Source organism: Salipiger abyssi (genome assembly GCF_017311415.1).
Taxonomy (GTDB): Bacteria; Pseudomonadota; Alphaproteobacteria; order Rhodobacterales; family Rhodobacteraceae; genus Salipiger; species Salipiger abyssi_A.
Map to the genome: position 1 here is coordinate 54,650 of NZ_JAEKIS010000009.1, position 54,490 is coordinate 109,139.

Consider the following 54,490-nt stretch of genomic DNA (forward strand, 5'->3'; position numbering starts at 1 on the left):
CCTGCGCCATGCGCTGCGCCGCCGCGCGGTCGGGCGCGGCCAGCGCCTGCCAGGCCGGGCCCGACATCGCCTCGGACAAGAGCCGCCCCTGTCCCAGCACCTGGCCCAGCAGTGCCACGCATTGCACGCGGGCAGAGGAAATGGTCGGCATGAGGGCGGTCTCCGGGTTGTGTCACGGGGCTGGCGGCGCATATATCAAGGGGACAGAGACGAGGAAAGCCGCCATGTCCGAGGATACCACCCCACGCACCGACCTGCCCGCCGCCGCGCAGCGCGCGCTGGCCGAGGCCGCCGAACGCCGCAAACAGGCCGAGATCGAGGCCGCCCGCTCGCCGGCGCCGAAGGAATATGGCGGTCGCGACGGGCTCGACCCGGCGCGCTATGGCGACTGGGAGAAAAAAGGCATCGCCATCGACTTCTAAGCCGCCTTGGCGCCGCATCGCCCTAAAATGACGGCAGCGGCGCGTGACGAGGTCCGGCAGGCGTATTTGTCAAAGAGAAGAAGCCCATAGGCGATGCACTCCTGTCGTCTTCTCTTTCCAAGTACGCAAACTGGCGCGGGCCCCGACACGGGCGCCGGCCTCAGTCGCTGAGACCCAGCACATCCAGCATGTCGTATTCGCCGGGCGCCTTGTCCTGCCCCCAGAGCGCGGCCTTGAGCGCGCCGCGGGCAAAGAGCGCGCGGTCGGAGGCGATGTGCTTGAGCACGATGCGCTCGCCGGCGGTGGCAAAGATCACCTCGTGCTCGCCCACCACATCGCCGCCGCGAATGGCGTGAAAGCCGATATGGCCGCGCTCTCGCTTGCCGGTGATGCCGTCGCGGCCCCGGTCGGAGACCGCGTCCAGCGCCACGCCGCGCCCCTCGGCGGCGGCCTCGCCCAGCATCAGCGCGGTGCCCGAGGGCGCGTCGACCTTCTGGTTGTGATGCGACTCGACGATTTCGATATCCCAATCCGCATCCAGCGCGGCGGCGACCTGTTGCGTCACCTTGGTCAGCAGGTTCACGCCGAGCGACATATTGCCGGCCCGCACGATCACCGCGTGACGCGCCGCCACATGGATCTTGTGCAGATCCTCCGGCGACAGCCCGGTGGTGCCGATCACATGCACCGCGCGTGCCTGCGCGGCGAGCTCGGCGAACCCCACGGTTGCGGCGGGCGCGGTGAAGTCGATCACCGCCTGCGCCTTTGCAAAGGCCTCCAGCGCGTCATCGGTCACCATCACACCGTTTTCGGTGCCGCCCATGCAGATGCCCAGATCGCGGCCCACCCAGTCATGGCCCTCGCGTTCCAGCGCGCCGACGAGGCGCAGCCGGTCGCTCTTCTGCACCTCGCGGGCCAGCATCTGGCCCATGCGGCCCGACACTCCCGTCACCACGACACCCGGCTTTTCGGTCATCCTGCTCTCCAATCCCAATCGCGCGAAACCCGCGCCTCCTTACCGCGCGTCGGCGCGCTTGGCAAAGGGGCGGGCAGGCACTAAGTGGGGAAGCATGGGCAAGAACAGATTCCACGACGGGCACGGACCAAGCCAGCGGCAGCTGAGGGTCGGCGAACTCATTCGCCGGACGCTCTCGGATGTGCTGACGCGCGGCGATATCCACGATCCCGAACTCAACCGCCTGTCGATCACCGTGGGCGAGGTCACCGTATCGCCGGACCTCAAGGTCGCCACCGCCTATGTCGTGCCGCTGGGCGGCGGCCATGCGGACGAGATGTTCGACCTGCTCAGGCGCAACAAATCCGAGCTGCGCCGCGCGGTATCGAAAGGGCTGACGCTGAAATTCGCCCCCGAGCTACGGTTCCGCCTCGACGAGACCTTCGACCGGCTCGACGAGACCCGCCGGCTTTTCGCGCAGGACGCGGTGCGCCGCGATCTGGAGGACTAGCCGGTGCGCGGCTGGATCGCCGCTTGCGCGCTGCTGCTGGGCGCCCTGCCCGCGCTTCCTGCCCGTGCCGTCACCTGCGAGAGCGTGGATTACGAGCGCAATCGCTACACGCTCTGCACCGTCGATGCCGAACACGAGGAGCTGCGCGGCTTTCTGAACGCCCCCGACGGCACGCCCTGGGGACAGTTCGCCACGCTCGACGCATCGCTGCGCGCCGGGGGCGAGACGCTGGTCTTTGCCATGAATGGCGGCATGTATCACGAGGATCGCGCGCCGGTCGGCTATTATGTCGAGGGCGGCGAGGAGGCGATGCGGGTCATCCCCAATGCCGGACCTGGCAATTTCGGGCTGCTGCCCAATGGCATCCTCTGCATCCGCGAGGACCGCGCCGACGTGATCGAGACGCGCGCCTTTCTGCGCGACCGGCCCGAGTGCCGCTATGCGCAGCAATCCGGGCCGATGCTGGTGGTCGACGGCGAATTGCACCCGCGCTTCCTGCCCGACAGCACCTCGCGATATGTGCGCAACGGCGTCGGCACCTCGGAGGATGGCAAGACAGTCATCTTCGCGATCTCCGAAAGCGCGGTGAGCTTCCACGAATTCGCCTCGCTCTTCCGCGACAGGCTGGGCCTGCCGCAGGCGCTGTTTCTCGACGGCAATGTCTCGCGGCTCTGGGCGCCGGAGATCGGCCGCCGCGATATCGGGCGCGCGCTCGGTCCGATCCTCGGGGTGGTCGCAAAGACCGAGTAGCCGGCGCATCCGCACGGGCAGTGCCACCGCACAGGCCAATCCGGCGCCTTTTCCTTGCACAGCGCCGCCGCGCGGCCTACCTCGGAGAACGACCCGAGACGGAGAACACATGGCCCGCGCCCTCGATACCCTCACCGACGCCCTCCTTTCCGCCGCCCGCAAGGCCGGCGCCGATGCCGCCGACGCGCTGGCGGTCGCTGGCAGCGCCACCGAAATCGACGTGCGCAACGGCACGCTGGAAAAGGCCGAGCGCTCGGAGGGGACCGATATCGGGCTGCGGGTCTTTGTCGGCAGGCGCACGGCGGTGGTCTCGGCCTCCGATACCAGCGACGAAACGCTGGCGACGATGGCCGAACGCGCCGTCGCCATGGCCCGCGAGGCGCCCGAGGATCCCTATGCCGGACTCGCCGATCCCGACCAGCTCGCCCGCGACTGGGATGCCGACGCGCTCGAGATGTGCGACCCGGCACCGGAGCCCGCCCCGGCGGCGCTTCAGGAGGATGCCTGCGCCGCCGAGGCCGCGGCGCTTGGCGTCGCCGGCATCGGGCAGGTGCAGGCGGCAAGCGCCGGCTACGGGCGCCGGCAGATCCATCTGGCCACCAGCAACGGCTTTTCCGGCGGCTATACCCGCAGCTCGCGCTCGGTCTCCTGCGTCGCCATCGCCGGCGAAGGGCTGGCGATGGAGCGCGATTACGACGGCGACGGGCGCACCTTCCAGAGCGACCTGCGCGCGCCCGAGGAGATCGGCCGCAGCGCCGCCGAGCGCGCGCTGGAGCGCCTGAACCCGCGCAAACCCAAGACCGGCGCCTATCCGGTGCTCTTCGACGAGCGCATCGCCGGCGCGCTGATCGGCCATCTGATCGCGGCGGCCAACGGCGCGGCGGTGGCGCGCGGTGCGTCCTGGCTGCGCGACGCGCTGGGGCAAGAGGTGCTGCCGGCGGAGCTGTCGCTGATCGAGGATCCGCACCGCCCGCGCATCTCCGCCTCACGCCCCTTCGATGCCGAAGGCCTGCCGACGCAGCGCCGCGCCCTCGTCGAAAACGGCGTGCTGACCGGCTATACGCTCGATCTGGCCAATGCCCGCAAGCTGGGCATGGCGCCCACCGGCAATGCCGCACGCGGCACCTCGGGCGGGCCTTCGCCCAGCAGCTGGAATCTGGAGCTGACACAAGGCGCGAAGAGCCGCGCGGACCTGATCGCCGAGATGGGCACGGGGCTGATCGTGACCTCGATGATCGGCGCCACGATCAACCCCAATACCGGCGATTATTCGCGCGGGGCGGCGGGGCTCTGGGTCGAGAACGGCATGCCGGCCTATGCTGTCTCGGGGGTGACCATCGCCGGCAATCTGCGCGACATGCTGCGCCGGATGACGCCCGCCAACGACGCCCGGCCCTGGCTGTCGCGCGTGGTGCCCTCGCTGCTGGTGGAGGGGCTGACCCTTGCCGGAGAGTGATCTCGCGCTGCTCATGCGCGCCGCCCAGGCGGCGGCCGAAACCGCAACGCGCTTTATCGGTGCCGAGATCAATGTGCGCCACAAGCCCGACGACGGCAGCCCGGTGACCGATGCCGACATGGCGGTGAACGCTGTGCTCGCGGAGATCCTGCGCGGCGCGCGGCCCGGCTATGGCTGGCTCAGTGAGGAGAGCGCCGACGATCCCGTCCGGCTGGCGGCGCAAAAGGTCTTCATCGTCGATCCGATCGACGGCACCCGCAGCTTCATCGAGGGCTCCGACAGCTGGGCGCATTCCATCGCCGTGGCCGAGGACGGAGAGATCACCGCCGCCGTGGTCTTCCTGCCGCTGCGCGACAAGCTCTATGCGGCGGAGGCCGGTGAAGGCGCTCGGCTCAACGACCGCCCCCTGCGCGCCGGCAGCGCCGCGACGCTGGAGAGCGCCCATGTGCTGGCGACGAAACCGGCGCTCGACCCGACTCACTGGCGGCAGGGCACGCCCGCCACCACGCGCAGCCACCGCCCCTCCATCGCCTATCGGCTGGGGCTGGTGGCCGAGGGGCGCTACGATGCGATGTTCACCTTCCGCCCGTCCTGGGAATGGGACATCGCCGCCGGCGCGCTGCTGCTCGCGGAAGCCGGCGCGAAGCTGACCGACCGGCGCGGCGATGCGATCCGCTTCAACGCCGAGAAACCGCTGCATGAGGGGGTGATCGCCGCCAACCCGGCGCTGCACGCGGATATCGTCGCGCGGCTGCGGCAGATGCCCTGAGCCCTCCACCCGCCCGCAAATTTCTTCGAAGAAATTTGCAAAAGTTTTCGAAAACTTTTGCACCGCCGCCTCCGCGCTTGACCTCGCCCGGCCAGCCCGTAGGTTGCCCCCGTCAGCACGGGAAAGGACATCAAGGATGGTTCAGCGACTGCACCTCGTCTTCGGCGGCGAACTCGTGACCCCGGAAAAGAACACCTTCAAGAATGTCGACGACATCCATATCGTCGGCATCTTCCCCGATTACGCCAGCGCCCATGACGCCTGGAAGGCCGAGGCGCAGCGCACCGTCGACAACGCCCATATGCGCTATTACATCGCGCATCTGCACCGGCTGCGCGACGAGGAGACCGAGGCCTCGACCACCGAGGAGCTCGGCTGACACCCTTGACGCGCAAACCCTTCGCGCTTTCGGCCTATCTGGCCTTTGCCCGCGGGCGCCCCGCAACGCCCATGCCCCCGGCGCCCCCCCGGCCCGAGGGGCCTGTGGTCTGGGCGCATGCGGACAGTGCCGAGGCCGCGCGTGCGCTCTCTGCGCTTTCCGCCCGGATGCAGAGCCAACGCCCGGAAATCACACTGCTGCTCACCCATCCGCCCGGCATATCCGCCCCCAGCGGCGCCCCCGACCGCATCGTGCTGCCACTGCCGGTCGACAGCCAGGCCAATGCCCAGGCCTTTGCCGATCACTGGCGTCCGGATCTCGGGCTCTGGACCGGCCAGCGCCTGGCGCCTGCGCTGCTGGCGCGGGTCTCCGCCGCCGGCACGCGGATGATCCATCTCGGGGCACGCAACGAGATCTGGACCACCCCCGCGCCGCTCTGGGTGCCCGATTGCACCGGCGCCGCACTGGCACTGTTCGACCGGATCTTTGCCGAGGACAGCGCCGCTCTGCGCCGGCTGCGTCGCATGGGGCTGAGCGACAGCCGATTGCGCCGTGCCGGTCCGCTCAGCGAGACCGCGCCGCCGCTCGACTGCCCACCGGCACTACACGAGGAGATGGCGCAGGCGCTCTCTGGCCGACCGGTCTGGCTCGCCGCCAAGATCCGCGCCGGCGAGGCCTCCGATATCCTGCGCGCGCATCGGCGGGCAACGCGGCTCGCCCACCGGCTGCTGCTGATCCTGGTCCCCGCAAGCGCGGAGGACGGCGCCGCCATCGCCGAAACCGCAAGAGCCTCGGACCTGCGTATCGCCTGCTGGGAGAGCGGAGACATGCCCGATGAGAACTGCCAGGTGCTGCTGACCGCCGAAGCCGCCGATCTGGGTCTCTGGTACCGGCTCGCGCCCATCGTTTTCCTCGGTGGCTCGCTGCGCGCCGGTCATGGCGGCGAAGACCCGCTGGAGGCCGCCGCTCATGGCGCCGCCCTGCTCTATGGCCCGAATGTCGGGCGGCATCTCTCGGCTTACACGCGGCTGGTCGAGGCCGGCGCCGCGCGCATCGTCCGCGATTTCGACACGCTGGCCGCGGCGGTCTCGCAGCTCATTGCGCCTGACCGCGCCGCCGCCATGGCCCATGCCGGCTGGGATGTGATCAGCCAAGGCGCGGCGCTCACCGACGAGGTGATCGCGCTGATCATTCAGTGGCTCGACGGCGATGGCGGCGACGGCGCCGGAGAGGCCGCCTGATGCGCCCGCCCGGCTTCTGGTACAATCCCCCCTCGCGCCCCGGCTGGCAGGCCCGTCTGCTGGCACCGCTGGGCGCGCTCACCGCGCGGGCGACCGCCCGCCGCGTCGCGCGGCAGGCGGGGCTTGCGCCCGGCGTGCCGGTGATCTGCGTCGGCAACCTCAATGCCGGCGGCACCGGCAAGACCCCCACGGTCGTCGCGCTGATCGAGCGGCTCTCGGCGCGCGGCCTGGTGGTGCATGTGGTCTCGCGCGGCCATGGCGGGCGGCTGAGCGGGCCGGTTCAGGTCGATCCACGCCGGCACGGCGCGATGGATGTGGGCGACGAGCCGCTGCTGCTCGCCGCCTTCACCCCGGTCTGGGTGGCACGCGACCGCGCGGCCGGCGCCCGCGCCGCCGTGGCCGCCGGGGCGCAAGTCATCCTGCTCGACGACGGTTTCCAGAACCCATCTCTGCAAAAAGATCTGTCGCTGATCGTGGTCGATGCCGCCAAGGGCTTCGGAAACGGGCGCTGCCTGCCCGCCGGCCCCCTGCGCGAGCCGATTCCCGCAGGTCTCGACCGCGCCGAACTGTTGCTCTCCATCGGCCCCGGCCCGGCGCAACGCCAGTTCGCCACGAGCTGGGGCGACAGGATCGCCCTGCCGCATCTGACCGGCCGGCTGGAGCCGCTGCAAACCGGCATGGACTGGGCCGATATGCGCGCCTTTGCCTTCGCCGGAATTGGCCACCCCGAGAAGTTCTTCGCCACCCTGAAAGGCCTCGGCGCCGAATTGGCCGCTACGCAAGCGCTCGACGACCACCAGCCCTTCACCCCGGCGCTGCTGACCCGGCTGGAAACCGACGCGGCCCGGCTCGGGGCGCAGCTTGTGACCACGGAAAAGGACGCAGTACGGCTACCCGACGCCTTCCGCCCCAAGGTGCTGACCCTGCCCGTGCGGTTGCAGATCGACGATGCGGGGCCACTCGACACCGCCCTGGACCGGCTGTTTCCCTGACCGCCCGCGCCCAAATTTCTTCGAAGAAATTTGCAAAAGTCTTCGAAGACTTTTGCCGCCACCCCTATTCCGCCGCCAGCGGCTGGTCCGCATCGCGGTGGCCGATGGCAGCGATTTCCGCCACCACCCCGCGCAAGAGCCGCCGGAAGGCCTGGAACTGCGCATTCGGCCGGATCCGCGCCTCATCCATATAGATCGACCGGTCGATCTCCACCTGGATGGCGTGCTGGCCGCGCGACGGTCGCCCATAGGCCTGGGTCACATAAGCACCGGCAAAGGGCGTATTGCGCACCACCGCCAGCCCCGCTCCGGCAAAGGCCGCCTCGACCCGCGCCACGATCTCCGGCGCGGCGGAGGCGCCGAACCGGTCGCCGATCACGATCTCCGGACGCCGCCCGGAGCTGCGCGCCACGCCCTCCACCGCCTCATGCGGCATCGAGTGGCAATCGATCAGAATCGCCTCGCCATGCTGCGCCCGCGCGCGCTCGAGCAACCCGCGCAGCTGCTGGTGATAGGGGTGCCAGTAACGCGAGATCCGCCGCTCCGCCTCCGCCAGCGGCAGCTTGCCGCGATAGATCGCCCGACCGTTCGCCACCACCCGCGGCACGACGCCCAGCCCGCTCGACACGCGCGGATTGTGCCCGCCGCGACGCACCCCTTCGATCAGCGCGGGATCGAGCTCATCGACCGAGCGATTGAGGTCGATAAAGGCGCGCGGCGCCCCGGCGCGCAGCAGCGGCGCGCCGAATTGCGGTGCGCAGTCGAAAAGCCGGTCGACAAAGGCATCCTCGGAAGAGCGGATCGACTGTTCGTCGAGAACCGTGCCGCGCAGGAAGCTCCACGGGTAATCGCGCCCCGAATGCGGCGAGGCGAAGACCACGCAGGAGGTGGCCGCCTCCGGCAGATCGAGGTGATAGGCGACTTTCGGCATTCCGGCTCCTTCCGCGCCAGTTTAGCCCCATTTGCATCCCCGCCAAAAGCCCGTTTTACAGACAGTTAGGAAACCGGGAAAAGCTCTGGAAAAGCGCTTGCCACCGCTTCCGACTCCTTTTATAGAGCGCTCCACCGGCGCGGTTCCTCCGCGCCCCGTTTTATTCTGGGGCACGGGGAACAGGATCGCGCGGTCCATAACGGGCGGTTAGCTCAGCGGTAGAGCACTACGTTGACATCGTAGGGGCCACTGGTTCGATCCCAGTACCGCCCACCATGGACATCATCCCCGCGGCCTCGTGCCACGGGAAATCGCAACGCCAGGCGCTCGCGCGCCGCGACAAGAGGAGAGACCGAAATGAAGGTCGCAAACTCGCTCCGCTCGCTCAAAAAGCGCCATCGCGACTGTCGCGTTGTGCGCCGCAAGGGCCGTGTCTACGTGATCAACAAGACCCAGCGTCGCTTCAAGGCCCGTCAGGGCTGAGGCGTCCAAAGATCGCGAATAACGGAACTGGCCGCCCCTCTCGGGTGGCCTTTCTGCTTTTGGTGCTGCGGTTTTCCACTCCGCCGCACGCTCAATCCTCCGCGACGATCTCGACCCGGTAACGCAGGCTCGTACCCATCGGCGCGCCGTAATAGCCCCCCTCCACCGGCATGGTCTCCGCCTGTTCCGGCGCGGCGCAGAGCGCCACATGGCCATCGCTCACCCGCGTGCCATGGGTGGGGTCGTAGCCGCGCCAGCCAAGCCCCGGCAGGAAGGCCTCGGGCCAGGCATGCAGATGCCGCTTGCCGTCGACGCTCTCCGCCCGCGCCTGATAGCCGCTGACAAAGCGCGCCGGGATCCCCATGAGCCGGCAGCAGGCGATGAACAGCACCGCCAGATCCCGGCAGGCCCCCTCTGCCCGCAGCAGCGTCTCCTCCGGGCTCTGGGCATAACCGGTGTCGCGAATGCGCCGGTCGGTGCGCTCATAGAGCGCCTGCGTCAGCGCATCGAGAAAGGCCGGCGCCTCGCCCCGCGACGCCGCCATCAGCAGACGCGCGAAATCCCGCACCGCCGCGCCGGGATCTGTCGCCGCGAGATAGGGCGCCAACTCCACCTCCTGCCCAAGCCAGGGCAGCGGCGGCAACGCAGCGTCCGCGGCCAGCGGCGCCTGCGTCTCGATCTCGAACTGGCTGTCGATGCGCAGCGCTCTGGCCGGATCGCCGAATTCCACCAGCGTCAGCACATTGCCATGGGCATCCTCGATCTCGCGCAGCGCCGCCGGCTCCGGCTCGATCAACAGCCCGCGCAGCAACAGCCGCCCGGCCTCGCCGCGCGGCGTCAGCCGCAACCGGTGCGGCGCCAGGGCAACCGGCGCCTCGTAGCTGTAGACTGTCTCGTGACGGACCGAAAACCTCATCGTTGCCTCCCCGCATCCCCGGCAGTGAAGCATCGCAAACCATCGCAGCGCCAGTCAAATCCGTGACGCGCGCGCCCCCGCCGCACGCCCTGCCTAGAGGCGCGGCACCGCGCCTTCGCCCCCCGCCGCCAGCGCCGCCTCGACGAAGGCCGCGATGCGGTCGGGATCCTTCACCCCGGGCGCCGATTCGACCCCGGAAGAGACATCCACCTGCCGCGCGCCGGTCATCGCCACCGCCCGGCCGACCGTCTCCGGCGTCAGCCCGCCCGCCAGCATCCACGGGCAGGGCCAGCGCCGCCCGGCGATCAGCCGCCAGTCGAAGGCCAGACCGTTGCCACCGGGCAGCGCCGCGCCCTTCGGCGCCTTGGCATCCACCAGAAGCTGATCCGCCACCTTGCCATATTCCAAGAGCGCCGGCAGATCCGCCTCGCGGGCAACCCCCACCGCCTTCATCACCGGCAAGCCATAGCGCGCCCGGATCTCGGCCACCCGCGCCACGCTCTCGCGCCCGTGCAACTGCACCATGTCGAGCGGCACCGCCTCCAGGATCTCGTCAAGCAGCGCATCCTCCGGATCCACCACGAGCCCGACCTTGGCGAGCCCCACCGGCGCCGCCAGCGCCAGCGCGCGCGCCTCCGCCACGCTCACGCAGCGCGGGCTCCTGGCAAAGAACACCAGCCCGGCATAACGGGCCCCTGCCCGCGCCACGGCGTCCATGTCCTCGGGCCGTGTCAGCCCGCAGATCTTTACGCGAATATCATCCATCCCGCACCAGCCCAGCGGTTTTCCATTGGCCCCAAATATCCCGGGGACGCCGCCCGGCGGGCGGCGGGGGCAGCGCCCCGAAAGGCGCCCCTGCCCGGTCTCAGGCGCTCTGGTCGAGAATCGCCAGAACCTCGTCCTTGTCCTTGTCGCGCTCGGCCTGGGTCTTTTTCAGCTCGCGCTCGAGCTTGCGCAGCTCGGTCTTGCGCTGCGCGGCGGCGGCGCGGTGCTTGTGCTCGCGCAGCCATTCCCAGAAGAACCCGATCAGCAGCCCCGCGACGATGCCGCCGAAAAACACCAGAAACACCGGCACGTTCAGCGATTGCTGGAAATTCACCAGCGCCGCCAGCTCCTCGGGCAGCAGCATCAGCTCCACCATGGAGCGGTTGGCCATGGCGATGGCCACGAGGACGACCGCGAGGACGCCCAGGAACGCGTAGCGAATATAGCGCATAGGTCTGCCTTACTTTCCGTTCAGCCGGTCGCGCAGGAGCTTGCCCGTCTTGAAGAAGGGCACATGCTTTTCCTCGACATCGACCGCTTCGCCGGTCCGGGGGTTCCGGCCCAGCCGCGCGTCGCGCTTCTTGACCGAAAAGGCCCCGAAGCCGCGCAGTTCGACCCGGTCGCCCCGGGCCATGGCATTGGTGATCTCCTCAAAGATCGTATTCACGATCCTCTCCACGTCCCGCTGGTAGAGATGCGGATTCTCCTCCGCGATCTTCTGGATCAATTCTGATCTGATCATCCTCACACATCCCCTCAAGGCGTCTTTTCGCGCGCCCCTCTTCTACGACACTCCGGCCGTCCCCGCCAAATGGAAAGCTCGAGATAGCCGAAAAAAGCCATGAATAGCAGCGCTTTGACGCTGGGTTCGGCGGGGCTTCGCCACATCGGCCGCGCCCGCGCCCGATTGCTGCGGCGCAGCTAGCGCCGGCACGCCGGACGATTCGGCGCGCGCCCGTGGCGGCATTGCGCCCCGGAGGCGCACGTGAAAAGGCCCCGCCGGATCGCTCCGGCGGGGCCTCTCGTCTCTTGCGCGGGCGCGCGTCAGGCTCAGTTGTCGCCTTTCAGCGCCGCGCCCAGGATGTCGCCCAGCGATGCGCCGGAGTCCGAGGAGCCGTACTGTTCCACGGCCTCTTTCTCTTCGGCGATCTCGCGTGCCTTGATCGACAGGCCCAGACGGCGGGTCTTGCTGTCGATATTGGTGACGCGCACATCGACCTTGTCACCGACCGAGAAGCGCTCGGGGCGCTGTTCGGCACGGTCACGCGACAGGTCGGAGCGGCGGATGAAGGATTTCATGCCTTCGTATTCCACCTCGATGCCGCCATCCTCGATCGCGGTGACCTCGACGGTCACGATCGAGCCGCGCTTCACGCCGCCAACCGCATCGGCGAACTTGTCGCCGCCCAGGGCCTTGATCGAGAGCGAGATACGCTCCTTGTCGGTATCCACTTCGGTGACCACGGCCTGAACCACGTCGCCCTTGCGGTATTCCTGGATGGCTTCCTCGCCGCGCTGATCCCAGCTGAGATCCGAGAGGTGCACCATGCCGTCGATCTCGCCGTCGAGGCCGATGAACAGACCGAATTCGGTGATGTTCTTGACCTCGCCTTCGACCTGCGTGCCCTCGGGGTGGGTCTCGGAGAAGACTTCCCACGGGTTGCGCATGGTCTGCTTGAGGCCGAGCGACACGCGGCGCTTGGCCGGGTCGATTTCGAGCACCATGACGTCCACTTCCTGCGAGGTGGAGACGATCTTGCCCGGGTGCACGTTCTTCTTGGTCCAGGACATTTCCGAGACGTGAACGAGGCCCTCGACGCCCGGCTCCAGCTCCACGAAGGCACCGTAATCGGTGATGTTCGTGACGCGGCCCTTGTGGACCGAACCCAGCGGGAACTTGACGGCAACCAGATCCCACGGATCTTCCTGGAGCTGCTTCATGCCCAGGCTGATACGGTGGGTTTCCTTGTTGATCTTGATGACCTGGACCTTGACGGTCTCGCCGATCGACAGGATCTCGGAGGGGTGGTTCACACGGCGCCATGCCATGTCGGTGACGTGCAGCAGGCCGTCGACACCGCCGAGGTCCACAAAGGCCCCGTATTCGGTGATGTTCTTGACCACGCCGTCGACCGTCTGGCCTTCGGTGAGGTTCGAGATGACCTCGGCACGCTGTTCGGCGCGGCTCTCTTCAAGGATCGCGCGGCGCGAGACAACGATGTTGCCGCGGCGACGGTCCATCTTGAGGATCTGGAACGGCTGCTTGAGACCCATGAGCGGGCCGGCGTCGCGCACGGGGCGCACATCGACCTGGGAGCCGGGCAGGAAGGCCACGGCACCGCCGAGATCGACGGTGAAGCCGCCTTTGACGCGGCCGAAGATCGCACCTTCGACACGGGCGTCGTCGGCATAGGCTTTTTCGAGACGGTCCCAGGCTTCTTCGCGGCGGGCCATCTCGCGGGAGATGACGGCTTCGCCGCGGGCGTTCTCGGCGGCGCGGAGATAGACTTCGACCTCATCGCCGACGGTGATGTCGGGCGCTTCGCCGGGATTCGCGAATTCCTTGAGTTCGACGCGGCCTTCCATCTTGTAGCCGACATCGATGATGGCCTGGCCCGCTTCGATCGCGATGACCTTGCCCTTGACGACAGTGCCCTCATCGGGCGTGTCCATTTCGAGGCTTTCATTAAGGAGGGCCTCGAATTCCTCCATGGTTGCGTTAGCCATGTGGCGTTATGATCCTTTTCATCTTCGGTTTTTTCTGGCCGGGCGGTTGTCTCCGCCGGTCTTGGTGATGTGGGCCTTGGGCCGCACGGATTGGTCCTTCGGGCGCTCCGCAATACGAAAGAGGGCCGGTGGTGCCGACCCTGCTCGTCTCGTCGTCCGCGGCGTTGTTTGCCTTGCTTGACGCGCGCGATATAACCGCTGGCTGCCCGTCGCGCAAGCGTGAATGGGCGGACCGCGCGGCCCGCCCGGGGCCGATCAGCCCAGTAGCGGGTCCTCGAAACTCACGATCGCGGCCGGGCCAGGATCGAAATCCTTGGCTTCGCCGTCCACACCATCAAAGGCGCGCGGCTCCACATGCACCGAGGTGGCGGCAGTGCCGTTGGTGCCCCAGATCGCGAAAATGTCGATCTGGCTTTCGCCGTCGATGTCGGGGATCTTCATGGTGTTGATCACCTGGGCGCCGGGTTTCTTGAAAATGAAATGATCCATAACGGACTCTCCTGAAATAACATGATCTGAAACGGGCGCCCAAATGGCCGCCCGCCTCAGCCTAACAGAAAATGTCCGCCCAGAATACCGCGGGAAAGGCCCGCGTGGGCCTGACGAGCGCGCTCAGTCCGCGCGCGCGCGCCCCACCGCCGCGATGGCGTGCGCCACCGCCGCCTCGATATCGAGCGCCGACGTGTCCAGCACCACCGCATCCTCCGCCGGGCGCAGCGGCGCGTCGGCGCGGGTCGCATCGCGGTGATCGCGCTCGCGGGTCTCCTCGAGCACGGTCTCGTATTCGGTCTCGATCCCCTTGCCCAGCAGCTCCTCATAGCGGCGCCGGGCGCGCACTTCGGGGCTGGCGGTGACAAAGAGCTTGGCCTCCGCCTCCGGGCAGATCACCGTGCCGATATCGCGCCCGTCCAGCACCGCGCCGCCGGCGCGTCGCGCATAGGCGCGCTGGAAATCCACAAGCGCCGCGCGCACCTCCGGGATTGCCGCGACCTTGCTTGCCGCCTGCGCCACTTCCGGGCTGCGCAGCCCCTCGGCCTCGAGATCTTCCGCCATCAGCCCGCGCGCCGCCGCGACCGGCTCGACCCCGTCGAGCATCTGCCGCCCGACAGCACGGTAGAGCAGCCCGGTATCCAGATGACCGAACCCGAAATGCCGCGCCACCGCCTGGCTGATCGTTCCCTTGCCCGCCGCCGCCGGCCCGTCGATTGCGATGGTGAACGCCATACCGCCTCTTTTCTGCAAAGCCTACAAACCCCGGTGTTATGGCGAGCCCTGACGCGCGCTTCAAGCCCCGCGACGGATGCCCCGCCGACGCGGCTCATCCCGCGCGTGAGATCTCCGCCCCGAGCGCCGCCATCAGCGGCTCGAACACCGGGAAAGAAGTGGCGATGGGCGCGCCGTCGTCCACCCGCACCGGCGCAGCGGTGGCCAGCCCAAGGATCAGGAAGGACATGGCGATGCGGTGATCGAGATGGCTCCGCGCCTCCGCCCCGCCCTTCACGCTGCCGTGGCCCCGGCCATGCACCGTCCACCAGTCCTCGCCCTCCTCGACCTCCACGCCATTGGCGCGCAGCCCCACGGCCATGGCGTCGATCCGATCGCTTTCCTTGACCCGCAGCTCCTTCACCCCGGGCATATGCGTCCTGCCCTCGGCAAAGGCCGCCACCACCGAGAGCACAGGGTATTCGTCGATCATGCTGGCGGCACGTTCGGGCGGCACCTCGATGCCCTTGAGATCCGGCGAGAAGCGCGCGCGCAGATCCGCCACCGGCTCGCCGCCCTCCTCACGCTCGTTCTCGAACGTCAGATCCGCGCCCATCTCGCGCAGGGTAAAGAACAGCCCCGCCCGCGTCGGGTTCAGCCCGATATTGGGCACCAGCACGTCCGAGCCCTCGCAGATCAGCGCCGCGCAGACCGGGAAGGCCGCCGAGGACGGATCGCGCGGCACGACAATCTCCTGCGACCGCAGTTCCGGCTGGCCGGTGAGCGTGATCACCCAGCCCTCGTTGGTCTCTTCGGTCGTCACCGACGCGCCGAACCCCGCCAGCATGCGCTCGGAATGGTCCCGCGTCGCCTCGCGCTCGATCACCACCGTTTCGCCCGGCGCCGCCAGCCCGGCCAGCAACACCGCCGATTTCACCTGCGCGGAGGGAACCGGCGTGGCATAGCGCACCGGCAGTGGATCGCGTGCGCCCAGAATGGTCATCGGTAGCCGCCCGCCCGAGCGGCCATAGGCCCGCGCCCCGAACAGCGCCAGCGGGTCGGTGACCCGCGCCATCGGCCGCTTGTTGAGGCTGGCATCGCCGGTAAAGGTCGCGGCGATGGGCGTGGTGGCCATCGCCCCCATGATCAGCCGCACGCCGGTGCCGGAATTGCCGCAATCGATCACCCGATCCGGCTCGGCGAAGCCGCCGACGCCGACGCCCTGCACATGCCAGGTATCGCCGCGCTTCTCGACCTCGGCCCCGAAGGCCCGCATCGCTTTCGCGGTGTCGAGCACGTCCTGCCCTTCCAGCAGCCCGGTGACCCGGGTCTCGCCCACCGCCATCGCGCCCAGGATCAGCGCCCGGTGCGAGATCGACTTGTCCCCCGGCACATGCGCCTCGCCGCGCAGCCCCGTGGACCGGCGCGCAATCATCGGTATGGCTTCCCCGTGGCTCGACATGACGCCCCCTCGTGTTATCGCTCGCGCGCCTGATAGCAGCCGCCCCGCGCGCCGTCCATCGCCCGCGCGGACCCCGAAGCCGTTTGAGTATTTTCCGGAAAGATGAAAGCAGGGCGCCGCACCCGGCCCTTCATCTTTCTGCAAATACTCCCGAACGACCTCACCGCCGTCGGAAGGTCAGGTAATGCGGCACGCGTCCCTCGCGCAGCGCCTTCTGCTCGTAGCGGGTCGAGAGCCAGTCATCCCAGGGCCGGCGCCAGTCCTCGGGCCGCTCCGCCAGCCAGTCGAACCCGGCTTTCGGCACCTCGACCAGCGTCTGGCGCACATAATCGGGAATATCCGTCGCCACGCGGAATATCGCGCCGGGCTTCAGCACCCGCGCCAGCGGCTCCAGATGCTCCTGCGTCACAAAGCGGCGCTTGTGATGGCGTTTCTTGGGCCAGGGATCGGGATAGAGCAGGAACGCCCGGTCGATGCTCGCCTCGGGCAGCACATCGAAGAGATTGCGCACATCGCCGGGATGCACCCGCACATTCTCGACACCCGCCGCGCGGATCTTGCCCAGCAGCATGGCGACGCCGTTCATGAAAGGCTCGCAGCCGATGATTCCCATATCCGGATGGGTGGCGGCCTGATGCACCATATGCTCGCCGCCGCCGAAGCCGATCTCCAGCCAGACCGGACGACCGCCGAACAGCGCCCCCAGATCCAGCGGCTTGCGCTCGGGGTTCTCCTCCCAGTCCACCGGTCCCGGCGAGAGCCCGGCCAGGTCCTCTTCGAGATAGGTCTCCTGCGACGCCTTCAGCGTCTTGCCGCGCACGCGACCGTAAAAATTGCGCCAGGGCGCGTCGGGATGTTTGTTCGAGCTCGTCATGGGCGCGCCGTTTAGCGGCAAGCTCCGCGCGGGGCAATCCCGCACGGGGCCGGTCTCACCGCCCCGGGGCCTGTGTCAGAGCTGATCGCGCATGTATTCTTCGTCATAGCCGTAGTCGCCATTCTCATAGGTCGGCCCCCCGTCCTCGAGCTCGGGATACTCCTGCTCAGGCTCCTCGCGCCCGCCCAATTCGACATCGCGCTCGACATCGTCCGGATTCATGAAAGGAAAAAGACCCGGATGTTCGCGGATGAGCAGCCTTTCCAGCCGCCACAGCCGTGCTTCCAGCTCGGCCAGCGAGGGGTCGCGCTCCTCGATATAGCGCTTGGCCGCGCGCATCGCCCGCTGCTTGGGAACGGTGGGCACCTGATCGAGCGAATAATGGAAGTTCCAGCGCGGCCCCCCGAGCCAGACCGCCGCAAACATGATCTTGGCGCGCTGGTCGGGCGTGCCCGAGGCGACGAGCGCGTCATAGAACATGCGGTGCACATCTTCCCAGCGACCGTTATGGAAATTCGCCCCGCCCTCGTTGCCGATGCCGCAATAGGCGTCGTGGATGGCGGCGGCATTGACATATTCCGGCGCCGTCGGCTGCCCGACGATGGCCACGAAGATCGCCGGAATGGAGGCGCCGTCGGTCAGCGTGCCCGGCGGCGCGAACCAGGTCTTGGTTCGCGCATCGATAAAGCGCAGCGGCTCGGCCAGGGGGAAGAACTGATACGGTCGCTTGGGCAAGGTCACAGGCCGGTCGACCACCTTCACCGGACTGTTTTCATAGGCGCAATTGCCGGGGCGCTGCGCACAGGTGATTTCGGAGAGGGCGCGCACCTCTTCGACATCTTTCATGGTAGGCGCGCAGGCGGTGAGCGCAAGAAAAGCGGCGCCCGCAAGGCTTGATCTCTGCATCGGATAATTCCTGAGGTTCTGAAAATGAAATCCCGAACCAAGACTATCGACATTTTGACCATTCGATCAAGAGCGCGGACGAGACCGAACACCGCCGGATGGCCCACCCGCAATTGACCGGGATCAAGGAACACATATAAAATTCGTGATGTCTCTCGCGGGAACGCGCAGCCAAGGAGAGACAGCCATGCTGAGACTTGCCGGAATCCTCTACTCTCTCATCGGAACCACGCTTGCGGGCAGCTTCATGATCGCCGCGCTGGTCACCGGGTACGACACGCTGATCCCGATTGTCGCCTCTGCGGCGGCAGGCGCCGTGGTCGCCCTGCCGGTGACCTGGTACGTGGCCAAGGCGATCTATTCGCCGAGCTGATCCAGCAGGCCGCGCGCGGCCACCTCGATGAGATCCAGCGCGCCGTCGAAATCGCGGGTGTAATAGGGATCGGGCACCTCGGTGGCGCCCGTCTCCGGCGCGTAATCGGTAAAGAGCCGCAGCTCGGCGCGCGCATCGGCGGGGCGCATCGCTGTGAGATTGGCCATGTTGCTCTCATCCATTGCGAGGATCAGATCGAAGCGAGCGAAGTCCTCCACGCTCACCTGCCGCGCGCGCAGCGGCGACAGATCGTAGCCCCGCGCCTGCGCCGCTTTCTGCATCGGCCCGTAGGGCGGCTCGCCGAGATGCCAGTCGCCCGTGCCCGCGCTGTCGATCTCGAGCGCCTCTCCGCGTTCTGACGCCATGGCGCGCAGCACACCCTCGGCAGAGGGCGAGCGGCAGATATTGCCGAGACAGACAAAGAGGATAGTTTGGGCCATGGGCGTCTCCTTTGCGCCTCTACCTAATGCGTCCGGACAGGGGGGAAAAGCATGGCCCGAAAGATCGTGATCCTGACAGGCGCGGGCATTTCCGCCGAAAGCGGGCTGGGCACCTTCCGCGACGAGGGCGGGCTCTGGGCGCAGCATCGGATCGAGGATGTGGCGACGCCGGAGGGCTTTGCCCGCGACCCAGGGCTGGTGCATCGCTTTTACAACACGCGCCGCGCGCAGGCGCTGGAGGCCGCCCCCAACCCCGCGCATGAGGCGCTGGCGAGGCTTCAGCGCGACTGGCCGGGCGAGGTGGTGATCGTCACCCAGAACGTCGACGCGCTGCACGAAAAGGCCGGCGCCGAGGCGATCCACATGCATGGCGAGCTTGCGGGCGCGCTGTGTTTTGCCTGCGGCCACCGCTGGCCGGCGCCGCTCGAAATGGTGCCTGGCACGCCCTGCCCGTCCTGCAACGCCCCCGCCGGGCGGCCCGATATCGTCTGGTTCGGCGAGATGCCCTATCACATGGAGATCATCGCGGAACATCTGCAAAGCTGCGATCTCTTCGCCGCGATCGGCACGTCGGGGCAGGTCTATCCGGCAGCGGGATTCGTCGAGGAGGCCGCGATGGCCGGCGCCGAGACGGTGGAGCTGAACCTTGCGGACAGCGGGATAAGCCGCGCCTTCGACGACCACCGCGTCGGCCCGGCGAGCAAGGTGGTGCCGGACTGGGTCGCGGAGCTGCTGGCGTCGCCTTAGCGCTGTCGGCGCCTCCGACGACTGGCGAAACTCTGCCTCAGGGGTCCGTCGACACCGGCGCAACGAAAGCCGGGTCCGGCGGCTGCCCGTGGGATGCCATCACGCCCTAGGAATCTCTTGATTTATCCCCGCCAAATCCGAAAGACCTCACAACTCAGCGTCTGCGTCACTAAAGCGGCAGCCCGCCCGAACGGGCAGCCGCTGGGCCCGGCGCCTTCGGCTTGCTTCCGGGCCTGAGAGCGAAGATTAGACAAGTCACTTAGGTGCGCACTTCTTGCCCACTGCCACCCGTCACATCCCGAATCCGTGCCAACAAAAAACCGCGCCCCGATGGAGCGCGGTTCTCTCTCGGCGTGGCAAAACCTTCAGTTCGTCATGCCGCCCATCTTGCCATGCTGCATGGCGTGATCCGGCTGGCGCTCCAGATCCACCGGGATCTCGACCATCATCTCGCCGGCCTTCTCGAAGGTCAGGGTAACGCTTAGCATCTTGTCCTGCTCGAAGGGCGCAGTGAGCCCCATGAACATCACATGATCGCCGCCGCGCGCCAGCGCGTGCGCGCCATGCGCGGGAATCACAAAGCCCTCCTCGACCTCGACCATGCGCATGACGCCGTTGTCACCGGCGATATGGGTGTGCAGCTCGACCTTGACCGCCGCGTCCGAGGCAACGGCGATCAGCCGGTCGTCCTCGTCGCCTGTGTTCTCGATCACCATGAAGGCGGCGCCGGTCTTGGCGCCGGCCATGGCGCTGCGGGCATAGGCATCCTGCACCGCGATCTCGGCAAAGGCAGGGGTGGCGAGCGCCAGCGCGCAGGCGCCGGCGAGAATCAGGGATTTCATTGTCGGAATGTCCTTTGGTCTGTCTGAATGTCGCTTGGGAGATCAGACAGCGGCAGGCGGATCGCGCGCCTGCGGCACCGGCACGCGCATCCCCTGCCCGCGCCGCGCGGCGAATTCCGGCGCCACGCGCAGCCAGAGCGGCAGGGCCTGCGGCGGGGTCCAGCCCCCGCCCGCCGCCGCGAACAGCGTCAAAAGCCCGTCCGGACAGACATGGCTGTGACCGACCGGATTGCCCTCGGCATCCACCATCACCGTGACCAGCCCCAGCCCGGAGCAGATCACGATCTCGCCCGCCGGCGCCGGCTGAGCACGCGCCACGGCCATCTGGTAGCCTGTCAGCGCAAGCACCAGGGCGAGAAAAAAGGCAGCCAGTGGATATCTTTTCCGGAACATCGGCCAAGAATTAGGCAAAGTGCCCCGGATTGTCACGCGACAAAAGGAAACAGCCCCGGCGCTGCGGGGCGCCAGGGCTGTGGATAAGCCTGTGGAGGCCGAATCAGCCCTGAGCGGCCTGTGCCTTGGCAATCTCTTTCTTCACCTTCAGCGCGTTTGCGCTGAGCTCGGTGTCCTTGGCTTTCGCCAGGAACTTGTCGAGCCCGCCGCGATGATCGACCGACCGCAGCGCGGAGGCCGAGATCCGCAGCTTGACGCCACGGCCAAGGGTTTCCGACTGAAGCGTCACATCGTTCAGGTTCGGCAGAAAGCGCCGCTTGGTCTTGTTGTTGGCGTGGCTTACGTTGTGACCCGTCATCGGGCCTTTGCCGGTCAGTTCGCATACGCGCGACATGGGTCCATCCTCATCGTCTCGGGGCGAAAATCCGGCTCTGGCAGTTCTGTGCCGTTCCTTCGCCAATATGAAAGGGCGCCACAGCGGCGCCCGGAAATCTGATCGGGCTTCTCTAGCCCCAAGCCCCCGGCGCGTCAAGCCCTTCTCCGGCAGGCTTTCACCCCTTGTTCACAACCGGCACCGCCGCCGCGCCGAGCGCGCTGAACCGCGCCGCGAGCGCCGGTCTGCCGTGCCGCTCGGCGACCCGGCGCATATGGTCGAAATAGCTCGGCGACAGGCGCCGCGCCGCCCGGTGTCCGGCGATCAGCCGCGCCGCATCGACACCGCCATGCACCAGCTCTGCCTGCATCTGCGGAAAGAACCCGCCCTGCCGCAGCACCCGCGTCGGCGGGTGCCCGCCCCCGGACAGCCGGCAGATGCGCAGGCGCGGAAAGATCACCTGGGCCAGCAGCGCGTGCCGCAGATCGTTGGCCACGAAGGGATCGCAGAGCACCGCACCGCGCAGCGCCGGGCTGCCATGCCGCGCCAGATCGCCGAGTGCCGCGTCGAATCCCTCCGCCTCGCGCCGATAGCGCCGGTCGAAGGGCACAAGCTCCGGCGCGATGGAGATCTGCGGCGAGATCGCGATCACATGCGCGATGTTCAGCGCCGCCGAAAACCGAAAGGCGCCGTAGCCGCCCATGGAAAACCCCATCGACACCACCCGGCGAAAGCGCGGCGCCAGCGCGCGCAGCACCGCCTCCAGCGCCTGTGTCTCGTCATTGACGAACCAGTCGTTCCAGCGGCTCTGGATATGCAGATGCGCATATCCTCGCGCGGTATAGGCGCGCACCGGGCGCACTGTATCGAAATCGCCGGGCTCGCCGATCCGCTGGCGGAAACTCACGAAAAGCCGCTTGTTGCCGCCCTTGAAGAGATCGGCCCGCAGCAGCGCGCCGTCGAAGACGCGCTCGCTCTTCATGCGCCGGGGGTCTCTCCCAGATAGGTCTCGAGCAATTCGTCGGCAGCGGCGGCGGCGCTGATCCCGCCCTCCTCCACCTGATGCGCCAGCGCCGTCATGGCGCCCTTGACCGGCTCGCGCCGCAGCCGCGCCAGCAGCCCCTCGCGCACCTCGGATTCGAACCAGAACCGCGCCTGCCCGGCGCGGCGCGCGGCGAAATGCCCGGTCTCGCGGCGCCATTCGGTCAGCGCCTGCATTTCCTCCCAGGCCTTCTGCAGGCCCTCCTCCTCCAGCGCCGAGACGGTCAGCGCCTTGGGAAAGCCCTGCGGATCCTGAGGCCGCTTGCGCAAGAGCCGCAGCGCGCCCGCGTAATCGGCGCAGGTGCGCGTGGCGGTGGCCTTGAGATCGCCATCGGCCTTGTTGATCAGGATGATATCGGCGGTCTCCATGATGCCGCGCTTCACCCCCTGCAACTCGTCGCCGCCCGCCGGCGCCAGCAGCAACAGGAAGAGATCCGACATCTCCGCCACCACGGTTTCCGACTGGCCCACACCAACGGTCTCGATGAGAATCACGTCGAAACCGGCGGCCTCGCAAAGCCCGATCGCCTCGCGGGTGCGCCGCGCCACGCCGCCCAGATGCGATTGCGCGGGCGAGGGCCGGATAAAGGCATTGGGGTCGCGCGACAGCCGCTCCATCCGGGTCTTGTCGCCGAGGATCGAGCCGCCCGACCGCGCCGAGGACGGATCCACCGCCAGCACCGCCACCTTCAGCCCCTGCGCCGTCAGCATCATGCCGAAGGCCTCGATAAAGGTGGATTTCCCCACCCCCGGCGTGCCCGAAAGCCCGATGCGCAGCGCCTCGCGCCCGGCGCCGCGCAGCTTTTCCAGCAGCTCCCGCGCCGCCGCCCGGTGATCGGCCCGCCCGCTTTCCACCAGCGTGATCGCCCGCGCCAGCGCGCGCCGCTCGCCTTTCAGAATGCGTTCCGCCAGATCGCCGATATCCATGCCGTCCACCTCGTCAATTCCGCCTCCGAAATGACCCGCCCCGCGCCGCGATGTCCACCCCCCTGCCGGCGCCTGTGCGTCTTCTCTTTCACAAATACGCAAAATGCCTCCGCCGCCACGCTCGCGCCCATCCGCCGCGATGGACCCTGCCCGCCACATGCGCCATAAGCCGCGCCATGGACCGCCTGCCCATCGACGCCGCCCTGCCCGAGCTGATATCCGCCCTGCGCGATGCGGGCCGCGCCGTGCTGCAAGCCCCGCCCGGCGCCGGCAAGACCACCCGCGTGCCGCTCGCCATGCTGGAGGCCGGCCTCACGCCGCAAAAGATCGTCATGCTGGAGCCGCGCCGCCTCGCCGCCCGCGCCGCCGCCGCGCGCATGGCCGAGACGCTGGGCGAGGCCGCGGGGCAAACCGTCGGCTACCGCATCCGCGGCGAGGCCAAGGTCTCGAAAGCCACCCGCATCGAGGTGGTGACCGAGGGCATCCTCACCCGCATGATCCAGTCCGACCCGGAGCTTTCCGGCATCGGCGCGGTGATCTTCGACGAGTTCCACGAACGCTCGCTCAATGCCGATCTCGGCCTCGCGCTTTGCCTGGAAATCGCCGGCGCCCTGCGCGACGACCTGCTCCTGCTGGCGATGTCGGCGACGCTCGACGCCCAGCCGGTGGCCGATCTCATGGCCGCCCCCATCGTCACCTCCGAGGGCCGCGCCTTCCCGGTCGAGACCCGCTGGCTCGACGCGCCCCTGCCCAAGCGCCAGCGCTTCGAAGACGCCATGGCCGATCTCATCGCCCGGGCCGCATCCGAGACCGAGGGCGGCATTCTCGCCTTCCTGCCCGGCGAGGGCGAGATCCGACGCACCCAGGCGCTGCTGGCCAGGCGCCTGCCGAAAGACATCCAGATCCGTCCGCTCTTCGGCGCCATGGAGTTCGCCGCCCAGCGCGCCGCGATCCGCCCCGAGACGCAGGGCCGCAAGCTGGTGCTGGCCACCGCCATCGCCGAAACCTCGCTCACCATCGAGGATATCCGCGTGGTGGTGGACGGTGGCCGCGCCCGCCGCGCCCGCTTCGATCCGGGCTCCGGCATGGCGCGGCTGGTGACCGAGCGCGTCACCCGCGCCGAGGCCACCCAGCGCGCGGGCCGCGCGGGGCGTGCCGCGGAAGGCACCGCCTACCGGCTCTGGACCAGGGGCGAAGAGGGCGCGCAGCTCGCTTATCCGCCCGCCGAGATCGAAAGCGCCGATCTCGCCGCACTGGCGCTGGAGCTGGCGCTCTGGGGGGCGGCGCCCGAGGATCTGCCCTTCCTCACCCCGCCCAATCCCGGCGCCTATGCGGAGGCGCAGGCGCTCTTGCGGATGCTCGGCGCACTCGATGCCGAGGCGCGCATCACCGCCCATGGCAAGGTGCTGGCCGCCCTGCCGCTGCATCCGCGCCTCGCCCATATGCTGGCGCTGGCCGGCCCCGCCGCCGCGCCGCTGGCGGCGCTGCTCTCCGATCGCGACCCGCTCACCAGCGCGCCCTCCGACCTCACCCTGCGGCTCGAAGCGCTCACTGATCTGCGCCGCTTTACCGAGACGCGGCCACATGGCGTCAATCGCGGCGCGCTGGAGCGCATCAAATCCGAAGCCCGGCGGCTGAGCGCGCGGGCGAAGAGCCTCCGTAAGGAGGCGATGAGCCCCGCCGCCATGGCCGCGCTCGCCTATCCCGACCGTATCGGGCTGCGCCGCAAGGGCGATGCCCCGCGCTACCAGCTCTCCGGCGGCAAGGGCGCTGTGATGGACGAGGCCGATCCGCTGGCCTCGGCGCGCCTGATCGTGGTCACCGATACCGACGGCAACCCGCGCGAGGCCCGCATCCGCCAGGCGATCCGGATCACCGACTCCGAGCTGCGCGACCTCTTCGCCGATCAGATCCGCTGGGAGGATAGCTGCGCCTGGTCGAAACGCGAGCGCCGCGTCATCGCGCGGCGGCAGGAACGCCTCGGCGCCATCGCGCTCGACGACCGCATCTGGAAAGACGCGCCGCCCGACGCCATCGCCCGCGCCATGCTCGACGGGGTGCGCGATCTCGGCCTCACGCTCTCCGACGCCGCCCGCCGCTTCTCTGCCCGCGTCGCCATCGCCCGCGACGGCGGGCTCGACCTGCCCGAAATGTCCGACCCCGCGCTTCTGGACACGTTAGAGGAGTGGCTGCTGCCCTATCTCACCGGGGTCAAGACCGCCGAGGACTGGAAACGGTTCGACCTGCTGCCCGCGCTGCGCGCCCGGCTCGACTGGGGCCAGATGCAGGCGCTCGACACGGCGGTGCCCGGCAAGTTCACCACCCCGCTCGGACGCGACATCCCCATCGACTATTCCGGCGAGCACCCGGAAATCTCGCTGCGCCTGCAAGAGATGTTCGGCCAGCGCAGCCACCCGACGGTCGGCAACACGCCGCTGCGCGTCACCCTGCTCTCCCCGGCCCGGCGCCCGGTGCAGACCACGATGGACCTGCCCGGCTTCTGGGACGGCTCCTATGCGGATGTGCGCAAGGACATGAAGGCGCAATACCCCAAACACCCCTGGCCCGAGGACCCGCGCGAGGCCGACCCGACCCTGCGCGCCAAACCGCGCGGGCGGTGAGCGACGCGCGAGCAGGCTCGGCGCAGCGCAACGCCACCGTTTTTTTTGAGTATTTTTAGAAAGATGAAGACCCGGGTCAGTCCCACCACGGGCCGTGCGGCGCGTCTTTTCCATCGACCCGGTCGAAGCCGTGATGGCCGAAGAAATCGCGCTGCGCCTGGATCAGTGCCGCCGTGCCGCGCGGCTGGCGCATCGTGTCCCAGAAGCTCAGCGCCGAGCCCAGCACCGGCAGCGGGAACCCGGCTCCGATGGCCTGCGCCACGAGGCGGCGCAGCGCCGGGATGCCGCGCGCGAAGGTCTCGGCAAAGCCCGGCGCCAGGATCAGCTGACCCTCCGGCGCGCCGTCGCGGAACGCCGCCGCGATATCGTCGAGCAATTTCGCGCGGATGATGCAGCCCGCCCGCCAGATCTCGGCGATCCGCGCGAAATCGAGCTGCCAGCCATACTCCTCCGAGGCAGCACCGAGAATCCGGAATCCCTGCGCATATTCCAGCACCCGTGCCGCCAGCAGCGCCGCCTCCAGATCGTCCGGCACCACCTCCAGCGCGCCGCGTTCGCTTCCGAACGCCTCCCCGGCCCGTTCGCGCAGCGGCTTTTCCGCCGACCAGGCGCGCGCGGCCACAGCCCCCTCGATCATCGTCGCCGACTGGCCGAGCCGCACCGCCTCGATGGCGGTCCAGCGGCCCGTGCCCTTCTGGCCGGCGCGGTCGAGAATGGCATCCACCATCGGCCCGGCCCCCAGCGGATCGTCATGGCGCAGCACCTCGGCGGTGATCTCGTAGAGATAGCTGCCGAGCGGCCCCGCGTTCCAGGCCGCGAAGCGCTCCGCCACCTCGTCCACCGACAGCCCCGCGCCAAAGCGCAGCAGGTCGTAGGTTTCCGCGATCATCTGCATGTCGGCATATTCGATGCCGTTATGCACCGTCTTGACGAAATGCCCCGCCCCGTCCGGCCCCATGCGGTCGACACAGGCCGCGCCCCCGAAGCGCGCGGCGATGGCGGTCAGGATCGGTTTCAGCCCCGCCCAGCTCTCTTCCGAGCCGCCGAACATCATCGACGGCCCGTGCCGTGCGCCGTCCTCGCCGCCGGACACGCCCATGCCGACGAAATGCAGCCCCGCCGCCGCCATCCGCTCTGTGCGCCGGATGGTATCGTGAAAATCCGCATTGCCCGCGTCGATCACCGTATCGCCGGGATCGAGCAGCGGGATCGCCTCGTCCAGCATGTCGTCGATCGGCCTCGTCGACGGGATCATCGCCAGCAGCAGCCGGGGCCGCGGCAGCGCCGCGATCAGCGCCGGCAGATCGGGCGCGGAGGTGACATCGCCAGCAAACGGCGCGGCGCGGGAGGCAAAGGCCTCGATCAGATCGTCGGTCCGGTTCGAGACCGCAATGGCGATGCCCTGCTCGGCCATATTGAGCGCCAGCGCCGAGCCCATCGTGCCCAGCCCGTAAATTCCGATCTTCGGCTCCGCCATCTCTGCCTCCTTGCGCGTGACAGCGCTAACCTAGCTATCCCGCCGCTGCCGGCAATACGCATTCGCGCACAGCCGCCCTTCGCGCGCGCCCTCAAGGAAAAGGCGCGGAGACATCCGCCCCGCGCCCTGTGTATCTTCTCTTTGGCAAATACGCCGCCGTAGCCGTGCCACGGACGGCACCTGCGCATCAGGTCGGCTCAGCCGCCCACGCACCAGCGCATGATCGCCTTTTGCGCGTGCAGCCGGTTCTCGGCCTCGTCCCAGATCACCGATTGCGGCCCGTCCATCACCTCCGAGGTCACTTCTTCCCCGCGATGCGCCGGCAGGCAATGCATGAAGAGCGCGTCCTTGCCCGCCGCCTCCATCAGCTTTTCGTTCACCTGATAGGGCCGCAGCATATTGTGGCGCCGCTCGCGGGCGCTCTGCGCATCATGCATCGAGACCCAGGTATCGGCGACCACCAGATCGGCGCCCTCGACCGCCTTGAACGGATCGCGCTCGATGGTGACGGTGCTGCCAGCGTTGCGCGCCAGCCCGACGAATTCCATCTCGGGATCGAGCTGCACCGGGCCGGTGAAGGTGAGGTCGAAGCCGAACTGTCCCGCCGCGTGTAGGAAGGAGGCACAGACATTGTTGCCGTCGCCGCACCACACCACCTTCTTGCCGGCGATGGGGCCGCGATGCTCTTCGAAGGTCATCACATCGGCCATGATCTGGCAGGGATGCGTGCGGTCGGTCAACCCGTTGATCACCGGCACCGTGGCGTATTCCGCCATCTCGGTGAGCACGCTCTCGTCGAAGGTCCGGATCATGATCATGTCGACAAAGCGCGACATCACCCGCGCGGTATCCGCGATGGTCTCGCCATGGCCGAGCTGCATGTCGCTGCCCGAGAGCACCATGGTCTGCCCGCCCATCTGGCGCACACCCACGTCGAAGGAGGTGCGCGTCCGGGTGGAGGGTTTCTCGAAGATCAGCGCGACCATATGGTCCTTGAGCGGCAGATCGTCGTCTTTGGCGGCCTTGGGGCGACCGTTGCGGGCGGTCTTGATCGCCCTGGCGCTGTCGATGATCTCCCGCAGGGCAGTCTTGTCGGTTTTGTGGATGTCCAGAAAATGGTTCATGATCGTATCGCTTTTTTCGGAGGGGGTGGCGGGGCGCTGCCCCCTGCCCCCGGAACGGGTCCGGGGGCATTCCCCCGGGATATTTAGAGCCAATGGAAACGCTCAGGCGGTTTCCAGCGCGGAGGCGGCGGCATCGAGACGGGCGATGGCCTCGGCGATCTCGTCATCCGAGATCGTCAGCGCCGGCAGCAGGCGGACCACATTGTCGGCGGCGGGCACGGTGATCACCAGCGCCTCGTAACCGGCCTTGACGAAATCCGCCGGGGCCGGCTTGACCTTGAGCCCCAGCATCAGGCCAGAGCCGCGCACCTCCTCGAAGATGTCGGGATGCGCCGCGACCAGCCCTTCGAGCTTCTGCCGCAGGAAGCCGGCCTTGCGGTTGACCTCCGCCAGAAACTCCGGCTCGGCGATGTGATCCATCACCGCGCAGCCGACGGCGCAGCCCAGCGGGTTGCCGCCATAGGTCGAGCCATGGGTGCCGGCGGTCATGCCGGAGGCCGCCTCTTCGGTGGCCAGCACCGCGCCCAGCGGGAAGCCGCCGCCGATGCCCTTGGCCACCATCATGATGTCGGGGACGATCCCCGCCCATTCATGGGCGAAGAGCCGCCCCGTGCGGCCCATGCCGCACTGCACCTCGTCGAGCACCAGCAGGCAGCCCTTTTCGTCGCAAAGCGCGCGGATCGCCTTCAGCTCGTCGTCGGGCAGCGGCCGGATGCCGCCCTCGCCCTGGATCGGCTCCAGCAGCACGGCGGCGGTATTGTCGTCGATGGCGTCTTTCAGCGCGTCGAAATCGCGCCAGTCGAGATGTTTGAAGCCGGGCAGCAGCGGGCCGAAGCCCTTGACCATCTTCTCCGAACCGGCGGCGGCGATCCCCGCCGAGGACCGGCCATGGAACGAGCCGCTGAACGCGATGATATCGGTCTTTTCGGGCAGGCCTTTGTCATACCAGTATTTCCGCGCCATCTTGACCGCCAGCTCGCAGGCCTCGGTGCCGGAATTGGTAAAGAAGACCGTGTCGGCGAATGTCGCCCCCACCAGCTTGTCGGCCAGCGCCTGTTGCTGCGGGATCTCGTAGAGGTTCGAGACATGCCAGAGCTTGCCCGCCTGCTCGGTCAGCGCCGCGACCAGCGCGGGATGGGCATGGCCCAGCGCGTTCACCGCGATGCCGCTGCCCAGATCGAGGAAGCGGCGCCCGTCTTCCTCCACCAGCCAGGAGCCTTCGCCCTTCACGAAGTGCAGGGGCGCGCGGGTATAGGTGGGCAGGACGGACGGGATCATTGAGAAATCCTCAGCATAGGAGGCCCGATAGGTGCCAAGGGCTTGGGGCCAAGTCAAGTTTTATGGGATTGTGACGTGCAACGGGGCGCCGTCCCTTGCGGGAGGCGGGAAAGAGGAGCGCTCAGGCTCGTCGGATTCGGGTCGCGTGCGTCATGGGATGTGCTGATACAGGATCGGCGGGAATTGGCAAGGGGGTCTGACAGGGCAGAGCCGGCCATGCGGGCCATTCCAATGCAGGCTCGCGGCGGATGATGGTAATGTTCGGCAAGGCCGCCGCCCCTGTACCGGCCCCTCGCCGCTGCGAAAGACGACCTACGTGATTGCCGCGGACCGCCCCGTATTTGCGCCATATCCGCAACGCGGCGGCACAGGCGACACCCCGGCCTGCCCGCGCAGTTCGGGAAATGTGGATATTCCCCATATCCCGCAGGAAATTCGACAATGCCCAATTAGACTTGAAATAAAATTCCTTTTTATATACGAATAATTACCAAAGAATTTCGCGCCATACTCTGCGCCGGACATGGCGAATGACCGGTGGCGCTTTCCGCCCTGTCATCCCAGCATTGCGGGATCGTCTCAATTCAGAGGAGGGCCGACGCTATCGAAAGAAAAGCCAGTGCGGATCCGGACTTTCGGACCTGGTCGATAGGGCTTGCGGGGGTCTGCGCCGCGATTGCGCTGCTGGACCTGTTCCTCGGCTGGCTTGTCGGCATCGACTTTTTTGTACGGTTGCGGCCCGACTATCCGGCGATGGTTCCCGGCACGGCAATCTGCCTGCTTCTGGGCAGCGCCGGAACCGTGGCAAAGACACAGCGGGACGGCAGGTTTTCGGCAATCAGCTCGGCCTGCGGCGCGGTGATCCCGATCATCGTTCTTCTGACCTATGTGGTGCCGGCCTTCGATTTCGGGCCGGATGCCATGTCGATCGGTACGGCGGTGGCCAGCCTTTCGGTGGCGGCCTGCCTGCTATTCGGCCATTTTATATATCGCGGCGATTTTATCACGTTGATGTCCGCGACACTCGGGCTGAGTGCCGTGGCGATTCCGCTGCTGGGCTATATCTTCAATGCCGAGGCGCTATTTTCCAATCCGATCTATACGAAAATGGCGCTGCATACGGCGGCGAGCTTTATGCTGCTCTTTCTCGCGCTGCTTCTGCTGATCCCGGAGACCGGCTGGATGCGGGTCGTCACCGCGCCGGAACGCGGCAGCCAGATGCTGCGCCGGCTGCTGCCCGTTCTGGTGCTCGGGCCGGTGGCGCTGACCGAGCTGGCGCTGATCGCCTCGCGCCGGAACATGCTGTCTCCCGATCTCCGTGCCGCGGTCCTGACATATGTCATGATCGCCGTGACCGCCAGCGCGGCCATATATTTCGCCCATCTGGTGAATCTCTCCGAGCGCCGGACCGCAGAGGCGGAACGCCGGCGGCGCGACAGCGAACGGGCACGGCAGGCCGTGGAGCTGGCCATGGAACGCGGCCAGAGGATCGAGTCGCTGGGCCGGCTGGTCGGCGGGGTCGCGCATGATTTCAACAACACGCTCGCGGTCATTGTCGGCAATCTGGAACTGCTGCAAAACGACAAGGACCAGCAGGCCCATGACCTCTATGTCGCCGAGGCGATCAGCGCCGCGAACCAGGCGGCACAACTCACCGGCCAGCTTCTGGCCTATGGCCGCAAGTCGCGGCTCAAACCCTCCGATGCGCACATAGACGAGCTGGCGCGCGAGGCGGTGCGGATGTTCGAGCGGCTCTGCCCGGCCAATATCACGGTCGACCTGCGCTTCGCCGCGCCGCAGGCGGTGATCCATGTGGACGAGTCGGGCTTTCGCCAGGCGCTGCTGAATATTCTCATCAACGCGCGCGACGCCCAGCCCGATGGCGGTCGTATCAAGCTTTCCACCGCGATCGAACGGCACGGTCAGGACAACGTGACCGGCTTCGCGACCCAGGAAGAACTCTGGCCGGGCCTTTTTGCGGTGGTTGCGGTTGCAGATAGCGGGCCGGGCATGGTGCCGCAGACGCTGGCGCTCGCAACCGACCCGTTCTTTACCACCAAGCCGGTCGGAGAGGGAACCGGGCTGGGCCTTTCGGTCGCCTCGGGCTTTTGCCGGCAATCCGGCGGCGGTCTGTCGCTGGAAAATGCGGAAGGCGCCGGGCTGGTGGTCAAGATGGCCTTCCCGCTTGCCGACTGTGTCGGAGCGGTCGATGTCGCGGCGGACACCGATCTGCAAAGCGCAACGCTCGGGCTCGTGCGGCGGATCCTCGTGGTGGAGGACGAGGCGCAGGTGCAGCAGGTCATGATGCGCCAGCTCACCCTTGACGGGCACGAGGTCGAGCTGTGCGCCTCGGGCCAGGAGGCGCTCGATCTGCTGCAAAGCGGTTACCGGCCCGACCTGGTCATCACCGACCTCGCCATGCCCGGCCCGATCCAGGGCGGCGCGCTATCGCGCAGGATCCGGGCGGAGTATCCCGGGATACATGTCATCCTGATGTCGGGCTACGAATCTCCCCGCCAGAAACTGGAACGCGAAAGCGGCGAGCGCTTTCTGCAAAAGCCGATCAACTGGCAGGTGCTGCGCGAGGTCGTGGCCTCGATACCGAAATCGTCGCAGGATAGCTGATCCGGGTCGGGATGCGCGAGGAAACGCCCCGCCTCACCTCGTCTCAGCCGAATACCGCCTGCGGATACCCCACCCCCATCAGATAGAGCCCGTGCGGCGGGCAGACCGGCCCGCAGGCAGCGCGGGCGCGGGCCTCCAGCGCCGTCTGCACCTCCTCCGGCGCCCAGCTCCCCGCACCGACCCGCTCCAGCGTGCCCACGATGCTGCGCACCTGATTGTGCAGGAAGCTGCGGGCGCGGAGCGAGAAGTGGAACTCCGTGCCCGCGCCGGTCTCGACCTGCGCGATACGGATCTCGTCCAGCGTCTTCACTGGAGAGGCCGCCTGGCACATGGTCGAGCGGAAGGTGGTGAAATCGTGCAGACCGATGAGATGCGCGGCCCCCGCCCGCATCGCCCCGAGGTCGAGCGGGTTCATCACCCGCCAGACCTGCCCCGCCTCCAGCGTGCAGGGCGCGCGGCGCACGAGCAGGCGGAAGAGATAGCGCCTCTCCACCGCCGAGAACCGCGCGTGCCAGTCGTCATCCACCGCGACACAGGCGCGGATCGCCACCGGCGCGGGTTTGAGGTGAAAGTTCAGCGCCTCGGAGAGCCGGAACGGATCCCAGTCCTTCGCCATGTCGCAATGGGCCACCTGCCCGCGCGCATGCACGCCCGCATCGGTGCGCCCGGCGGCGGCAATCGTGTGGTCGCGCGGTTCAAGCTTTGCCAGCGCAGCCTCGATCGCGCCCTGCACCGAGGGCTGATCCGCCTGCCGCTGCCAGCCCGCAAAGGGACGACCGTCATATTCCACCAAAAGCGCGTATCTGGGCATATCCGCCCCTTAGCCCCTCCGTCCGTGTCCGGCAATCCCCACCCTTGCGCATCCGTGCCGGGACGGGTTGAGAAATTGTAACAGTTTCACTACACAGCGCCGATCCATGACCAAGCCCTAGGTAGCCCTGCTGTGTTCGCCCGTCTCTGGAAACGCTACATCGCCCCGGTTCTGAGCCGCCCGCCGCGGTTTCAGGTGGCAGCGCTTTGCTACCGTCACGGCGAAACCGGTCCCGAGGTTCTGATGATCACCTCGCGCACGACGAAACGCTGGATCATTCCCAAGGGCTGGCCGATCCATGGCACCGATGGCGGCGGCACCGCGCTTCAGGAGGCCTGGGAAGAGGCCGGGGTGAAGCCGCGCGGCGGCCGGCCCCTGCGCATCGGGCGCTACCGCTATCACAAGGTGCTGAGCGGCGGTCTCCCGATCATGACCGATGTCGATGTCTATGCCATCGAGGTCGAGAAGCTCTATGAAACCTTTCCCGAAGCCGGCGAACGCCAGCGCCGCTGGATGACGCCCGAGGAGGCCGCCGAGCTGGTCGACGAGGACCAGCTCAAGGCGCTGCTGCGCGATCTGCCGGAACTGCCGGACAGCAAGCGCCGGGGCTGAGCCCCACGCGCCCGCGCCATCAAGGACGACACTTTCCGTGCCACAGGACAGCCCCAGCCATCAGTGGAAAACACTGGACCAGGACCTCAACCGCCTGTCGCGCCTCGAGGCCGCCACCATGTACAGCGCCAGGCCGCTGGTCGGGGTCGGCGTCTCGCTGGTCTTCGTCACGCTGGCAGCGCTGGCGGCGGCGCTCTTCACCGGTGGCGAGCCGCAGGGGCTCGCGGTGGTCGTAGCGGCGGCCTTCGGCGCCTATATGGCGCTGAATATCGGCGCCAATGACGTGGCCAACAATATGGGCCCGGCGGTGGGCGCCAAGGCGCTGTCGATGCTGGGTGCCATCGCCATCGCGGCGATCTGCGAAAGCGCCGGCGCGCTGTTGGCGGGCGGCGATGTGGTCTCGACGATCTCCAAGGGCATCATCGACCCGCAGGGGCTGGCGGACGGACGGGTCTTCGTCTGGGCAATGATGGCGGCGCTGCTCTCAGCCTCGATCTGGGTGAACATCGCCACCTGGATCGGCGCGCCGGTCTCGACCACCCATTCCGTCGTCGGCGGGGTCATGGGCGCGGGCATCGCGGCGGCGGGGCTCGGCACGGTGAGCTGGCCCACGATGGGCGCCATCGCGGCAAGCTGGGTGATCTCGCCGCTGCTGGGCGGGGTGATCGCGGCGGCGATGCTGGCCTTCATCAAGTGGCGGGTGATCTATGTCGCCGACAAGATCGCCGCCGCGCGGGTCTGGGTGCCGGTGCTGATCGGCGTGATGAGCGCCGCCTTCGCCACCTATCTCTCGATCAAGGGGCTGAGCCATGTGATGAAGATCGGCCTGCCGCTGGCGCTGGGGATCGGCGCGGCGGCGGGTGTTCTGGTCTGGCTGATCTCGATGCCCTTCATCCGCCGGCAATCGCGCGGGATGGAGAACCGCAACCGCTCGCTCAAGACGCTGTTCCGGCTGCCGCTGGTGGTCTCGGCGGGGCTCCTGTCCTTTGCCCATGGCGCCAATGATGTGGCAAATGCCGTGGGACCGCTGGCCGCCGTGGTCTATGCCCAGCAATCGGCGGAGGTCGCGGGCGAGGTGTCGATTCCGCTCTGGGTGATGGTGATCGGCGCGCTGGGGATCTCCTTCGGTCTGGTGCTCTTCGGCCCCAAGCTCATCGGCATGGTGGGCAGCCAGATCACCAAGCTCAACCCGATGCGCGCCTATTGCGTGGCGCTCTCGGCGGCGGTGACGGTGATCGCCGCCTCCTGGCTCGGCCTGCCGGTCAGCTCCACCCATATCGCCGTGGGCGGGGTGTTCGGCGTCGGCTTCTTCCGCGAATGGTACATGGAGCGCCGCGCCCGCCGCATCGCCGACACCCGCCCGGCGGCACAGCGCATCGCCCGGCAGGAACGCGCCCGGCGCAAGCTGGTGCGGCGGTCGCATTTCATGACCATCGTCGCGGCCTGGGTGGTCACCGTGCCCGCCGCGGCGCTGCTTTCGGCGCTTTGCTTCTGGCTGCTTCAAGGCCTGGGCTTCTGAGCTCTCTGCCCGCGCCGCGCCCGGACAAAGACGGCAGCCCCAAATGAAAACGCCCCGCGCGGACTGCGCGGGGCGTTTGCGTTCAACAGGGATGACCCGCGGATCACATGCGCGAGGCGACGTTTTCCCAGTTCACCAGGTTGTCGAGGAAGTTGGCCAGATAGGCCGGGCGCTTGTTGCGGAAGTCGATGTAGTAGGAATGCTCCCACACGTCGCAGCCCAGCAGCGCGGTCTGGCCGAAGCAGAGCGGGTTCACGCCGTTTTCGGTCTTGGTGATCTTCAGGGCACCGTCGGTGTCCTTCACCAGCCAGGCCCAGCCCGAGCCGAACTGGCCGGCGCCGGCGGCCGAGAAATCTTCCTTGAATTTTTCGATCGTGCCGAAGGCCTCCTTCAGCGCCGCTTCCAGCTCAGACGGCATGCCGGTCTCGTCGCCGCCCATCATTTCCCAGAACTGGGTGTGGTTCCAGTGCTGCGAGGCGTTGTTGAAAAGGCCGCTCTGTGCCACGGCGCCGGCTTCATAGGTGCCGGTCACGATCTCTTCGAGGCTCTTGCCCGCCCACTCGGTGCCATCGACCAGCTTGTTCAGCGTGGTCACATAGGTGTTGTGGTGGATGTCATGGTGGTATTCCAGCGTCTCCTTGGACATGCCCTTGGAGGCGAGAGCGTCATGTGCATAGGGAAGATCGGGAAGTTCGAACGACATTGAGATATCCTCTTGGCGTTGAGTGAATTTGCACGACATTCCTAGACCCGCTGGACGCGAGGTCAAGTCAGTCCTTGGAAAAACGTACCGGGATGCGGAATGTTCCACGACCCGTGACCGGGGCAGTCAGGCGGGGTGAAACCCGACCTCTCCGCCGGGCTCTGCCGCCACGCTCATCGCGCGGAAGGCATAGTCTGCGACCGAACGGAACACAAAGACCTGCGCCTCCTCCGGCCCGCGCAGCCAGAAGCCGGCGGCGACCTGCGCCAGCCGCGAACGTCGGAGATCGCCGGGCGCAAAGGCCCCGGGCGCCATGTCGGCGGGGGTGATCTTTGACAGCACGTCGCGCAGATGCGGGCCGCGCAGGCGGAAATGCGCCCGCATGTCGGAGACATCGGCGGCGAGCAGGATCCAGTTCGGAAAGGTCTCCTCAAGCCGCGCCAGCATCCCGGGCACCTCGTCATAGGGCAGCAGGAGCAAGAGCTCGTCCGGCGACATCCAGAGCAGCGCGCGCTCGCCCTCCGCCGTAGCCTTGAGCGGCTCGGGAAAGCCGAGCCCCAGCAGCCCGGTGAGCTTTGCGCGGTAATCGTCGGAAAACTCGCAGCGCAGGGCGATCTGGCCCAGCGGCGGCAGCGCCTCGATCTCGACCAGCCCGTCGCTATGGGCGCCCTGCATCGGGGCCATGACCTCAGACATTCTGTTTCTCCCCTTCCGGATCGTAGAAGACCGGGCTGACGATGCGCGCCTCGACCACCGAAGGCTTCTCATCGGTCGGGTCCTGATCTTCGGCGGTGAAGGCCAGCACCTCGCCCATGCGCTCGGGCCCGTGCTTGACCAGGCCCATGGCGATGCCCTTTTCCAGCGTCGGCGACCAGTAGGTCGAGGTCACACGGCCCTGAACGTTGCGTTGTCCGTTGGCGTTGCGCCCCGGCGCGATGGCATAGGCGCCGTCCGGCAACACCGTGCCGTCGAGCGTCTCCAGCCCGACGAGCTGCCAGCGGTCGCCGCGCGCCATGTCCTCGCGCGCCTGGGCGCGCTTGCCGAGGAAATCCTCTTTCTTCTTCGAGATCGCCCAGGAGAGGCCGAGATCCTGTGGGATCACCGTGCCGTCGCTCTCGTCGCCGATCATGATAAAGCCCTTTTCGGCGCGCATCACATGCAGCGCCTCGGTGCCGTAGGGGGTGATGTTCCACTCCGCCCCGGCCTCCAGCAGCTTGCCCCAGAAGGCGCGGCCACGGTTGGCGGGCACAGCGATCTCGTAGCTGAGTTCACCGGAGAAGCTGATCCGGTAGACCCGCACCGGCGTGTCGGCGAGCGTCCCGTCGGCCCATTGCATGAAGGGCAGCGTTTCCTTGCTGACATCCATGCCGCCGAGCTTTTCCAGAAGGTTACGGGCATTGGGACCGACCACGGCAATCTGGGCGTATTGCTCGGTGAGATTGGTCGTGAGAACCTTCCAGTCCCACCATTCGCATTGCAGCCAGTCTTCCATATGGGCGTGGACGTGATCGGCGCCGCCGGAGGTGGTGTGGCAAAGCCAGCTATCCTCGCTGAGGCGCACGACGACGCCGTCATCCATCAGAAAGCCGTTTTCGCTACACATCAGCCCGTAACGGCATTTGCCCACCGGTAGGGTCGACATCATGTTGGTATACATCATGTCGAGGAATCTGCCCGCGTCCGGCCCTTTGACAAGGATCTTGCCAAGCGTCGATGCATCAAGAATTCCAAGGCTTTGCCGCGTAGACTTAATCTCGCGCTTGACGGCATCGTGCTTGGTCTCGCCCGGGCGCGGATAGCAATACGGGCGGCGCCAGTGGCCGACCGGCTCCCAGGCGGCATTGTTCGATTCGTGCCAGTCATGCATTGGCGTGCGGCGCAGCGGCTGGAAGATCTCGCCCCGTGCCTCGCCGGCGATGGCGCCGAAGCTGATCGGCGTGTAAGGCGGGCGAAAGGTGGTCGTGCCGACCTGCGGCACCGGTGTGCCGAGCGCATCAGAAAGAACGGCCAGACCGTTGATATTAGAAAGCTTTCCCTGATCGGTCGCCATGCCCAGCGTGGTGTAGCGCTTGGTGTGTTCAACGCTTTCGTAGCCCTCGCGCGCGGCGAGCTGCACGTCGGAAACCTTGACGTCGTTCTGGTAGTCGAGAAACGCCTTCATGCGCAGCCCGGCATGGGCGCCCTGCGGCATCAGCCAGACGGGCGCGAGCGGCGCCTCCTTCGTGGCCTCGGCCTGCGGCGCGGCCTCACTGGCCTTATGGCCCAGCGCCTCGGCGGCCGCGACCGCGGCCTTCTCGGCTTCGGCCAGCGTGTCGGAAAGGTGGAACGCGCCGTTCGCCGCCCCGGCCACGCTCACGAAGGGCGCGCCGTCGGCACCGGTGGGTGCGCGGGAGGGATCGGGGCGGAAGAAGGCGCCGGCCTCGTCCCAGGCAAGCTTGCCGCCGCAATGCGACCACAGATGCACCACCGGCGACCAGCCGCCGGACATCGCCACCGCGTCGCAGGGGATTTCTTCCAGCACCGCGCCCTCGCCGGCCTGAAGGCAGGTGGCCACGCCCGTCACACGCTTGCCGCCCAGCACCTTGGCGATGCCGCGCCCGGGCTCTACCCGGATGCCCAGCGCCCTGGCCTCCCCCATCAGCGCGCCGCCGCCCAGCGGGCGTGCGTCGAGAATGGCTGGCACATCGAGCCCGGCCTGTTTCAGCGCGATGGCGGTGCGGTAGCCGTCATCGTTATTGGTCACCACCACGGTGCGGTCGCCGGCGGAAACGCCGTAATTCACCACATAATCGCGCAGCGCCGAGGCCAGCATGACGCCCGGCACATCGTTGCCGGCAAAGCTCAGCGGACGCTCGATGGCGCCGGTGGCGGCAAGGATCTGCTTGCAGCGAATGCGCCAGAGCCTGTGGCGCGGCCCCCTGGCGCCGGGCTTGTGATCGGTGACGCGCTCATAGCCCAGCGCATAGCCGTGATCGTAGACGCCCGCCCCCATGCAGCGCAGGCGCAGGCGCACATTGTCCATCGCCTCCAACTCGGCCACGGTCTTGGTCACCCAGTCTTCGGGGGCCATGCCGTCGATGCTGCCGCCATCGACCGGTACACGACCGCCCCAATGGGCGCCCTGCTCGATCAGCAGCACCTGCGCGCCGGCGGCCCCGGCGGCCTTTGCAGCCTGCAAGCCTGCGACGCCGCCGCCGACGATCAGCAGATCGACATGGGCGTGGAAATGCTCGTAGCGGTCGGCGTCGCGCACCTCCGGATGCGGCGCCTTGCCGAGGCCCGCCGATTGCCGGATCACCGGCTCGTAGAGATGTTTCCAGAAGGCGCGCGGCCAGAGGAAGGTCTTGTAATAGAACCCCGCCGGCAGGAAACGCGCCAGGGCCGCGTTGACCTCGCCGACATCGAATTCCAGGCTCGGCCAGTGGTTCTGACTGTCGGCGACCAGCCCGTCGAAGAGCTCGGTCGTGGTGGCGCGCTGGTCGGGTTCGAACCGCGCGCCCTGCCCGAGCCCCACCAGCGCGTTGGGCTCTTCGGCGCCGGAGGCCACCAGCCCGCGCGGGCGGTGATATTTGAAGCTGCGGCCCAGCAGCATCTGATCGTTGGCGAGCAGCGCCGAAGCCAGCGTATCGCCCGCGAAGCCGGTGAAGCGCTTGCCGTTGAAGGTGAAGCCGATCTGTTTCGACCGGTCGGTGAAGCGGCCGCCCTTGGCCAGTCGCGTGCTCATCGCTCGGACCTCGTGATGCTGGCGCCGGCGGAGCCTCCGGCGGGAGTATTTGTCGAAAGATGAAGGATCATGCGCTTTGTGCCCGGTCCGGGTGACGCCGCGCGATGCGGTCGAGGATCTCCTGCGGCGGGCTGTGGGTCTGGGCGGCATAGGTGCCGTAGACCTCCATCGTCACGCTGTCGCGCGCGGCGAGGAACCACTTGCCGCAGCCATAAGCATGGCGCCAGCGCTCCAGCACCACGCCGCGCGGGTTGTCACGGGTGAAGAGATAGGTCTCGAAATCGGCGTCGGAGCTGCCCGGGCCTTCGCGTTTCAGATGCGCCTCGCCGCCGGGGGCAAGCTCGATCTCGGCGGCGTCGATGCCGCAGCAGGGACAATGCAGGCTCAGCATGGAAGGGCTCCTAATCCGGATCCAAAACGCGAAAACCCGACCGCCGCGCTATGCCGCGCGGGGCCGGGTCCGATGAGGGAAAATGTTTTCGGGAGGTCGGCGTTACTGACCGTCGGTTGCCTCTTCGGCAGCGCCTTCGATGGCATTGGCCGCACCTTGCAGCGCGTTGCCGGCATCGTCGACCGCGTCGCCCGCGCCTTCGATGGTGACGGTGACATCGTCGCCGGACTCGCCGGACACGCTCTCGGCACCGCCGAACACGACAAAGCCGATGACCGCCACCACGACAACGAGAATGCCGACGATGAAGGCCAACCCGGTGCTGCCGCCGGAGCCTGTCGTGGTTGTGGTCGTGGTGGTGTTGTTGCGGGGCGGCGTATCGGCGTGATCGGACATGTGAGCGTTCCTGTGCAGTTTCGAACTGCACTGGCAACGCGCCGTGCCGGAGCTCCGTTCCATCCGCGTTTCGCCCCATTGGCGGTATTTCGCCCATATACTCGCGCAAATTCCGGGCAGTTTCGAATTTTCGCGGGCTTTTTTGCCCAGCCTTGCGCTGCGTTAAACGTGCGGGGGGCGTTGCCGCTTACGCTAACGGCGAGGCAACAAGAAAGGGCAGAATGATGGGCAGACTGATGACCCTGACACTGACGAGTCATCGCGGGCGGCAGTATCCGGTGGAGCTGTTTTCGCGCGATACCGTCTTTACCGATACCGGCGCGGTTTACCTGTTCCTGCGCGCGCCCGAGGGGCGCTCGGTGCAGGCGCAGGTGCTCTATGCGGGCGAGACCGGCGCCATGGGCCGCCAGATGATCGAGGACCGACGCCCGGGCGGCCCGTGGGAGCGCGCCGAGGCCATGGGCTTCGACACCATCGGCGGGCTGGCGCTGGCGCGTCCCGAGGACAGGGCAATGATCGCGCAGGAATTCATCCATAGCTGGCACCCGCCCTGCAATGACGGCCACGGCGCACTGGCCGGCCTCGTGGGGCTGGTGGCGCCGGCGCCGTTCCAGATGAAGCGGGCGATCGGCGGCAAGTGACGGATCCCCGCTGGCGCTATGCCGGTCGAAGCACCATCGGATCACACGATTCCCCGTCCTGGCGCCGGGGATATTATGACCGTTGTTGGGATGGAACAGCGGCGTGCCCCTTAGCATGCCCGGACCTTTCCGAGTATCAAATCACCGTATCCGGTCATCAAAGTTCCGATCAGAACGGAGAGCAATTCCACCCCCTTCCGAAATTTGAGAAAATGAGAAACCGAGCTTTTATAGAGTTCGTCCTCTCCATCAAAACGGCATTCCTTTGGGAGCTCTTCAAAGAGCCTGTGGATCGCTTTGAAATGCACGATACGGTCAGTATCTTTTATTTCCCAAAAAACGATCAGCAATGACAAAACGATCCACACAACACCGAAACGTTGCAGGGATGCCCAGTCACTACAGGACTGACTCAGAACGTAAGTGACGCCCAAAAGGGCTATGACAGCGACAACGGGCATCAAAGCCAAAAGCGCACCCTCCGCACGCGCGAAGAGTCGATGCAACGCCTGCAACTGTTCTTTCTGACGCGACGCCGCGACGCCATCGCGCTTTTCCATTGCGGCGAGGTGCCACTTGACCAGCGGCGCGAGAGCCTTGGCTACAAGCAGATCAAGTAGATCTTCACCGAAATAGAATATCCTCAATGCGCCACCCCCGCCGCGACGCTTTCGTCGATGAACCGCCCCTCGCGGAAGCGGTCGAGCCCGAACGCCTCGGTGAGCGGCGAATGCCCCTTCGCCATTAGCTCGGCAAAGCCCCAGCCCGAGCCTGGGATCGCCTTGAACCCGCCTGTGCCCCAGCCGCAATTGATGAAACAGCCCTCGAGCGGGGTTTTCGACAGGATCGGCGAGCGGTCGCCCGTCACATCGACGATGCCGCCCCATTGCCGCAGCATCTTCAGCCGCGAGATCATCGGGAAGGTCTCGACCAGCGCGCGCACGGTCTCTTCGATATGCTGGAAACTGCCGCGCTGGGTGTAGTTCACATAGCCGTCGGTGCCGCCGCCAATAACCATCTCGCCCTTGTCGGACTGGCTCATATAGCCGTGCACGGTATTGGCCATGACGACCACGTCCATGCAGGGCTTGATCGGTTCCGAGACCAGCGCCTGGAGCGCCACCGATTCCAGCGGCAGGCGGAAGCCGGCCATCTCGGCCAGCACGCCGGAATGGCCCGCGACCACGATGCCCAGCTTGTCGCAGGCGATGTCTCCTTGTGTGGTGGAGACGCCGGTCACGCGGTCGCCGTCGCGCTGCACGGCGGTGACCTCGCAATTCTGGATAATGTCCATGCCCATGTCGGAACAGGCGCGCGCATAGCCCCATGCCACCGCATCGTGCCGGGCGGTGCCGCCGCGGGCCTGCCAGAGCGCGCCCAGCACCGGGTAGCGCGGGCCGTCGATATTCATGATCGGGCAGAGCCGCTTGACCTCGCGCGGCGAGATCATCTCGGTGTCGATGCCCTGCATGCGGTTGGCATGGACCGTGCGCTGATAGCCACGCAGCTCATGCTCGGTCTGGGCCAGCATCATCACGCCGCGCGGGCTGAACATGACGTTGTAGTTCAGATCCTGGCTCAGCGTCTCGTAGAGCGAGCGCGCCTTTTCATAGAGCGCCGCCGAGGGATCCTGAAGGTAGTTCGACCGGATGATCGTGGTGTTGCGCCCGGTATTGCCGCCGCCGAGCCAGCCCTTCTCGATGATCGCGACATTGGTGATGCCGAAATTCTTGCCGAGGTAATAGGCGGTGGCGAGCCCGTGCCCGCCGGCCCCCACGATCACCACGTCATAGCGCGGTTTCGGCTGCGGGCGGCGCCAGGCGCGGCCCCATCCGGTGTGATAGCGTGCGGCCTCGCGGGCGATGGCAAAGACGGAGTAACGTTTCATCGGGCCTCGAATCCGGGACAGGCGCGTCCCCTACCACCAGAACTCAACATCAGCCGGGCGCGAACCGCAACCACCCTGTCCCCCGGCGGCGCGCAGGGCCATTTGGCCGCGCCTCTGAGGGCTTTTTTCCGCCGCCTTGCATCTATACATGGATCCGGAGGACGTGGACGGGAGTGAGCATGACCCTTTTCTGGATCGTTGCAGGCGCGGGCGCGCTGATCGTGGCGGCGCTGCTGGCGCTGGCGCTGCTGCGCGGGCAGCGCGAGACCGGCCCGGCGGAGGCCTACGACCTCCAGATCTATCGCGACCAGCTCAAGGAGATCGAGCGCGACGCGGCGCGCGGGGTGATTGGCAGCGAAGAGGCCGAGCGGCTCAAGACCGAGGTGTCGCGCCGCATCCTCGCCGCCGATGCCAAGATCCACGATACCGGGGGCGAGACCGCGCGCGGGCGCGGCCCGGCCACGGCCATGGCGGTGCTGATCGCACTGGCGCTGCTCGGCGGCGGCTTCGGGCTTTACGCCACGCTGGGCGCGCCAGGCTATGGCGATCTCGGCTTGCAGGACCGTATCGCCTCTGCCCGTGAGCTGCGCGCCAACCGCCCCAGCCAGGAGGAGGTCGAGGCGCAACTGCCCGCCTCGCCGCAGGTCGAGGCGCCCGAGGATTACATGACGCTGGTCGAACGCCTGCGCGGCGCCGTGCAGGAACGGCCCGACGACATTCAGGGCCATATGCTGCTTGCCCGCTCCGAGGCGGCGCTGGGGAACTACCCGGCCGCCTATGCGGCGCAGCGCCGGCTGATCGAGCTGAAGGGCGAGAGCGCCACCGCCAAGGATTACGCCGATCTCGCCGACATGCTGGTGCTGGCCGCCGGCGGCTATGTCTCGCCCGAGGCCGAGCGGGTGCTCGACGAGATCATGGCGCGCGATCCGGCGAACGGCGTGGCGCGCTATTACGGCGGGCTGATGATGGCGCAGACCGGGCGGCCCGATTCCGCCTTCCGCATCTGGGACCAGCTCCTGCGCAACAGCGCGCCCGACGATCCCTGGGTGCCGCCGATCCGCGAGCAGATCGGCGAGCTGGCCATGGCCGCCGGCAAGAACGACTACCAGCTTCCCGCCGGCGCCGCGCCGCGCGGCCCCGGGCTCGCCGGCCCCAGCGCCGCCGATGTGGAGGCCACCGCCGATCTGACCGATGCCGAACGTCAGGACATGATCCAGGGCATGGTCGACCGGCTGGGCGAGCGGCTGGCCACCGAGGGCGGCTCGCCGCAGGAATGGGCGCAGCTTCTGGGCGCGCTCGGCGTGCTGGGCGAGACCGAGCGCGCCGGCGCGATCTGGGCCGAGGCGCAGACCGTCTTTGCCGGACAGCCCGAGATGCTGGACATCGTCCGCGCCGGCGCGCGCCAGGCCGGGGTGGTGGAATGATCCTCGACGAGATCGAAGACTTTGCCGCCGCCCTGCCCCCGATGCGCGCCATCGCCGGGCTCGACCTCGGCACCAAGACCATCGGCGTGGCGCTGTCGGACCGGTTGCTGACCGTGGCCACGCCGCTGGAAACGATCAAGCGCAAGAAATTCACCGAGGACGCGCAGCGCCTGCAAGCGATCCTCTCCGCGCGCGAGATCGGCGGCATCGTGCTCGGCCTGCCGCGCAATATGGACGGTTCCGAAGGCCCGCGCTGCCAGTCGACCCGCGCCTTCGCGCGCAATTTCGCGCAGCTCTGGGACGGGCCGCTGACCTTCTGGGACGAACGCCTTTCCACCGTCGCCGCCGAGCGTACGCTGCTGGAGGCCGATACCTCGCGCAAGAAGCGCGCCGAGCTGATCGACCATGTGGCGGCCTCCTACATCCTTCAGGGCGCGCTCGACCGGCTGCGCCATCTGCGGGGCTGAGCCATGAGCGACGATGTCTGGAAACGCGACGAGATCGAGAGCCCCTGCATCAAGATCTGCGTCATCCACCCGGAGGCGCGACTCTGCACCGGCTGCCTGCGCAGCATCGACGAAATCGCCGCCTGGTCGAAGATGACCCAGGCGGAGCGCCGTGCGGTGATGGCAGAGCTGCCGGGCCGCAAGAGCCAGCTCATCCGCCGCCGCGGCGGGCGCGCGGGCCGGCGCGACCGGTAAGGCTCAGGCCGCCTCGGTCACCCGCGTCAGCGCCTTTTCGATCAGCTCGGGCCCCACACCGTCGCGCGTCGCCTCTTCCGACAGCACCCGCCGCCAGCCGCGCGCGCCGGGACGGCCCGCGAACAGCCCCAGCATGTGCCGGGTGACCTGATGCAGCCGCCCGCCCTGCGCCAGATGGCGCTCGATATAGGGCAGCATGGCGCGCGCAATGTCCTCGGGCGCGTTGGTCTCCGCCGCCGCGCCATAGATCCGCGCATCCGCCCCGGCGAGGATCTCCCAGGGCTTGTGATAGGCAGCGCGCCCGATCATCACCCCGTCGAGCCCTTCATCCAGAAACGCTTGCGCCGCGTCGAGACTGTCGATCCCGCCATTGATCGAGATCTCCAGCTCCGGGAAGGCCCGCTTCATCTCTACCACCAGCGGATAGTCGAGCGGCGGGATATCGCGGTTTTCCTTGGGGCTGAGCCCTTGCAGCCAGGCCTTGCGCGCATGGATCGTCACCTTGCGGCACCCTGCCCCGGCGACCTTTTCGACAAAGCGCGGCAGCACCTCGCGCGGCTCCTGTTCGTCGACCCCGATACGGCATTTCACGCTCACCTCGATGCCCACCGCCGCGCGCATGGCAGCGACGCAGTCGGCCACCAGCTCGGGCGTCTTCATCAGCACCGCGCCGAACGTACCCGACTGCACCCGGTCCGACGGGCAGCCGCAATTGAGGTCGATCTGATCGTATCCCGCCTGCTCGCCCAGCCGCGCCGCCTCGGCCAGTTCCTGCGGGTCGGACCCGCCAAGTTGCAGCACGACGGGATGTTCCTCAGGGCTGAAATCGAGCAGATGCAGCGCCCCGCCCCGCACCAGCGCCGGCGCGGTGACCATCTCGGTATAGAGCAGCGTCTGCCGCGACAATAGCCGGTGGAAATACCGGCAATGCCGGTCAGTCCAGTCCATCATCGGGGCAATGGCGATACTATGTGATTGATATTTATTCATTTCTCCAGAATCATCAACTCATTGCGCGGCGACGTGTGCACTCCAATTTACGACCCAGTACGCCCCTTTTCGCCACGTTTCGACCGCGCACTGCACACATAGAGCACATGAAATGGCGACCATATCAAAGCTTCCTTCGGGCTCCTTGCGAGTCCAGGTCAGACGCAAAGGGCACGACTTCAGTGAATCCTTCCTGCGTCGCGGTGACGCGGAGCTTTGGGCGCGGACCATGGAGGGCAAGATCGATCAGGGGGAACCTATACACATTGGCGTTGCCGCGGCCAAGACATTCGGAGACCTTATCGAGCTTCACAGAGCGGATCTGGCGGAAGTCGGGAGAACGCTCGGTAGGTCGAAAGCCGCGAGCCTGGATTTTCTTGCGCTACGCCTCGGGGCTTTGAGACCCGCCGAGCCGAGCCGGGAAACGCTCGTCGAGCTCGGTCGACAGCGCGCCAAAGAAGAGGCTGGCCCGGTAAAAGTTGGCATCGACCTCGAGTATATTAAGACGATCCTTTCGCATGTTGCCGCCGTTCACGGTATCATCGCCCCAACTGACCTCCAATGCCGTCCTGCGCTGGCAGGAGGGCCGCAAAGTCGAATGGCACGACATCGCTCCGGGCAACCCCATGCGGAACGGCTTGGTCGAGAGCGTCAACGGCCGCTTCCGGGACGAGTGCCTCGACCAGCACCTGTTCTCGAACCTGCGCCGTGCCCGGAACCTGGTCGCGGCGTGGCGCGACGACTATAATCATCGCCGCCCCCCACACGAGCTTCGACGGGCTCACACCGTGGGAGTATCACCAACACTCAATAGACGACGAATCCCTGAACAGAGCGAACCAAAGAACGCGGACTCTATGGGGGATCAGATCAAGATGGACACGCCGCAACTGCATCGAACCAGCATCTTGTCGGCAGCCTTCCAGGCTGACCACGGACCGAAGCACGTTCCCGAAATGCCTTGATCAGGAGTCGCGCAATGGCAATCGGAGCGACTGCGCCGAAGGAACACGCCAGCGGGATCAGGTCTGATGGTCGAAATCCCTTGACGGACGGAGACCCGTTACCGAAGTGCTGAGCTAGGAGATCCCGCCCAGACAGACGTTCTTCAGCTCCAGGAAATCATCGATCCCGTACTTGGAGCCTTCGCGGCCCAAGCCGGACTGCTTGATGCCGCCAAAGGGTGCCACCTCGGTCGAGATCAGGCCGGTGTTCACGCCGACCATGCCGCTTTCGAGCGCCTCGGCCACCCGCCAGACCCGGGACAGGTCGTTGGCGTAGAAGTAGGACGCCAAGCCGAATTCACTGTCATTGGCCATGTCGATGACCTCGGCCTCGGTTTCGAAACGGACCAGCGCGGCAAGAGGGCCGAAGGTTTCTTCGTGACAGACCAGCATGTCGCGGGTCACGCCCGTCAGCACGGTCGGCGCAAAGAAGGTGTTGCCGGTGTTCGATCGGCTGCCGCCCGTGGTGACCTCGGCCCCCTTGCTGACCGCATCGGAGATATGCGCCTCGATCTTGGTGACGGCGGCTTTGTTGATCAATGGGCCGGTGGTCACGCCTTCGTCGAAACCATTGCCGACGTTCAGCCGCCGGACGGCGTTCTTCAGCTTTTCGGCAAAGGCATCGTAGATCCCCGACTGCACATAGATCCGGTTGGCGCAGACACAGGTCTGACCATTGTTGCGGAACTTGGCGATCATCGCGCCCTCGACCGCCGCATCGACATCGGCGTCGTCGAAGACGATGAATGGCGCGTTGCCGCCGAGTTCGAGCGACATCTTCTTGATGGTGCCGGCGGCCTGTTCCATCAGGATCTTTCCGACGCGGGTCGAGCCGGTGAAGGTGATCTTGCGCACTTTGGGATTTGTGCAGAGCTCCTTGCCGACGCCCGAGGCATCGGTCGACGGGATGACATTGAACACACCCGCCGGAATGCCCGCGCGCTCCGCCAGAACCGCCAGGGCCAGCGCCGATAGCGGCGTCAGTTCCGCTGGGCGGGCGACAAAGGTACAGCCGGCGGCCAAAGCAGGGCCGACCTTGCGCGCGATCATCGCGTTGGGGAAATTCCACGGCGTGATGGAGCCGACGACACCCACGGGCTGTTTCAGCACCATGATCCGTTTGTCGCGCTGATGGCCGGGGATCACATCGCCATAGATGCGCTTGGCCTCTTCGGCGAACCATTCGATGAAGGAGGCACCATAGAGGATCTCTCCCCGCGCCTCCGCCCAGGGCTTGCCCATCTCGGCGGTCAGGATCGTGGCCAGATCGTCCGCGTTTTCGATCATCAGATCGTTCCAGCGGCGCAGGATCGCGGCGCGCTCCTTGCCGGTCATCGCAGCCCAGCCGGGGCCGGCGGCGTGCGCCGCCTCCACCGCCCGTGCCGTTGCAGCCACATCCAGATCTGCAACCGAGGCAACAAGCTTCCCGGTGGCGGGATCAAAGACGTCGAAGCGCGCCTCGCCCTCGATCCATGCGCCGTTCACATAGGCGCGGGTTTCCAGAAGGCTGGGGTCTTTCAGCGTCAGATTCATCAGGTCGTTCATCTCAGGCCCCTTTCACGGCGTCGATTGAGGCCTCCAGAATGTCGAGCGCCTCGGCAAAGACGTCCTCGGGGATGGTCAGCGGCGCTAGGAAACGGATCACGTTGCCGTGGACCCCGCAGGTCAGCAGAACGAGCCCGCGTCTGAGCGCTTCAGCACGAATGGCGTTGGTCATTTCGGGGTTCGGCGCGCTGCCATCGGCGGTGTTGAACTCTGCCGCGACCATGAAGCCGGGGCCGCGCACATCGACAATTTCCGGCACTCGCGACCGGATTTCGTTAAGACGCTGTTTCAGACGCGATCCAAGGATATTGGCGCGATTGCAGAGGTCTTCTTCCTCGATCACGTCCAGCACCGCATGGGCGGCGGCGATGCCCAGGGGATTGCCGCCATAGGTGCCGCCCAGCCCGCCGGGCGCCGCGGCGTCCATGATCTCGGCCCGGCCGGTGAGCGCGGCCAGCGGCAGGCCCCCGGCCAGACCTTTGGCCATGGTCGTGATGTCGGCGGCGACGTCATAGCCCTCCATCGCGAAGAGGTGACCGGTGCGTGCGAAACCCGTCTGAACCTCATCCGCGATCAACAGGATGCCATGGGTGTCACACAGCTTGCGCAGCCCGCGCATCAATTCGGCGGGCGCGGGATAGAAGCCGCCCTCGCCCTGCACCGGCTCAAGGATGATCGCGGCCACGCGGTCGGGGTCCAGATCGGCCTTGAACAGCTTTTCGATCCCTGCCAGCGCATCGACCGTGGAGGTGCCGTGCAGCTCGACCGGGAAGGGCACATGGAAGACGTCGGGCATCATCGCGCCGAAGCCCTTCTTGTAGGGCGCGACCTTGCCGGTGAGGCTCATCCCCATGAAGGTCCGGCCGTGGAAGCCGCCGCCAAAGGCGATGATGGCGTTGCGACCGGTGGCGGCGCGGGCGACCTTGATGGCGTTTTCTACCGCCTCGGCGCCGGTGGTGACAAAGACGGTCTTTTTCTCGAAATCGCCGGGCACCTTGTCGTTCAGCCGTTCGGCCAGCCGGATGTAATTCTCGTAAGGCAGAACCTGATGGCAGGTATGGGTGAAGGCCTCGGTCTGGCGGCGCACCGCCTCCATCACCTTGGGGTGGCAATGGCCGGTGTTCACAACGGCGATCCCGGCGGCAAAGTCGATATAGCGTTTGCCTTCGACGTCCCAGACCTCCGACCCGGAGGCGCGTTCGACATAGACCTGCGTCTGCATGCCGACACCCCGAGAGATGGCGGCGTCGCGGCGGGCGGAGATTTCGGCATTCAGCATTGTTCCATATCCTGGCTGGAGCGGGGGCAGGCCCCCGTCGATTGTGGTGAGCGGCAGGATATGGCGTTGAATTTTTGGCGAAAGTCTGTTTCTTTAATATCTTAAGTCACTGAATTATATATGGTGAAACAAGAACGTTGATCTATCATGAACGATACTAACAGCGCGCCCGAGGAACGCGAGTTGGGTCTGCGCCTGCGGGCGGTGCGTGACCGGGCCGGACTGTCGCAGCGGGCACTTGCCAAAAAGACGGGCGTGCCCAACTCGACGATTTCGCTGATCGAGGCGGGAAAGATGAACCCGTCCGTCGGCGCGTTGCGGCGTATTCTCGATGGCGTGCCGATCAGCCTGTCGGAGTTCTTTGCCTTCGAGCCGGAGCGCGAGAAAACCAGCTTTTACGCCGCCGGGGAGCTGACCGAAATCGGCAAGGGCAAGGTGTCGCTGAAACAGGTCGGGGCGAGCCTCTTCGGGCGTCAGCTGATGATCCTATACGAGACCTACGAGCTTGGGGCCGACACGGGCCGGGTGATGTATGGCCACGAGGGCGAGGAGGGCGGCATTGTGCTGTCCGGTCGGGTCGAGATCACCGTCGGCGAAGACCGCAAGATCCTCGGGCCGGGTGATGCCTATTACTTCGACAGCCGCGCGCCGCATCGCTTTCGCCAGGTGGGGCCCGAGAAATGCGTGCTGGTCAGCGCCTGCACCCCGCCGACCTTCTGAACACGGGCGCATGCCGGCCGGTCAGGTCTGGGCAAGCTCCAGAAGCAGGATGAAGAGCTCGCGCTCTGTGGTGATATCGAGCTTGTAATACAGGCGATGCTTGTGATTCCGCACGGTCCCGGCACTGATCGCCAGCGCGTCGGCGATGCGTGAATTCGGCTCTCCCTGAACCATCATCGAGACGATCTGCCGCTCTCGCGAGGTGAGCTGATATTTCACCTGAAGCTGGTCCACCAGATCGGCGGCTTCGAGCGCGGTATAGCCCGGCGATTTCTGCTCGACCGTCAGAACCTTTCCTTCCGGCGCGACCGGGTTGGTCTCTGAAAGTTCCGACCATTTCAGGATGAATTCCGTGCCGATCCCGGCTTCGCCGGATTTGCCCGTGGCCAGAAGGGCGTCGATCTCGTGCCGGATGTCCGGAGAGATCGCGCTGTTCCAGGAATCGTTCCTGAAGATCTCCCGGCCCCTGCGGTCCTGCACCAGCATGGAGATCTCGGAATTCTTCAGATCCGTTGCGCCATAATTGACGAAGCTGAGACGGACATGTTGCTGATGCACCATGTTGATCGTGTCGAAGATGAGCTTGGCGCGGAAGATGTCCTGTTCGGAAAAGGTGCGCGAGGACAGATCAATGCAGATCGCGACAAAGACTCCGTTGACGATCGGCAGCATGAAAATCAGCTCGTCGCGTATGTTCGCGGTGCGGAACATGGCGTCGTAAAAGAACGTATCAGCGCTGCCCCGGCGCAGCTCATCGAAGGTTAGAACGGGATTCACGCGGCCTTCCCGCACCCGCCGGAGCAGCGGATCGATCCGGTAATACTGGTCCAGATATTGCGAGACGGCAGCCTCTTCCATGGCATGGTTGGACAGGAATTCCGGCTTTGCGTGCATCGCGTAGCGAATGACCAGGTATCTGTCTGTATTGAAGAAACTGGCCAGTTCCCGGGCCAGGGAGGGGTAGAACATATCCTGGCCGCTGCGCGCGATCACCGTGCCGAGCGACACGAGAAAGTCGATCGCCAGTTTGTCTTTCATGCCGGTGTCATCATCCTCTTGCATGCTTGCCCTGTTCTCTCCCTCCGGCATATGCCCGATCATCCGTCCGCGGCGATGGTGACGGTTGTCACCATACACATGTGAGCCGTCCTGGGGTTTGCTTGATTGCGTCACAGCGCATCGCAACCGGGGACCGAATGCACCGTCAGACCGTTCACACGATTCAGCAAACCCTCCTGAAACGGGAGCGCTCTGCTGCGGAGATTGTAGCGGATGCGCTGGCGCGGGCTGAAGAGGTCCAAAAGCACTGCAATGCCTTCACGCGCATCTTTGCGGAGGAGGCGCTGCAAAGCGCGCGGCGGGCGGATGAGGCTTTGGCCGGCGGAAAGCCCATGCGCGCGCTGGAGGGCGTCCCGGTCTGCATCAAGGATATGACGCCCATAGCCGGGCATCCGCCGACATACGGAACATGGGCGCGGGCGCGAAACGGTGCGCCGGGCGAGGCGGTGATCGTGTCCCGCCTGAAGCGGGCCGGCGCCATCGTTCTGGCCCGGACCACCACCGCCGAGCTGGCGTTTTCCAGCTTCACCGCGACAGAGCGTTACGGCGTCACGCGAAACCCCTGGGACGGTCGGCGGACCTCCGGCGGCTCGTCCGGCGGCAGCGCAGTCGCGGTGGCCGCGGGTGTTGTGCCACTGGCCGAAGGCTCCGACATGGGCGGCTCCGTGCGCATTCCCGCCGCCGCCTGTGGCGTGGTTGGCTTCAAGCCGAGCCTCGGGCGGATCCCGATGGATATTCTGCCCACGCCTTGCGATACGATCTCGCATTTCGGTCCGCTCGCGGGCTCCGTGCAGGATGCCGTCACGTTCCTGTCGGTGACCGCCGGGCATTCCCCGGCGGATCTTCTGAGCCAGAAGCGACCGTTTCGCGCCACCGAGGCCGCGCCGGGATCTGTGCCCGGGCTGCGGATCGCCGCTTCGGTCGATCTTGGCTATTGCGGTGTCTCTCCGGAGGTCGCGGAGACGTTTCACACCGTTCTGGACCGCCTGCGCGCGCATGGCGCCGATATCCGCGAAGTGCGCCTGCCCTGGACGCGGGCGGTCTTTGACCTCTGGGCCACACATTGGAACGCGCTGCTCTGCGCGATGGCCGAAGAGTTCGAAGACACCTCCCGGATGGGCGTACCACTTCGGCGCTGTCTCGCGCAGGGGCAGGCGGTCAGGGCGCGGGATCTGATGCAGGCGGACCGTCTGCGGAAGGCCATGGCTGCGGACATGGCCGGTATCTTCGAACACTGCGATGCCTTCCTCTGCCCGACGCTGGCGCGCCTCGCGCCCGCCGTCGACAAGACCGATGCTGATTTCGAAGACGATCTGCCAGACGGTCGCTTTCATGCCTTCGACATGACGCACCCCTTCAACATGCTGTCCGCTTATCCCGCCATATCCATGCCCGTAAGCCTATCCGGGGATCTTCCGGTCGGCATCCAGATCGTCGGCCCGGCCTATGAGGACGAGCGCACGCTGGCCGTGGCGGGTGCATTCGAGAAGCTTTTTCCTCCGCTCCCTCTGCCCAAATTCTGAAAGGAGACAGATGTGACACTCCCCGCAATACCAGATGCCGAGTTCGAAGCCCGGCGTGACCGTGCCCGAAAGATGGCGAAAGACGCGGGCCTTGATGCGCTGGTGATCTGGTCGCGCAGCGGCAATTCGGTCGAGGCCTATGGCGATCTTTTCTACCTGACGAATTTCGTGTCGCTGTTCCCCTGCGTGCCCGACCGGAAGACCTGGAGCAGCCGTGGCCATGCCGCCCTGATCCTGCCGGTGGACGGCGCGCCGGTGCTTCTGACCGATTATCTCGACGATCCGGAAGACCGCATCAAGGTGACCGATGTCCGCTTTGCTCTCGATCTGGCAGCGGGCACCGGCAAGGCTCTGGCCGATATGGGGCTGCTGGATCGCCGGATCGGGATGGTGGGCATGATGTCCTATCTGGTCAGCGCGCATCAGCGCCTGGAGGCCGCCGCCGGACGCCCCGTTACGTTCGAAAGCGCCGATCATATTCTCGAACGTCTGCGGCTGATCAAGAGCCCGTCCGAGATCGCCATGCTGCGGCACTCCGCCAGCGTTGGGAAAAAATGGATGGATGCCACCATGGCGGCGCTGGTCGAGGGCAATACCGAAGGCGACGCGGTGGGCGCGGGGCTTGCGGTGCTGGCGGCCAATGGCGGTACGCAACAGGACATCGCCATTGCCAGCGGGCCGAACGCGATCCACTACATGGGCAGCTCCGGCGTGCCGCACTGGAACGTGCAGCGGGCGCTGGAACCCGGTGACCTCGTCCATGTCGACCTCTGGGGGCCGGTCTTCGGCTATTATACCGATTTCGCCCGCTCCACCGTTGTCGGTGGCAAGCCCGATGGCGGGCAGAAAGAGCTGCTCGAAGGCAGCCGGGCGCTGATCCATCACATCATCGCCGGGATCGAACCGGGCAAAACCCGGTTCCGCGATCTCTACACGCGCGGCACCGCGTGGCTCGATGCCAACGGCTTTGCCAATCACAAGAGCACGGCGGACGAGACCAACAATTTCAGCCAGCAATTCCCGTGTTTCGGCCATGCCATCGGCCTCGGGATCGACGGGCCGTGGATCGTCGAGGACGAGCAGACCGTGATTCAGCCGAACATGACGATCGCGGTCGAGGCGCTGGTGTCGAAGCTCGGGGTTGGCGCTGCCAACTATGAAGAAGACGTGCTGGTGACCGATAAGGGCGCGGAAATCCTGACCTCGGCCTGCGACGGCGTGCGCTGGGGCTGAGGCCCGGACTGGCGGACCGGACAGGCTCCGGTCCGCCTTACAGAAACACAAACGACAGGGAAAACGACATGAAACTCACTTATTTTGCAGGCGCGATGCTCGCCGCCGGTGCGATGTCTCAGATGGCCGCCGCGCAGGAGACGATCAAGATCGGCGCCCCCATTCCCTTGACGGGGTATTTCGCCGCCGATGGTCAGACCATGCAGGAGGCGGTCGATCTGGCCGCCGCTGATCTGAATGCCGAGGGCGGTGTGCTGGGCAGGCAGGTCGAGGTCGTCACCTTCGATATCGGCGACCTGACGCCCGACAAGCTCACCGCCGCTG

At 66.8% G+C, this 54,490-nt stretch carries 58 protein-coding genes, 1 tRNA gene and 1 pseudogene (2 of these 60 cut by a window edge); 25 read left to right on the forward strand and 35 right to left on the reverse strand.

The window, feature by feature from the left end:
• Positions 1-151, reverse strand: the 5' portion of a protein-coding gene (locus tag I6N89_RS13760; RefSeq protein WP_207019017.1) for an RsmB/NOP family class I SAM-dependent RNA methyltransferase. It extends 1,154 nt beyond the left edge of the window; 151 of the gene's 1,305 nt are visible here — the first part of the coding sequence; the start codon lies at positions 149-151; its stop codon lies beyond the left edge, outside the window.
• Between the two features lie 73 nt (positions 152-224).
• Between I6N89_RS13760 and I6N89_RS13765 the strand changes: the two genes are divergently transcribed.
• Positions 225-422 (forward strand): DUF1674 domain-containing protein, encoded by a 198-nt coding sequence (locus I6N89_RS13765; protein ID WP_207019018.1) that lies wholly within the window; start codon positions 225-227, stop codon positions 420-422.
• Positions 423-582: 160 nt separating this feature from the next.
• Here I6N89_RS13765 and dapB read toward each other — a convergent pair whose 3' ends face one another.
• A complete protein-coding gene (gene dapB, locus I6N89_RS13770; RefSeq protein ID WP_207019019.1) occupies positions 583-1,398 on the reverse strand; it encodes a 4-hydroxy-tetrahydrodipicolinate reductase in 816 nt (271 codons plus the stop codon).
• 94 nt (positions 1,399-1,492) lie between these two features.
• Between dapB and rbfA the strand changes: the two genes are divergently transcribed.
• The 7 genes from rbfA to lpxK all read left to right on the forward strand — a co-directional run bounded on the left by rbfA (position 1,493) and on the right by lpxK (position 7,475).
• Positions 1,493-1,888: a 30S ribosome-binding factor RbfA gene (gene rbfA / locus I6N89_RS13775; RefSeq protein ID WP_207019020.1), complete on the forward strand. Its 396-nt coding sequence runs from the start codon at positions 1,493-1,495 to the stop codon at positions 1,886-1,888.
• Positions 1,889-1,891: 3 nt separating this feature from the next.
• Entirely contained in the window at positions 1,892-2,638 is a 747-nt protein-coding gene (locus I6N89_RS13780) for a phosphodiester glycosidase family protein (protein WP_207019021.1), read from the forward strand.
• Positions 2,639-2,747: 109 nt separating this feature from the next.
• The gene (locus tag I6N89_RS13785) at positions 2,748-4,094 is read left to right on the forward strand and encodes a TldD/PmbA family protein (RefSeq protein ID WP_207019022.1); all 1,347 of its coding nucleotides are present in this window, start codon (positions 2,748-2,750) and stop codon (positions 4,092-4,094) included.
• A complete protein-coding gene (locus I6N89_RS13790; RefSeq protein WP_207019023.1) occupies positions 4,081-4,863 on the forward strand; it encodes an inositol monophosphatase family protein in 783 nt (260 codons plus the stop codon). Before I6N89_RS13785 ends, I6N89_RS13790 begins: the two co-directional genes overlap by 14 nt.
• 136 nt (positions 4,864-4,999) lie before the next feature.
• Complete coding sequence (locus tag I6N89_RS13795) at positions 5,000-5,242, forward strand: DUF4170 domain-containing protein (protein ID WP_076705525.1); 243 nt, start codon at positions 5,000-5,002, stop codon at positions 5,240-5,242.
• A 5-nt stretch (positions 5,243-5,247) separates the two neighbouring features.
• A complete protein-coding gene (locus tag I6N89_RS13800) occupies positions 5,248-6,483 on the forward strand; it encodes a 3-deoxy-D-manno-octulosonic acid transferase (RefSeq protein ID WP_236016629.1) in 1,236 nt (411 codons plus the stop codon).
• Positions 6,483-7,475 (forward strand): tetraacyldisaccharide 4'-kinase, encoded by a 993-nt coding sequence (gene lpxK / locus I6N89_RS13805; RefSeq protein WP_207019024.1) that lies wholly within the window; start codon positions 6,483-6,485, stop codon positions 7,473-7,475. The genes I6N89_RS13800 and lpxK overlap by 1 nt, the downstream gene beginning before the upstream one ends.
• 64 nt (positions 7,476-7,539) lie before the next feature.
• On the opposite strand, the gene I6N89_RS13810 is transcribed toward lpxK, so the two are convergent.
• Complete coding sequence (locus I6N89_RS13810; RefSeq protein ID WP_207019025.1) at positions 7,540-8,406, reverse strand: N-formylglutamate amidohydrolase; 867 nt, start codon at positions 8,404-8,406, stop codon at positions 7,540-7,542.
• A 201-nt stretch (positions 8,407-8,607) separates the two neighbouring features.
• On the opposite strand from I6N89_RS13810, the gene I6N89_RS13815 reads away from it, so the two are divergent.
• Positions 8,608-8,682, forward strand: a tRNA-Val gene (locus I6N89_RS13815).
• An 81-nt stretch (positions 8,683-8,763) separates the two neighbouring features.
• The gene (ykgO, locus tag I6N89_RS13820; protein ID WP_007792261.1) at positions 8,764-8,889 is read left to right on the forward strand and encodes a type B 50S ribosomal protein L36; all 126 of its coding nucleotides are present in this window, start codon (positions 8,764-8,766) and stop codon (positions 8,887-8,889) included.
• 91 nt (positions 8,890-8,980) lie between these two features.
• On the opposite strand, the gene I6N89_RS13825 is transcribed toward ykgO, so the two are convergent.
• The 10 genes from I6N89_RS13825 to I6N89_RS13870 all read right to left on the reverse strand — a co-directional run bounded on the left by I6N89_RS13825 (position 8,981) and on the right by I6N89_RS13870 (position 17,682).
• Positions 8,981-9,805 (reverse strand): transglutaminase family protein, encoded by an 825-nt coding sequence (locus tag I6N89_RS13825; RefSeq protein ID WP_207019026.1) that lies wholly within the window; start codon positions 9,803-9,805, stop codon positions 8,981-8,983.
• 93 nt (positions 9,806-9,898) lie between these two features.
• Entirely contained in the window at positions 9,899-10,570 is a 672-nt protein-coding gene (locus I6N89_RS13830) for a phosphoribosylanthranilate isomerase (RefSeq protein WP_207019027.1), read from the reverse strand.
• A 100-nt stretch (positions 10,571-10,670) separates the two neighbouring features.
• Entirely contained in the window at positions 10,671-11,021 is a 351-nt protein-coding gene (locus tag I6N89_RS13835) for a LapA family protein (RefSeq protein ID WP_076705547.1), read from the reverse strand.
• Positions 11,022-11,030: 9 nt separating this feature from the next.
• The gene (gene ihfB, locus I6N89_RS13840; RefSeq protein WP_076705549.1) at positions 11,031-11,312 is read right to left on the reverse strand and encodes an integration host factor subunit beta; all 282 of its coding nucleotides are present in this window, start codon (positions 11,310-11,312) and stop codon (positions 11,031-11,033) included.
• A 308-nt stretch (positions 11,313-11,620) separates the two neighbouring features.
• A complete protein-coding gene (gene rpsA / locus I6N89_RS13845; protein ID WP_207019028.1) occupies positions 11,621-13,297 on the reverse strand; it encodes a 30S ribosomal protein S1 in 1,677 nt (558 codons plus the stop codon).
• A 255-nt stretch (positions 13,298-13,552) separates the two neighbouring features.
• Positions 13,553-13,786, reverse strand: a complete 234-nt coding sequence (locus I6N89_RS13850; RefSeq protein WP_207019029.1) for a hypothetical protein — start codon at positions 13,784-13,786, stop codon at positions 13,553-13,555.
• Positions 13,787-13,909: 123 nt separating this feature from the next.
• On the reverse strand, positions 13,910-14,521 hold the full coding sequence (locus I6N89_RS13855; protein ID WP_207019030.1) for a (d)CMP kinase: 612 nt from the start codon (positions 14,519-14,521) through the stop codon (positions 13,910-13,912).
• Positions 14,522-14,615: 94 nt separating this feature from the next.
• Positions 14,616-15,962 (reverse strand): 3-phosphoshikimate 1-carboxyvinyltransferase, encoded by a 1,347-nt coding sequence (gene aroA, locus I6N89_RS13860; RefSeq protein ID WP_207019031.1) that lies wholly within the window; start codon positions 15,960-15,962, stop codon positions 14,616-14,618.
• A 160-nt stretch (positions 15,963-16,122) separates the two neighbouring features.
• Positions 16,123-16,836 (reverse strand): tRNA (guanine(46)-N(7))-methyltransferase TrmB, encoded by a 714-nt coding sequence (gene trmB, locus I6N89_RS13865; protein ID WP_207019032.1) that lies wholly within the window; start codon positions 16,834-16,836, stop codon positions 16,123-16,125.
• A gap of 75 nt (positions 16,837-16,911) precedes the next feature.
• Positions 16,912-17,682, reverse strand: coding sequence for a DUF1353 domain-containing protein (locus I6N89_RS13870; RefSeq protein ID WP_236016630.1), 771 nt, complete (start codon positions 17,680-17,682; stop codon positions 16,912-16,914).
• A gap of 247 nt (positions 17,683-17,929) precedes the next feature.
• Here I6N89_RS13870 and I6N89_RS13875 point away from each other — a divergent pair, with 247 nt between their 5' ends.
• Positions 17,930-18,115 carry a CTP synthetase gene (locus I6N89_RS13875; protein ID WP_207019034.1) on the forward strand — a complete coding sequence of 62 codons (186 nt, stop codon included), beginning with the start codon at positions 17,930-17,932 and terminating at the stop codon, positions 18,113-18,115.
• Here I6N89_RS13875 and I6N89_RS13880 read toward each other — a convergent pair.
• Positions 18,100-18,555, reverse strand: a complete 456-nt coding sequence (locus tag I6N89_RS13880) for a low molecular weight protein-tyrosine-phosphatase (protein ID WP_207019035.1) — start codon at positions 18,553-18,555, stop codon at positions 18,100-18,102. The genes I6N89_RS13875 and I6N89_RS13880 overlap by 16 nt on opposite strands.
• 51 nt (positions 18,556-18,606) lie before the next feature.
• On the opposite strand from I6N89_RS13880, the gene I6N89_RS13885 reads away from it, so the two are divergent.
• A complete protein-coding gene (locus tag I6N89_RS13885) occupies positions 18,607-19,302 on the forward strand; it encodes an NAD-dependent deacylase (protein ID WP_207019036.1) in 696 nt (231 codons plus the stop codon).
• Between the two features lie 365 nt (positions 19,303-19,667).
• On the opposite strand, the gene I6N89_RS13890 is transcribed toward I6N89_RS13885, so the two are convergent.
• The 5 genes from I6N89_RS13890 to meaB form a co-directional block, all read right to left on the reverse strand.
• Entirely contained in the window at positions 19,668-20,144 is a 477-nt protein-coding gene (locus I6N89_RS13890; protein ID WP_207019037.1) for a copper chaperone PCu(A)C, read from the reverse strand.
• A 42-nt stretch (positions 20,145-20,186) separates the two neighbouring features.
• On the reverse strand, positions 20,187-20,468 hold the full coding sequence (locus tag I6N89_RS13895) for a hypothetical protein (protein ID WP_236016631.1): 282 nt from the start codon (positions 20,466-20,468) through the stop codon (positions 20,187-20,189).
• A gap of 172 nt (positions 20,469-20,640) precedes the next feature.
• A complete protein-coding gene (gene rpmB / locus I6N89_RS13900) occupies positions 20,641-20,931 on the reverse strand; it encodes a 50S ribosomal protein L28 (protein WP_207019039.1) in 291 nt (96 codons plus the stop codon).
• Positions 20,932-21,088: 157 nt separating this feature from the next.
• On the reverse strand, positions 21,089-21,892 hold the full coding sequence (locus I6N89_RS13905; RefSeq protein ID WP_207019040.1) for an alpha/beta hydrolase: 804 nt from the start codon (positions 21,890-21,892) through the stop codon (positions 21,089-21,091).
• A complete protein-coding gene (gene meaB / locus I6N89_RS13910; RefSeq protein WP_207019041.1) occupies positions 21,889-22,878 on the reverse strand; it encodes a methylmalonyl Co-A mutase-associated GTPase MeaB in 990 nt (329 codons plus the stop codon). Before meaB ends, I6N89_RS13905 begins: the two co-directional genes overlap by 4 nt.
• A gap of 176 nt (positions 22,879-23,054) precedes the next feature.
• On the opposite strand from meaB, the gene hrpB reads away from it, so the two are divergent.
• Positions 23,055-25,499 (forward strand): ATP-dependent helicase HrpB, encoded by a 2,445-nt coding sequence (gene hrpB, locus I6N89_RS13915; protein WP_207019042.1) that lies wholly within the window; start codon positions 23,055-23,057, stop codon positions 25,497-25,499.
• Positions 25,500-25,575: 76 nt separating this feature from the next.
• On the opposite strand, the gene gndA is transcribed toward hrpB, so the two are convergent.
• The 3 genes from gndA to I6N89_RS13930 form a co-directional block, all read right to left on the reverse strand.
• Positions 25,576-26,976 (reverse strand): NADP-dependent phosphogluconate dehydrogenase, encoded by a 1,401-nt coding sequence (gndA, locus tag I6N89_RS13920; protein WP_207019043.1) that lies wholly within the window; start codon positions 26,974-26,976, stop codon positions 25,576-25,578.
• Positions 26,977-27,173: 197 nt separating this feature from the next.
• Positions 27,174-28,100, reverse strand: coding sequence for an ornithine carbamoyltransferase (argF, locus tag I6N89_RS13925; RefSeq protein WP_207019044.1), 927 nt, complete (start codon positions 28,098-28,100; stop codon positions 27,174-27,176).
• Positions 28,101-28,202: 102 nt separating this feature from the next.
• The gene (locus I6N89_RS13930; protein WP_207019045.1) at positions 28,203-29,378 is read right to left on the reverse strand and encodes an aspartate aminotransferase family protein; all 1,176 of its coding nucleotides are present in this window, start codon (positions 29,376-29,378) and stop codon (positions 28,203-28,205) included.
• A 537-nt stretch (positions 29,379-29,915) separates the two neighbouring features.
• Here I6N89_RS13930 and I6N89_RS25765 point away from each other — a divergent pair.
• Positions 29,916-32,003, forward strand: coding sequence for a response regulator (locus I6N89_RS25765; protein WP_207019046.1), 2,088 nt, complete (start codon positions 29,916-29,918; stop codon positions 32,001-32,003).
• 43 nt (positions 32,004-32,046) lie between these two features.
• Here I6N89_RS25765 and truA read toward each other — a convergent pair whose 3' ends face one another.
• Positions 32,047-32,814, reverse strand: coding sequence for a tRNA pseudouridine(38-40) synthase TruA (gene truA, locus I6N89_RS13940; protein WP_207019047.1), 768 nt, complete (start codon positions 32,812-32,814; stop codon positions 32,047-32,049).
• Between the two features lie 132 nt (positions 32,815-32,946).
• Here truA and I6N89_RS13945 point away from each other — a divergent pair, with 132 nt between their 5' ends.
• Both I6N89_RS13945 and I6N89_RS13950 read left to right on the forward strand, forming a co-directional pair.
• Complete coding sequence (locus tag I6N89_RS13945; RefSeq protein ID WP_207019048.1) at positions 32,947-33,426, forward strand: NUDIX hydrolase; 480 nt, start codon at positions 32,947-32,949, stop codon at positions 33,424-33,426.
• A gap of 37 nt (positions 33,427-33,463) precedes the next feature.
• Positions 33,464-34,945: an inorganic phosphate transporter gene (locus I6N89_RS13950; protein WP_207019049.1), complete on the forward strand. Its 1,482-nt coding sequence runs from the start codon at positions 33,464-33,466 to the stop codon at positions 34,943-34,945.
• A gap of 103 nt (positions 34,946-35,048) precedes the next feature.
• On the opposite strand, the gene I6N89_RS13955 is transcribed toward I6N89_RS13950, so the two are convergent.
• The 5 genes from I6N89_RS13955 to I6N89_RS13975 all read right to left on the reverse strand — a co-directional run bounded on the left by I6N89_RS13955 (position 35,049) and on the right by I6N89_RS13975 (position 40,159).
• The gene (locus I6N89_RS13955) at positions 35,049-35,648 is read right to left on the reverse strand and encodes a superoxide dismutase (RefSeq protein ID WP_207019050.1); all 600 of its coding nucleotides are present in this window, start codon (positions 35,646-35,648) and stop codon (positions 35,049-35,051) included.
• Between the two features lie 126 nt (positions 35,649-35,774).
• Complete coding sequence (locus I6N89_RS13960; RefSeq protein ID WP_207019051.1) at positions 35,775-36,344, reverse strand: sarcosine oxidase subunit gamma; 570 nt, start codon at positions 36,342-36,344, stop codon at positions 35,775-35,777.
• Positions 36,337-39,372, reverse strand: coding sequence for a sarcosine oxidase subunit alpha family protein (locus tag I6N89_RS13965; protein ID WP_207019052.1), 3,036 nt, complete (start codon positions 39,370-39,372; stop codon positions 36,337-36,339). Before I6N89_RS13965 ends, I6N89_RS13960 begins: the two co-directional genes overlap by 8 nt.
• Before the next feature lie 67 nt (positions 39,373-39,439).
• The gene (locus I6N89_RS13970; protein ID WP_207019053.1) at positions 39,440-39,763 is read right to left on the reverse strand and encodes a sarcosine oxidase subunit delta; all 324 of its coding nucleotides are present in this window, start codon (positions 39,761-39,763) and stop codon (positions 39,440-39,442) included.
• Between the two features lie 102 nt (positions 39,764-39,865).
• On the reverse strand, positions 39,866-40,159 hold the full coding sequence (locus I6N89_RS13975; RefSeq protein WP_207019054.1) for a hypothetical protein: 294 nt from the start codon (positions 40,157-40,159) through the stop codon (positions 39,866-39,868).
• A gap of 221 nt (positions 40,160-40,380) precedes the next feature.
• On the opposite strand from I6N89_RS13975, the gene I6N89_RS13980 reads away from it, so the two are divergent.
• On the forward strand, positions 40,381-40,800 hold the full coding sequence (locus I6N89_RS13980) for a hypothetical protein (protein ID WP_236016632.1): 420 nt from the start codon (positions 40,381-40,383) through the stop codon (positions 40,798-40,800).
• A 110-nt stretch (positions 40,801-40,910) separates the two neighbouring features.
• On the opposite strand, the gene I6N89_RS13985 is transcribed toward I6N89_RS13980, so the two are convergent.
• Both I6N89_RS13985 and I6N89_RS13990 read right to left on the reverse strand, forming a co-directional pair.
• On the reverse strand, positions 40,911-41,447 hold the full coding sequence (locus I6N89_RS13985) for a hypothetical protein (protein ID WP_207019055.1): 537 nt from the start codon (positions 41,445-41,447) through the stop codon (positions 40,911-40,913).
• A complete protein-coding gene (locus I6N89_RS13990) occupies positions 41,444-42,688 on the reverse strand; it encodes a sarcosine oxidase subunit beta family protein (RefSeq protein WP_076705611.1) in 1,245 nt (414 codons plus the stop codon). Before I6N89_RS13990 ends, I6N89_RS13985 begins: the two co-directional genes overlap by 4 nt.
• A gap of 179 nt (positions 42,689-42,867) precedes the next feature.
• Between I6N89_RS13990 and ccmI the strand changes: the two genes are divergently transcribed.
• The 3 genes from ccmI to I6N89_RS14005 are packed head-to-tail and all read left to right on the forward strand — an operon-like array spanning position 42,868 to position 44,813.
• A complete protein-coding gene (ccmI, locus tag I6N89_RS13995; RefSeq protein ID WP_207019056.1) occupies positions 42,868-44,112 on the forward strand; it encodes a c-type cytochrome biogenesis protein CcmI in 1,245 nt (414 codons plus the stop codon).
• Positions 44,109-44,579: a Holliday junction resolvase RuvX gene (gene ruvX / locus I6N89_RS14000; protein ID WP_207019057.1), complete on the forward strand. Its 471-nt coding sequence runs from the start codon at positions 44,109-44,111 to the stop codon at positions 44,577-44,579. Before ccmI ends, ruvX begins: the two co-directional genes overlap by 4 nt.
• 3 nt (positions 44,580-44,582) lie before the next feature.
• Positions 44,583-44,813: a DUF1289 domain-containing protein gene (locus I6N89_RS14005; protein WP_207019058.1), complete on the forward strand. Its 231-nt coding sequence runs from the start codon at positions 44,583-44,585 to the stop codon at positions 44,811-44,813.
• A 3-nt stretch (positions 44,814-44,816) separates the two neighbouring features.
• Here I6N89_RS14005 and dusA read toward each other — a convergent pair whose 3' ends face one another.
• Positions 44,817-45,803, reverse strand: coding sequence for a tRNA dihydrouridine(20/20a) synthase DusA (gene dusA / locus I6N89_RS14010; RefSeq protein WP_207019059.1), 987 nt, complete (start codon positions 45,801-45,803; stop codon positions 44,817-44,819).
• Between the two features lie 382 nt (positions 45,804-46,185).
• A complete protein-coding gene (locus I6N89_RS14015; RefSeq protein WP_207019060.1) occupies positions 46,186-46,323 on the reverse strand; it encodes a hypothetical protein in 138 nt (45 codons plus the stop codon).
• A gap of 28 nt (positions 46,324-46,351) precedes the next feature.
• On the opposite strand from I6N89_RS14015, the pseudogene I6N89_RS14020 reads away from it, so the two are divergent.
• A pseudogene (locus tag I6N89_RS14020) lies at positions 46,352-46,643 on the forward strand (integrase core domain-containing protein); the annotation flags it as partial.
• A 239-nt stretch (positions 46,644-46,882) separates the two neighbouring features.
• On the opposite strand, the gene I6N89_RS14025 reads toward I6N89_RS14020, so the two are convergent.
• Both I6N89_RS14025 and I6N89_RS14030 read right to left on the reverse strand, forming a co-directional pair.
• Positions 46,883-48,352, reverse strand: coding sequence for an NAD-dependent succinate-semialdehyde dehydrogenase (locus tag I6N89_RS14025; RefSeq protein ID WP_207019062.1), 1,470 nt, complete (start codon positions 48,350-48,352; stop codon positions 46,883-46,885).
• Between the two features lies 1 nt (position 48,353).
• Positions 48,354-49,631: a 4-aminobutyrate--2-oxoglutarate transaminase gene (locus tag I6N89_RS14030; RefSeq protein WP_207019063.1), complete on the reverse strand. Its 1,278-nt coding sequence runs from the start codon at positions 49,629-49,631 to the stop codon at positions 48,354-48,356.
• 147 nt (positions 49,632-49,778) lie between these two features.
• On the opposite strand from I6N89_RS14030, the gene I6N89_RS14035 reads away from it, so the two are divergent.
• Positions 49,779-50,351, forward strand: a complete 573-nt coding sequence (locus I6N89_RS14035) for a cupin domain-containing protein (RefSeq protein ID WP_207019064.1) — start codon at positions 49,779-49,781, stop codon at positions 50,349-50,351.
• A gap of 21 nt (positions 50,352-50,372) precedes the next feature.
• Here the strand turns inward: I6N89_RS14035 and I6N89_RS14040 are convergent, their stop codons facing one another.
• A complete protein-coding gene (locus tag I6N89_RS14040; protein ID WP_207019065.1) occupies positions 50,373-51,389 on the reverse strand; it encodes a LuxR C-terminal-related transcriptional regulator in 1,017 nt (338 codons plus the stop codon).
• 158 nt (positions 51,390-51,547) lie between these two features.
• On the opposite strand from I6N89_RS14040, the gene I6N89_RS14045 reads away from it, so the two are divergent.
• From I6N89_RS14045 to I6N89_RS14055, 3 genes are all read left to right on the forward strand, one after another.
• Entirely contained in the window at positions 51,548-52,933 is a 1,386-nt protein-coding gene (locus tag I6N89_RS14045; protein ID WP_207019066.1) for an amidase, read from the forward strand.
• A gap of 12 nt (positions 52,934-52,945) precedes the next feature.
• The gene (locus tag I6N89_RS25770; RefSeq protein ID WP_207019067.1) at positions 52,946-54,166 is read left to right on the forward strand and encodes a M24 family metallopeptidase; all 1,221 of its coding nucleotides are present in this window, start codon (positions 52,946-52,948) and stop codon (positions 54,164-54,166) included.
• A gap of 68 nt (positions 54,167-54,234) precedes the next feature.
• On the forward strand, positions 54,235-54,490 hold the start of the coding sequence (locus I6N89_RS14055) for an ABC transporter substrate-binding protein (RefSeq protein WP_207019068.1). The gene runs 935 nt beyond the window's last position; only the first 256 of its 1,191 coding nucleotides appear in the window; its start codon is at positions 54,235-54,237; its stop codon lies off the right edge, out of view.

Coding starts and splice junctions, on each gene's coding strand:
- I6N89_RS13765 (WP_207019018.1), top strand. CDS start 225: ATGTCCGAGGATACCACCCCACGCACCGACCTGCCCGCCGCCGCGCAG.
- dapB (WP_207019019.1), bottom strand. CDS start 1,398: ATGACCGAAAAGCCGGGTGTCGTGGTGACGGGAGTGTCGGGCCGCATG.
- rbfA (WP_207019020.1), top strand. CDS start 1,493: ATGGGCAAGAACAGATTCCACGACGGGCACGGACCAAGCCAGCGGCAG.
- I6N89_RS13785 (WP_207019022.1), top strand. CDS start 2,748: ATGGCCCGCGCCCTCGATACCCTCACCGACGCCCTCCTTTCCGCCGCC.
- I6N89_RS13795 (WP_076705525.1), top strand. CDS start 5,000: ATGGTTCAGCGACTGCACCTCGTCTTCGGCGGCGAACTCGTGACCCCG.
- lpxK (WP_207019024.1), top strand. CDS start 6,483: ATGCGCCCGCCCGGCTTCTGGTACAATCCCCCCTCGCGCCCCGGCTGG.
- I6N89_RS13810 (WP_207019025.1), bottom strand. CDS start 8,406: ATGCCGAAAGTCGCCTATCACCTCGATCTGCCGGAGGCGGCCACCTCC.
- ykgO (WP_007792261.1), top strand. CDS start 8,764: ATGAAGGTCGCAAACTCGCTCCGCTCGCTCAAAAAGCGCCATCGCGAC.
- I6N89_RS13825 (WP_207019026.1), bottom strand. CDS start 9,805: ATGAGGTTTTCGGTCCGTCACGAGACAGTCTACAGCTACGAGGCGCCG.
- I6N89_RS13830 (WP_207019027.1), bottom strand. CDS start 10,570: ATGGATGATATTCGCGTAAAGATCTGCGGGCTGACACGGCCCGAGGAC.
- I6N89_RS13835 (WP_076705547.1), bottom strand. CDS start 11,021: ATGCGCTATATTCGCTACGCGTTCCTGGGCGTCCTCGCGGTCGTCCTC.
- ihfB (WP_076705549.1), bottom strand. CDS start 11,312: ATGATCAGATCAGAATTGATCCAGAAGATCGCGGAGGAGAATCCGCAT.
- rpsA (WP_207019028.1), bottom strand. CDS start 13,297: ATGGCTAACGCAACCATGGAGGAATTCGAGGCCCTCCTTAATGAAAGC.
- I6N89_RS13850 (WP_207019029.1), bottom strand. CDS start 13,786: ATGGATCATTTCATTTTCAAGAAACCCGGCGCCCAGGTGATCAACACC.
- I6N89_RS13855 (WP_207019030.1), bottom strand. CDS start 14,521: ATGGCGTTCACCATCGCAATCGACGGGCCGGCGGCGGCGGGCAAGGGA.
- aroA (WP_207019031.1), bottom strand. CDS start 15,962: ATGTCGAGCCACGGGGAAGCCATACCGATGATTGCGCGCCGGTCCACG.
- trmB (WP_207019032.1), bottom strand. CDS start 16,836: ATGACGAGCTCGAACAAACATCCCGACGCGCCCTGGCGCAATTTTTAC.
- I6N89_RS13870 (WP_236016630.1), bottom strand. CDS start 17,682: ATGAAAGATGTCGAAGAGGTGCGCGCCCTCTCCGAAATCACCTGTGCG.
- I6N89_RS13875 (WP_207019034.1), top strand. CDS start 17,930: ATGCTGAGACTTGCCGGAATCCTCTACTCTCTCATCGGAACCACGCTT.
- I6N89_RS13880 (WP_207019035.1), bottom strand. CDS start 18,555: ATGGCCCAAACTATCCTCTTTGTCTGTCTCGGCAATATCTGCCGCTCG.
- I6N89_RS13885 (WP_207019036.1), top strand. CDS start 18,607: ATGGCCCGAAAGATCGTGATCCTGACAGGCGCGGGCATTTCCGCCGAA.
- I6N89_RS13890 (WP_207019037.1), bottom strand. CDS start 20,144: ATGAAATCCCTGATTCTCGCCGGCGCCTGCGCGCTGGCGCTCGCCACC.
- I6N89_RS13895 (WP_236016631.1), bottom strand. CDS start 20,468: ATGGCCGTGGCGCGTGCTCAGCCGGCGCCGGCGGGCGAGATCGTGATC.
- rpmB (WP_207019039.1), bottom strand. CDS start 20,931: ATGTCGCGCGTATGCGAACTGACCGGCAAAGGCCCGATGACGGGTCAC.
- I6N89_RS13905 (WP_207019040.1), bottom strand. CDS start 21,892: ATGAAGAGCGAGCGCGTCTTCGACGGCGCGCTGCTGCGGGCCGATCTC.
- meaB (WP_207019041.1), bottom strand. CDS start 22,878: ATGGATATCGGCGATCTGGCGGAACGCATTCTGAAAGGCGAGCGGCGC.
- hrpB (WP_207019042.1), top strand. CDS start 23,055: ATGGACCGCCTGCCCATCGACGCCGCCCTGCCCGAGCTGATATCCGCC.
- gndA (WP_207019043.1), bottom strand. CDS start 26,976: ATGGCGGAGCCGAAGATCGGAATTTACGGGCTGGGCACGATGGGCTCG.
- argF (WP_207019044.1), bottom strand. CDS start 28,100: ATGAACCATTTTCTGGACATCCACAAAACCGACAAGACTGCCCTGCGG.
- I6N89_RS13930 (WP_207019045.1), bottom strand. CDS start 29,378: ATGATCCCGTCCGTCCTGCCCACCTATACCCGCGCGCCCCTGCACTTC.
- truA (WP_207019047.1), bottom strand. CDS start 32,814: ATGCCCAGATACGCGCTTTTGGTGGAATATGACGGTCGTCCCTTTGCG.
- I6N89_RS13955 (WP_207019050.1), bottom strand. CDS start 35,648: ATGTCGTTCGAACTTCCCGATCTTCCCTATGCACATGACGCTCTCGCC.
- I6N89_RS13960 (WP_207019051.1), bottom strand. CDS start 36,344: ATGTCTGAGGTCATGGCCCCGATGCAGGGCGCCCATAGCGACGGGCTG.
- I6N89_RS13965 (WP_207019052.1), bottom strand. CDS start 39,372: ATGAGCACGCGACTGGCCAAGGGCGGCCGCTTCACCGACCGGTCGAAA.
- I6N89_RS13970 (WP_207019053.1), bottom strand. CDS start 39,763: ATGCTGAGCCTGCATTGTCCCTGCTGCGGCATCGACGCCGCCGAGATC.
- I6N89_RS13975 (WP_207019054.1), bottom strand. CDS start 40,159: ATGTCCGATCACGCCGATACGCCGCCCCGCAACAACACCACCACGACC.
- I6N89_RS13980 (WP_236016632.1), top strand. CDS start 40,381: ATGATGGGCAGACTGATGACCCTGACACTGACGAGTCATCGCGGGCGG.
- I6N89_RS13990 (WP_076705611.1), bottom strand. CDS start 42,688: ATGAAACGTTACTCCGTCTTTGCCATCGCCCGCGAGGCCGCACGCTAT.
- ccmI (WP_207019056.1), top strand. CDS start 42,868: ATGACCCTTTTCTGGATCGTTGCAGGCGCGGGCGCGCTGATCGTGGCG.
- ruvX (WP_207019057.1), top strand. CDS start 44,109: ATGATCCTCGACGAGATCGAAGACTTTGCCGCCGCCCTGCCCCCGATG.
- I6N89_RS14005 (WP_207019058.1), top strand. CDS start 44,583: ATGAGCGACGATGTCTGGAAACGCGACGAGATCGAGAGCCCCTGCATC.
- dusA (WP_207019059.1), bottom strand. CDS start 45,803: ATGAATAAATATCAATCACATAGTATCGCCATTGCCCCGATGATGGAC.
- I6N89_RS14015 (WP_207019060.1), bottom strand. CDS start 46,323: ATGCGAAAGGATCGTCTTAATATACTCGAGGTCGATGCCAACTTTTAC.
- I6N89_RS14025 (WP_207019062.1), bottom strand. CDS start 48,352: ATGAACGACCTGATGAATCTGACGCTGAAAGACCCCAGCCTTCTGGAA.
- I6N89_RS14030 (WP_207019063.1), bottom strand. CDS start 49,631: ATGCTGAATGCCGAAATCTCCGCCCGCCGCGACGCCGCCATCTCTCGG.
- I6N89_RS14035 (WP_207019064.1), top strand. CDS start 49,779: ATGAACGATACTAACAGCGCGCCCGAGGAACGCGAGTTGGGTCTGCGC.
- I6N89_RS14040 (WP_207019065.1), bottom strand. CDS start 51,389: ATGAAAGACAAACTGGCGATCGACTTTCTCGTGTCGCTCGGCACGGTG.
- I6N89_RS14045 (WP_207019066.1), top strand. CDS start 51,548: ATGCACCGTCAGACCGTTCACACGATTCAGCAAACCCTCCTGAAACGG.